50 protein-coding genes (1 of these 50 running past the window's edge) are annotated in these 57,671 nt (G+C 66.2%); 32 read left to right on the plus strand and 18 right to left on the minus strand.

The window, feature by feature from the left end; all coding sequences use genetic code 11:
- On the plus strand, positions 1-210 hold a 210-nt coding region (locus tag AWC08_RS36275), incomplete at its 5' end, for a hypothetical protein (RefSeq protein ID WP_178132170.1).
- Between the two features lie 311 nt (positions 211-521).
- On the opposite strand, the gene AWC08_RS03865 is transcribed toward AWC08_RS36275, so the two are convergent.
- Positions 522-1,940, minus strand: a complete 1,419-nt coding sequence (locus tag AWC08_RS03865) for a Fis family transcriptional regulator (protein ID WP_065133081.1) — start codon at positions 1,938-1,940, stop codon at positions 522-524.
- A 261-nt stretch (positions 1,941-2,201) separates the two neighbouring features.
- On the opposite strand from AWC08_RS03865, the gene AWC08_RS03870 reads away from it, so the two are divergent.
- The 5 genes from AWC08_RS03870 (at position 2,202) to AWC08_RS03890 (ending at position 12,031) form a co-directional block, all read left to right on the plus strand.
- On the plus strand, positions 2,202-3,980 hold the full coding sequence (locus AWC08_RS03870) for a hypothetical protein (RefSeq protein ID WP_232007880.1): 1,779 nt from the start codon (positions 2,202-2,204) through the stop codon (positions 3,978-3,980).
- A 14-nt stretch (positions 3,981-3,994) separates the two neighbouring features.
- Positions 3,995-5,620, plus strand: a complete 1,626-nt coding sequence (locus AWC08_RS03875; RefSeq protein ID WP_065133079.1) for a class I SAM-dependent DNA methyltransferase — start codon at positions 3,995-3,997, stop codon at positions 5,618-5,620.
- Entirely contained in the window at positions 5,562-6,758 is a 1,197-nt protein-coding gene (locus tag AWC08_RS03880; RefSeq protein ID WP_082986205.1) for a restriction endonuclease subunit S, read from the plus strand. Before AWC08_RS03875 ends, AWC08_RS03880 begins: the two co-directional genes overlap by 59 nt.
- A gap of 312 nt (positions 6,759-7,070) precedes the next feature.
- A complete protein-coding gene (locus tag AWC08_RS03885) occupies positions 7,071-8,831 on the plus strand; it encodes an ATP-binding protein (protein ID WP_065133077.1) in 1,761 nt (586 codons plus the stop codon).
- On the plus strand, positions 8,828-12,031 hold the full coding sequence (locus AWC08_RS03890; RefSeq protein ID WP_069433819.1) for a type I restriction endonuclease subunit R: 3,204 nt from the start codon (positions 8,828-8,830) through the stop codon (positions 12,029-12,031). The genes AWC08_RS03885 and AWC08_RS03890 overlap by 4 nt, the downstream gene beginning before the upstream one ends.
- Before the next feature lie 19 nt (positions 12,032-12,050).
- On the opposite strand, the gene AWC08_RS34880 is transcribed toward AWC08_RS03890, so the two are convergent.
- Entirely contained in the window at positions 12,051-12,674 is a 624-nt protein-coding gene (locus AWC08_RS34880; protein ID WP_142283397.1) for a hypothetical protein, read from the minus strand.
- Positions 12,675-12,920: 246 nt separating this feature from the next.
- Between AWC08_RS34880 and thyX the strand changes: the two genes are divergently transcribed.
- Genes thyX through AWC08_RS03905 form a run of 3 tightly spaced genes read left to right on the plus strand, consistent with a single transcriptional unit; the run spans position 12,921 to position 16,311 of the window.
- Positions 12,921-13,673, plus strand: a complete 753-nt coding sequence (thyX, locus tag AWC08_RS03895) for an FAD-dependent thymidylate synthase (protein ID WP_069433827.1) — start codon at positions 12,921-12,923, stop codon at positions 13,671-13,673.
- Positions 13,674-13,724: 51 nt separating this feature from the next.
- Positions 13,725-14,627, plus strand: coding sequence for a 4-hydroxy-tetrahydrodipicolinate synthase (dapA, locus tag AWC08_RS03900; RefSeq protein ID WP_065133072.1), 903 nt, complete (start codon positions 13,725-13,727; stop codon positions 14,625-14,627).
- Between the two features lie 7 nt (positions 14,628-14,634).
- Entirely contained in the window at positions 14,635-16,311 is a 1,677-nt protein-coding gene (locus AWC08_RS03905) for a ribonuclease J (protein WP_065133086.1), read from the plus strand.
- A gap of 90 nt (positions 16,312-16,401) precedes the next feature.
- Here the strand turns inward: AWC08_RS03905 and AWC08_RS03910 are convergent, their stop codons facing one another.
- The 4 genes from AWC08_RS03910 to AWC08_RS03925 all read right to left on the minus strand — a co-directional run bounded on the left by AWC08_RS03910 (position 16,402) and on the right by AWC08_RS03925 (position 20,461).
- Positions 16,402-17,274 (minus strand): SAM-dependent methyltransferase, encoded by an 873-nt coding sequence (locus AWC08_RS03910; protein WP_069433820.1) that lies wholly within the window; start codon positions 17,272-17,274, stop codon positions 16,402-16,404.
- 3 nt (positions 17,275-17,277) lie between these two features.
- The gene (locus AWC08_RS03915; RefSeq protein WP_069433821.1) at positions 17,278-18,096 is read right to left on the minus strand and encodes a mycofactocin-coupled SDR family oxidoreductase; all 819 of its coding nucleotides are present in this window, start codon (positions 18,094-18,096) and stop codon (positions 17,278-17,280) included.
- Positions 18,096-18,410: a putative quinol monooxygenase gene (locus tag AWC08_RS03920; protein WP_069433822.1), complete on the minus strand. Its 315-nt coding sequence runs from the start codon at positions 18,408-18,410 to the stop codon at positions 18,096-18,098. The genes AWC08_RS03915 and AWC08_RS03920 overlap by 1 nt, the downstream gene beginning before the upstream one ends.
- 80 nt (positions 18,411-18,490) lie before the next feature.
- Entirely contained in the window at positions 18,491-20,461 is a 1,971-nt protein-coding gene (locus AWC08_RS03925) for a SpoIIE family protein phosphatase (RefSeq protein ID WP_069433823.1), read from the minus strand.
- A gap of 118 nt (positions 20,462-20,579) precedes the next feature.
- On the opposite strand from AWC08_RS03925, the gene AWC08_RS03930 reads away from it, so the two are divergent.
- Complete coding sequence (locus tag AWC08_RS03930) at positions 20,580-23,123, plus strand: DNA translocase FtsK (RefSeq protein WP_065133067.1); 2,544 nt, start codon at positions 20,580-20,582, stop codon at positions 23,121-23,123.
- A gap of 69 nt (positions 23,124-23,192) precedes the next feature.
- Here AWC08_RS03930 and AWC08_RS03935 read toward each other — a convergent pair whose 3' ends face one another.
- Entirely contained in the window at positions 23,193-23,717 is a 525-nt protein-coding gene (locus AWC08_RS03935) for an amino-acid N-acetyltransferase (RefSeq protein ID WP_065133066.1), read from the minus strand.
- 58 nt (positions 23,718-23,775) lie between these two features.
- Here AWC08_RS03935 and pgsA point away from each other — a divergent pair, with 58 nt between their 5' ends.
- The 4 genes from pgsA (at position 23,776) to pspM (ending at position 26,545) form a co-directional block, all read left to right on the plus strand.
- Complete coding sequence (gene pgsA, locus AWC08_RS03940) at positions 23,776-24,372, plus strand: CDP-diacylglycerol--glycerol-3-phosphate 3-phosphatidyltransferase (RefSeq protein ID WP_082986204.1); 597 nt, start codon at positions 23,776-23,778, stop codon at positions 24,370-24,372.
- A 77-nt stretch (positions 24,373-24,449) separates the two neighbouring features.
- Positions 24,450-24,764, plus strand: coding sequence for a transcriptional regulator ClgR (gene clgR / locus AWC08_RS03945; protein ID WP_065133064.1), 315 nt, complete (start codon positions 24,450-24,452; stop codon positions 24,762-24,764).
- Positions 24,765-24,899: 135 nt separating this feature from the next.
- Positions 24,900-25,718, plus strand: a complete 819-nt coding sequence (gene pspA, locus AWC08_RS03950; protein ID WP_065133063.1) for a phage shock protein PspA — start codon at positions 24,900-24,902, stop codon at positions 25,716-25,718.
- 11 nt (positions 25,719-25,729) lie between these two features.
- The gene (gene pspM / locus AWC08_RS03955) at positions 25,730-26,545 is read left to right on the plus strand and encodes a phage shock envelope stress response protein PspM (protein ID WP_069433824.1); all 816 of its coding nucleotides are present in this window, start codon (positions 25,730-25,732) and stop codon (positions 26,543-26,545) included.
- A 41-nt stretch (positions 26,546-26,586) separates the two neighbouring features.
- Here the strand turns inward: pspM and AWC08_RS03960 are convergent, their stop codons facing one another.
- Positions 26,587-28,248: a PE family protein gene (locus AWC08_RS03960; RefSeq protein WP_065133061.1), complete on the minus strand. Its 1,662-nt coding sequence runs from the start codon at positions 28,246-28,248 to the stop codon at positions 26,587-26,589.
- A 167-nt stretch (positions 28,249-28,415) separates the two neighbouring features.
- Complete coding sequence (locus AWC08_RS03965) at positions 28,416-28,868, minus strand: limonene-1,2-epoxide hydrolase (protein WP_065133060.1); 453 nt, start codon at positions 28,866-28,868, stop codon at positions 28,416-28,418.
- 43 nt (positions 28,869-28,911) lie between these two features.
- Between AWC08_RS03965 and AWC08_RS03970 the strand changes: the two genes are divergently transcribed.
- Positions 28,912-30,078, plus strand: coding sequence for a glycosyltransferase (locus AWC08_RS03970; RefSeq protein ID WP_069433828.1), 1,167 nt, complete (start codon positions 28,912-28,914; stop codon positions 30,076-30,078).
- A 17-nt stretch (positions 30,079-30,095) separates the two neighbouring features.
- Entirely contained in the window at positions 30,096-30,290 is a 195-nt protein-coding gene (locus tag AWC08_RS03975; protein WP_065133059.1) for a DUF3046 domain-containing protein, read from the plus strand.
- Between the two features lie 82 nt (positions 30,291-30,372).
- Here the strand turns inward: AWC08_RS03975 and AWC08_RS03980 are convergent, their stop codons facing one another.
- A complete protein-coding gene (locus AWC08_RS03980; RefSeq protein ID WP_069433829.1) occupies positions 30,373-31,023 on the minus strand; it encodes a (2Fe-2S)-binding protein in 651 nt (216 codons plus the stop codon).
- 168 nt (positions 31,024-31,191) lie between these two features.
- On the opposite strand from AWC08_RS03980, the gene recA reads away from it, so the two are divergent.
- From recA to AWC08_RS04000, 4 genes are all read left to right on the plus strand, one after another.
- A complete protein-coding gene (gene recA, locus AWC08_RS03985; RefSeq protein WP_055578396.1) occupies positions 31,192-32,232 on the plus strand; it encodes a recombinase RecA in 1,041 nt (346 codons plus the stop codon).
- Positions 32,198-32,722: a recombination regulator RecX gene (recX, locus tag AWC08_RS03990; protein ID WP_069433825.1), complete on the plus strand. Its 525-nt coding sequence runs from the start codon at positions 32,198-32,200 to the stop codon at positions 32,720-32,722. Before recA ends, recX begins: the two co-directional genes overlap by 35 nt.
- A gap of 95 nt (positions 32,723-32,817) precedes the next feature.
- Positions 32,818-34,353 carry a tRNA (N6-isopentenyl adenosine(37)-C2)-methylthiotransferase MiaB gene (gene miaB / locus AWC08_RS03995; protein ID WP_083271165.1) on the plus strand — a complete coding sequence of 512 codons (1,536 nt, stop codon included), beginning with the start codon at positions 32,818-32,820 and terminating at the stop codon, positions 34,351-34,353.
- Positions 34,354-34,372: 19 nt separating this feature from the next.
- On the plus strand, positions 34,373-34,963 hold the full coding sequence (locus tag AWC08_RS04000; protein ID WP_065134248.1) for an Rv2732c family membrane protein: 591 nt from the start codon (positions 34,373-34,375) through the stop codon (positions 34,961-34,963).
- On the opposite strand, the gene AWC08_RS04005 is transcribed toward AWC08_RS04000, so the two are convergent.
- Positions 34,960-36,330, minus strand: coding sequence for a DUF349 domain-containing protein (locus AWC08_RS04005; RefSeq protein WP_085087387.1), 1,371 nt, complete (start codon positions 36,328-36,330; stop codon positions 34,960-34,962). The two genes, AWC08_RS04000 and AWC08_RS04005, sit on opposite strands and share 4 nt — an antisense overlap.
- A 167-nt stretch (positions 36,331-36,497) precedes the next feature.
- The gene (locus AWC08_RS04010; protein ID WP_069433104.1) at positions 36,498-38,243 is read right to left on the minus strand and encodes a serine/threonine-protein kinase; all 1,746 of its coding nucleotides are present in this window, start codon (positions 38,241-38,243) and stop codon (positions 36,498-36,500) included.
- Between the two features lie 314 nt (positions 38,244-38,557).
- On the opposite strand from AWC08_RS04010, the gene AWC08_RS04015 reads away from it, so the two are divergent.
- From AWC08_RS04015 to AWC08_RS04045, 7 genes are all read left to right on the plus strand, one after another.
- Positions 38,558-39,469, plus strand: a complete 912-nt coding sequence (locus AWC08_RS04015) for a DMT family transporter (RefSeq protein ID WP_069433103.1) — start codon at positions 38,558-38,560, stop codon at positions 39,467-39,469.
- Between the two features lie 274 nt (positions 39,470-39,743).
- Positions 39,744-40,682, plus strand: a complete 939-nt coding sequence (locus AWC08_RS04020; protein ID WP_167544931.1) for a DMT family transporter — start codon at positions 39,744-39,746, stop codon at positions 40,680-40,682.
- 48 nt (positions 40,683-40,730) lie between these two features.
- On the plus strand, positions 40,731-41,414 hold the full coding sequence (locus tag AWC08_RS04025; protein ID WP_069433102.1) for a class III extradiol ring-cleavage dioxygenase family protein: 684 nt from the start codon (positions 40,731-40,733) through the stop codon (positions 41,412-41,414).
- Entirely contained in the window at positions 41,411-42,331 is a 921-nt protein-coding gene (gene miaA, locus AWC08_RS04030; RefSeq protein WP_069433101.1) for a tRNA (adenosine(37)-N6)-dimethylallyltransferase MiaA, read from the plus strand. Before AWC08_RS04025 ends, miaA begins: the two co-directional genes overlap by 4 nt.
- A gap of 67 nt (positions 42,332-42,398) precedes the next feature.
- Complete coding sequence (gene dapF / locus AWC08_RS04035) at positions 42,399-43,271, plus strand: diaminopimelate epimerase (RefSeq protein WP_065132696.1); 873 nt, start codon at positions 42,399-42,401, stop codon at positions 43,269-43,271.
- 46 nt (positions 43,272-43,317) lie between these two features.
- The gene (gene hflX, locus AWC08_RS04040) at positions 43,318-44,754 is read left to right on the plus strand and encodes a GTPase HflX (protein ID WP_069433100.1); all 1,437 of its coding nucleotides are present in this window, start codon (positions 43,318-43,320) and stop codon (positions 44,752-44,754) included.
- An 88-nt stretch (positions 44,755-44,842) separates the two neighbouring features.
- Entirely contained in the window at positions 44,843-46,003 is a 1,161-nt protein-coding gene (locus tag AWC08_RS04045; RefSeq protein WP_065132691.1) for an acyl-CoA dehydrogenase family protein, read from the plus strand.
- A gap of 3 nt (positions 46,004-46,006) precedes the next feature.
- Here the strand turns inward: AWC08_RS04045 and AWC08_RS04050 are convergent, their stop codons facing one another.
- Positions 46,007-47,182, minus strand: a complete 1,176-nt coding sequence (locus tag AWC08_RS04050) for a TerC/Alx family metal homeostasis membrane protein (RefSeq protein ID WP_065132692.1) — start codon at positions 47,180-47,182, stop codon at positions 46,007-46,009.
- Positions 47,183-47,484: 302 nt separating this feature from the next.
- Between AWC08_RS04050 and AWC08_RS04055 the strand changes: the two genes are divergently transcribed.
- Positions 47,485-49,761 carry an LGFP repeat-containing protein gene (locus tag AWC08_RS04055; protein WP_172835081.1) on the plus strand — a complete coding sequence of 759 codons (2,277 nt, stop codon included), beginning with the start codon at positions 47,485-47,487 and terminating at the stop codon, positions 49,759-49,761.
- Between the two features lie 12 nt (positions 49,762-49,773).
- On the opposite strand, the gene lexA is transcribed toward AWC08_RS04055, so the two are convergent.
- Positions 49,774-50,463 (minus strand): transcriptional repressor LexA, encoded by a 690-nt coding sequence (lexA, locus tag AWC08_RS04060; RefSeq protein ID WP_065132693.1) that lies wholly within the window; start codon positions 50,461-50,463, stop codon positions 49,774-49,776.
- Between the two features lie 294 nt (positions 50,464-50,757).
- On the opposite strand from lexA, the gene AWC08_RS04065 reads away from it, so the two are divergent.
- From AWC08_RS04065 to AWC08_RS04075, 3 genes are all read left to right on the plus strand, one after another.
- On the plus strand, positions 50,758-51,264 hold the full coding sequence (locus AWC08_RS04065) for a LysM peptidoglycan-binding domain-containing protein (RefSeq protein ID WP_069433099.1): 507 nt from the start codon (positions 50,758-50,760) through the stop codon (positions 51,262-51,264).
- A 161-nt stretch (positions 51,265-51,425) separates the two neighbouring features.
- Positions 51,426-51,887 (plus strand): transcriptional regulator NrdR, encoded by a 462-nt coding sequence (nrdR, locus tag AWC08_RS04070; RefSeq protein ID WP_065048736.1) that lies wholly within the window; start codon positions 51,426-51,428, stop codon positions 51,885-51,887.
- A gap of 21 nt (positions 51,888-51,908) precedes the next feature.
- A complete protein-coding gene (locus AWC08_RS04075; protein ID WP_069433098.1) occupies positions 51,909-52,394 on the plus strand; it encodes a peroxynitrite isomerase in 486 nt (161 codons plus the stop codon).
- A 3-nt stretch (positions 52,395-52,397) separates the two neighbouring features.
- Here the strand turns inward: AWC08_RS04075 and AWC08_RS04080 are convergent, their stop codons facing one another.
- Genes AWC08_RS04080 through AWC08_RS04090 form a run of 3 tightly spaced genes read right to left on the minus strand, consistent with a single transcriptional unit; the run spans position 52,398 to position 55,158 of the window.
- Positions 52,398-53,084, minus strand: a complete 687-nt coding sequence (locus AWC08_RS04080; protein WP_065134399.1) for a PhzF family phenazine biosynthesis protein — start codon at positions 53,082-53,084, stop codon at positions 52,398-52,400.
- Positions 53,085-53,107: 23 nt separating this feature from the next.
- On the minus strand, positions 53,108-54,133 hold the full coding sequence (locus AWC08_RS04085) for an alpha/beta fold hydrolase (protein WP_065134400.1): 1,026 nt from the start codon (positions 54,131-54,133) through the stop codon (positions 53,108-53,110).
- Positions 54,134-54,177: 44 nt separating this feature from the next.
- Positions 54,178-55,158 (minus strand): proteasome assembly chaperone family protein, encoded by a 981-nt coding sequence (locus AWC08_RS04090; RefSeq protein WP_065134401.1) that lies wholly within the window; start codon positions 55,156-55,158, stop codon positions 54,178-54,180.
- A 180-nt stretch (positions 55,159-55,338) separates the two neighbouring features.
- Here AWC08_RS04090 and AWC08_RS04095 point away from each other — a divergent pair, with 180 nt between their 5' ends.
- Positions 55,339-56,145, plus strand: a complete 807-nt coding sequence (locus AWC08_RS04095) for a trypsin-like serine peptidase (RefSeq protein ID WP_069433097.1) — start codon at positions 55,339-55,341, stop codon at positions 56,143-56,145.
- 164 nt (positions 56,146-56,309) lie between these two features.
- Here the strand turns inward: AWC08_RS04095 and sthA are convergent, their stop codons facing one another.
- A protein-coding gene (gene sthA, locus AWC08_RS04100) for a Si-specific NAD(P)(+) transhydrogenase (protein ID WP_142283404.1) crosses the window boundary here: on the minus strand, positions 56,310-57,671 show its 3' portion. Its footprint extends 45 nt past the window's final position; only the last 1,362 of its 1,407 coding nucleotides appear in the window; its start codon lies beyond the right edge, outside the window — the gene reads right to left on this strand; the stop codon is at positions 56,310-56,312.

The following is a 57,671-nucleotide window of genomic DNA, read 5'->3' on the forward strand; positions in this document are numbered from 1 at the left end:
GGTGGCGGGAACGGGGGCAACGCCGGCGCCGGTCTGGGCAACAGCACCGGCAACGGCGGCAGCGGCAGCAGTGGCGGCAAGGGCGGAGACGGTGGCAGCGGTCAGACCGGGCCCGGCGGCGCCGGCGACTCCGGTCTGGCCGGCAGCGCAAACCAGGGTCAATTGGGCGGCTCCGGCGGCCTGGGTGGTGGCGGTGGCGGCGGCGGATAATTCGCCGGTGGGTCCGGGAGCCGCCGGCGGCGGCGGTCTCGAGGCGACACCAAGCGGGTGTGTTAGGCGCTGTTCGCGTCCGGGGTCCTGACCAATCGCAACCAGGTTGTGCTTGGCCAGGCACCGGGTGGACTTCGACACCGACAACCCAGATCGTTGGTCAGGCACTGCCACAACGCCTATCACTGGAAGCGGGGTTGGCGACGTTCATCCAAGATCGGTCCTAGCCCGAGGAGGTACACAGCCATGCCGTCGCAGCCGGGGCCTTCATGCCTGGCCAGCAGCCGGGTGTGCCGCATGCTATCGAGGCGCTAGGCCACCGCACCTGAATGCTGATCGCCCGCCGCGTCGGCCTGGGCGTCGGTGAGAGCAGACAGCGCGTCGGTCAACACCCGCTGAATTCCGGAAGTGATTCCCGTACAGGAGGTTTCGATTTTTGTGGCGCTTTTCTGAATTGAACAGGCGGCCTTCTTCACCTCGTCGAGCGTATTGAGCTGCGCAATGGCTTGCGTGATCTTCTCTTCGGCGGTGGCGATCTGGTGTGCCCCCCTTCGTGTGGTCGCTGCTAGCGAAGCCGTGCGAAGAAGCATGACGACGGTGCGCACCAGTTCCGGATCGTCTGATCCCGGATCGAAGGCAAGCACGATACGACGGGGACCGAGCACCCTGATGGACCGGCCGCCGTTCTGCTCGGCGGTCCGTACGAGGCCGAGCGCCGCCGCGGCAAGGCGATTGCGCTCGGCCTCGTCGAAATACGCGGTCCACCCCGCACGGGCCGAGTCCGTCATTTCGATCACTACGCGAGCCGCTCCGCCATCGATGGTCAGCAATGCGTCGCCCTTCTTCGAGCGGGGCACTGCGCCGACGATGGCACGGGTGTCCGTGAAATCGTCTCCGAGGCCGGTGGCGACCTCGGAAAGCACAGCGTTGACTTGATTCTCGAATGTGTCGCCCTTGATCGGCGTCACCTTGGCCAACGTGGCCTTGGCTTCCTGAACCTTCAGTGAGGTCAGCAATTCGTCAACCTTCAGGAGCACGTCGGCATGGTTCTTATCGATCTGCTCGGTGAGCTTCTGCTGGCGCGCATCGAGTTCCGCGGCGTGTTTGGCCATCGGCGAGGTGGGGTCGCTTGGGTCGAATTGCTTGGCGGCCTTGCTCAGCAGGTCGCTGGTGCCGGCCTTCACCTTGGCGTCGAGATCGGTACTGAACTTGTCGAGCACGGGCTGCAGTCGTTCCAGCAGTTCGGGGTTCTCGCCCGCAAAGATGCGTCGCACCTCGGTGGTGAGGTCAGTCTTGGCTGTGGAGACCGAGTCGGTGAACGCCTTACGGCTGGCGGCGTCGGCCTCGGTGATGGCCTTCTTGGCATCGTTGGCAGCCTTCGTCACGACTTCGGATGCCGACTTCACCGCTCGTTCGGTGATGTCTACCGCCTTGGCTGTCGAATCAGCCGCCTTGTCGCCGACCTCCCTCAGCATCTGCTCGAGGATGCGCGATTCCTGAGCTTGGCCGGTTGCGGATAGGGCGTGCGCGCCGATTTTGACGGCTTCGGTGACGAATTGGGACAGATCGGCTGCTGCGAGAGCGTCCGGGTCGTCCACTGCCGCACCGCGCCCGCCGGCCGTCCAGCGCTGCGCCTCGCGGGCAACATCCTTGTCCCGCACAGTGAGTCGTTCGATTTCGACGGCGGTCAGGGTGTTGTCGAAGTGGGCTTGGGGCTGCTCGTTTTGCATGGCTTCCTCCGAAGAGTTGTGCTGCGCGGGCTGCGGAAGCGGTGTCTCCGAAGAATCCCCCCTCGGGGGACCATTACCAAAACAATAATCTGATAAGTCCACTTATCAGCAACTATTCTGGGTTTGAGCGAGGGCCGGGGCTATCTTGGGTTGAGTCGAGAGGATGCCGTGATCACGCTGACGCTGCAGGACGTCGCTGACCTAGCTAAGGTACAGCGGCCCGTGGTCAGCGTGTGGCGAAAGCGCCCAATGGTTCGCGGTGTGTCGATACCGTTCCCGGCTCCGGTTGCGACCGTCGACGGCGTTGCGCGCTTCTCCCGTGACGATGTCGTGGATTGGCTGACCCGCACTGGTCGCGGCAACAACTCCGAACAAGACTACGACGCCCCCGCGGTTGCGGTACCCGATGACGCGGAGCTTGAAGATGTGGTCACGCTGCTGTGCTGGTACGTCCTGACGGGACAAGAGCTCACCGGTAGGGCGCACACCGAATTGGTTTTGTTGGCAGATGAGTTCGATCCCCAGGACAGCCTGCTGGCCAGAGAGATTCGCGAGCTGCGGGTGTCTAATGGGGTGCTCGCCTACGTCGACGACCTGGTCGAAGCGTCGCACGGCCCTGCCGACGCGCTGCAGCGTGTCGAGGCCGGACGACTCAAGCGTCGCGAGCAACTGCGCGGACTCACCGACGACGCGGTAAAACTGTTGCGCTGCATGGTTGAAGCCGCTGCTGTCTATCTCGACGACGAGCGGGTTGTGCTGCGGGTCGAGGGTTCGCCTGTCGCACTTGATGTGGCGGAGGCGTGCCAACTCGATGTCGTGTCGGTCGATCGAGCCCTCCGGCGCCGTGCGGTTATTCGGGGCATTCATGTCCGGGAAACCGCTGTCTCCAAGTGTGTTTCAGTTACGACCCTGGTCGGTCACGACATTGCGGACACCCTCGACGGCGTCGACGATGCCGTTCTGGAACTGCCGCCGGGGGACGTGGCGATTCTCATCGGCTCCGCCGCCGCGCTCTCCGATGAGCTTGCCGGGCCATTGCAGAACCGCCGCGCGGGGGCGCTCCGCGTGGGCAATCTTATTGCTGCGGTCCGACTCCCGCGGGGGCTATGGCGCGAGGCGCACCGACAGAGCTTGGCAGTGTGGTTCTGTGTCGGGGGTGCTCAGGCGCAACGACCCTGGGTTGCCGATCTCGGTGCCGTCGAACACATCGAGTTGACCGATGTCGCCGCCGACGTCGCCGGCGCGTTGGCGCAGACGGACGATCGGGCATTCCGCTACGCACGGCGGACCCAGCTGTCGAGCGTGCTCGCCGGCGCGGCCGTGGTGCCCAGAGGGGTCCGGGCAGTGCGTCTACGCGGGCATGATGAAGCAGAACATGTGGACCGAGTGCACCGGGCAACGTTGGTGACCACGACGCCGCTGCCTATGTTGGACGTGCTGGTCACGTCGGCGCCCGGGCGGATTCGACTGGCCCACCGCTCCTTGGACGAGCTGCAGTCCGGCAAGCGCCTGGTCCTCAAGAGGGGGCGGCGCATCGACGTCAGTCACGGATCACCGGAGGGAACGGTGCGGGTGCTGCCGGAGGAAGTGGTGGGGACGCTTGCACTCGATCCTCTTGGTGCGGAGGCGAAGTACCCGCGTGCTGAGCGCACCGAGCCAGGCGATGTGATCTTTGTGGAGAAGCCGCGGCCGCGGGCATGGGTGGACCGGGACGGTGGGGCGATGGTGGCGTGCCCGGCCCGCATCATCCGCTTGGCCGAATCGGCGGAGGTCGGGCCGATGGTGCTCGCCGCACTCATCAACGAGACCGCTTATCCCGGAAGCGAATGGCAGACCTGGACGGTTCCGGTACTGCCACGCGCCGAAGCTGAGCGTCTCGAGGCCGCGCTGGCCGAGATTCATGAATACGAACAGCAGGCGAGCCGCCGGGTAGCCGGTGCGCGCGAGTTGACGACGGCGTTGATCAACGGGGTCGCCGCCGGTGCCCTGACGCTCGATGTGGAACAGAATGCGCCCCGGTTCACCCGGGCCAGGAGATAGGAAGGACGCACGCGATGCCGCCCCGGAGAAAGCAGGAGCCGCAAGCACCGTCGACTATGAAGGAGCTCAAGGACACGCTCTGGAAGGCCGCGGACAAGCTGCGCGGGTCACTGTCGGCCAACCAATACAAGGACGTGATTCTCGGTCTGGTGTTCCTGAAATACGTCTCGGATTCGTTCGACGAGCGTCGTGAGGCGATTCGCGCCGAGCTGGCGGCCGAGGGCATGGACGACGCTCAGATCGAGGAACTGATCGACGATCCTGAGGAGTACCACGGTTACAACGTGTTCGTGGTGCCGCCGACCGCGCGATGGAAGTTCTTGGCGGAGAACGCCAAAGGCAAGCCCGCCATCGACGGCGATCACGGCAAGAACATCGGCCAGCTCATCGACGAGGCGATGGATGCCGTGATGAAGGCGAATCCGACGCTGGGCGGCACGCTGCCGCGGTTGTACAACCGCGACAACATCGACCAGCGGCGCCTCGGCGAGTTGATCGACCTCTTCAACAGCGCCCGGTTCAGTCGGCAAGGGGAGCACAAAGCGCGCGATCTGATGGGGGAGGTCTACGAGTACTTCCTTGGGAATTTCGCTCGCGCGGAAGGCAAGCGGGGCGGCGAGTTCTTCACCCCGCCTAGCGTGGTCAAGGTGATTGTCGAGGTGCTGGAGCCTACCCAGGGGCGGGTATACGACCCGTGCTGCGGCTCAGGCGGCATGTTCGTGCAGACGGAAAAGTTCATTGCCGATCACAACGGCGATCCAAAGAACATCGTCATCTACGGCCAGGAGAGCATTGAGGAAACCTGGCGAATGGCCAAAATGAACCTGGCGATCCACGGCATCGACCACACTGGGTTGAGCAGCCGCTGGGGAGACACATTCGCGCGCGATCAGCATGCCGACGTCCAGATGGACTACGTGATGGCCAATCCGCCTTTCAACATCAAAGATTGGGCGCGCAACGAAGAAGATCCTCGGTGGCGGTTCGGAGTGCCGCCGGCCAACAACGCGAACTACGCCTGGATCCAGCACATCCTGTTCAAGCTTAAGCCCGGAGGCAAGGCCGGGGTGGTAATGGCCAACGGCTCGATGTCGTCGAACTCCAACGGGGAAGGTGATATTCGCGCGCAGATCGTGGAAGCTGACCTGGTTTCCTGCATGATCGCGCTGCCGACCCAGCTGTTCCGTAGTACGGGAATTCCGGTGTGTCTGTGGTTCTTTGCCAAGGATAAGACCGCGGGGAAGCAGGGTTCGGTCGATCGATCTGGTCAGGTGCTATTCATCGATGCCCGCGAATTGGGCTATATGGTAGATCGGGCTGAACGGGCGCTCATTGATGACGACGTTGTGCGGATCGGTGACACCTACCATGCTTGGCGCGGGTCGTCGTCGGCTGCCGCCAAAGGTCTTGTTTACGAGGATATTCCGGGATTCTGTAAGTCGGCGACATTGGCGGAGATCAAAGCTGCGGACTACGCGCTGACGCCTGGACGGTATGTCGGAGCGGCAGCGGTTGAGGATGACGGTGAACCGATCGACGAGAAGATTGCGCGGTTGAAGGCGGAATTGCTTGCGGCGTTTGATGAGTCGGCACGGTTGGAGGCTGTGGTGCGGGAGCAGTTGGAGCGGATCGGTGGGTGAGTGGGCAAAGCGCCGACTGGGAGACATCATAGAACTTCGGAGGGGCTTCGATCTCCCCGCGAGACTTCGAGTCCACGGTCCGTATCCCGTTCTATCGTCGGGCGTAACGGCTGGGTGGCACAGCGAAGGCCCCGTCAAAGGGCCAGGCTTTGTGGTGGGACGCGCTACTAACCTTGGTCAGCCGACGTGGAGCGACTGCAACTTTTGGCCACTCAACACCACGCTGTATGCCGCAGACTTCAAGGGCAATCATCCAAAGTTCCTGTTTCACTTATTTGAGGTGGTCGATCTCACGGGCTTTGATTCAGGCAGTGTCCAACCAATGCTGAATCGCAACTACATAGCTGACGTTGAGGTGCGGGTGCCGGACTTCGAGACACAAAAGGCAATTGTGAAGGTGCTCGGAGCTCTCGATGACAAGATCGCCGCGAACGAGAGTGTAGCTAAAGCTGCTCTTGCCTTGGCTGATTCGCTATTCGAGCAGGCCCGCAGTTCCAGTGAGGAGCGGACGACAATAGGTGAGTTGGCTGAACAGAACATCATTGAATTCGGTGACGGCTACCGCACGAAGCGTTCCGAGCACGGCAAGCCTGGGCTGCGGATCCTGCGAGCCGGCGATGTCCGGGACTTTCAGTTACTGCCGACTGGGGGCGACTATGTGTCCGCTGATTACTCGCGACAAATCGGCGGCAAGGCTTCCATGCCTGGCGACGTGGTTATGACGACGAAGGGGACGGTAGGCCGAGTTGCGGTCGTTGGTGCGCACACTGAACAGGTCGTGTACAGCCCGCAGATTTGCTACTTTCGAGTCAGGGATATTGCCAGCTTGGGCGTCGGCTGCCTGGCGGCGTGGTTCCGAAGCCCGGACTTGACGAGTCAGACCGCGAGCCTGATGTACAAGAGCGACATGGCGCCGTACATCAATCTTCGCGACATCCGGTCGCTGTCCATGCCCGTCTTCGATCCGAGCGTGCAACATCGGCAATCTAAGCTTCAGAGTGGGTTGCTTGATCGATTTGACGCATGCTGCGTCGAGAACGAATCTCTCGCCCGCACCCGTGACGAACTCCTCCCACTCCTTATGTCTGGGAAGCTCTCGGTCAAGGCGGCCGAGACTGTCGCGTCAGAGGTGCTCTGATGGAGGTCAGTCAGCCTCAGTTCTCAGTAGCCGGCAACTTCGACAACGACTCAGACCGTGGCGGAGTGCTGTCTAAGCCGCGGAGCGGCAGTAGGCGAGGGCCATCAATGGCTGCCTGTAACGCGGGTCGAGAGTCGAGCTCGTCAGTTGTGCAAGCGGTCCTTGCACAATGACGAGTAGGGGTAGATGCCCGCGTCGAGGTGCGTTAACTCGGGGTTTCGACGCCTTCCTGCGGTTGCTGACACACAACATAGTCAGTGTCAGAGACACTGACTATGTTGTGTCTATGATGGGCTGCGAATCGAGGCTGCAATGCGCACCGAGGCGATGATTGCCGCGGCACGGGCGGTCGGGACCGATTACCACGCAGTCGAGATCAAGTCGGGCGCAGGTGGCTTTCCAGGGTCCGTAGTCGACTCGCTGAGCGCATTCGCCAACGGCGACGGCGGCACGGTGATCCTGGGCCTCGATGAGGCCGCGGATTTTCGTCCGTCGAAAGGTTTCGACGCTGGCAAGGCCAGGGACGCTCTGGCCGGTGCCTGCGCGGACAAGATGGAACCGCCACTGCGTCTGCAGATCGACATCGAGGAATTCGAAGGCGCGCTGATCGTCCGCGCTGACGTCCCTGAACTCGATCCGGTAGCCAAACCATGCTTTGTTAAGACTCGAGGTGCCTATCAAGGTTCCTTCATTCGTGGTGGAGACGGTGACCGTCGTTTAACCCATTACGAAGTGACACAACTCCTTGCCAATCGAACGCAGCCCACCAGTGACCAAGAGATAGTGGCCAACGCCATGATGGCAGACCTCGACGACGAACTCGTTGAAGGTTTGCTGGCGATGAGCAGGCGGCGGTCGCCGCGGGCGTTCGACAGGCTCGACACGACTGACGCCCTTATCCGCCTTGGAGCCGTGGCCCGCGGCGTCGATGGCGACATTCATCCCACGCTTGCCGGCCTCCTGAGCCTCGGCGCTTATCCGCAGCAGTACTTTCCGCAGCTATTCATCTCATTCGTTGTGCTACCTGGTGTTCGGATGGGGCAGCCGTCACCCGACGGAGCGAGATTCTTGGACAACCAGACGATCACCGGCCCAATTCCCATCATGGTGACTGATGCGGTCGCGGCGATGATCCGCAACATGCGAAAGGCCGCGGTAGTCAAGGGGATCGGTCGTGCCGACCGTTATGACTACCCAATCGAAGTCATCAGAGAGCTGGTCGTCAACGCGCTGATGCATCGGGACTACAGCCCGGATAGTCGGGGAGCCCAAGTGCAGATCGAATTGTATGCAGACCGCTTGGTGGTCAAGAGCCCCGGCGGGCTGTACGGCGGGGTGTCGGTGGACATGCTGGGTTCCGATGACCAAGTCAGCACCTCGCGGAATCGTACCCTCGCCGCAGTTCTCTCGGATCTTCCGCTGCCGAACAGCCGGGGCGAAACAATTTGTGAGAATAGGGGTTCGGGAATTCCGCAGGTGATGGCGTCCCTCCGTGAAGCCGGCATGAGTCCACCGACATTCGAGGCCGGACCTGCCCAGTTGAAGGTGACGGTCCCCCAGCATGCATTGCTCTCACCGGACATCATCGAGTGGATCGGTTCGCTGCAGGCCCGTGGGCTTACCGACATTCAGCACCTTGCCCTGGCGATGATGCGCACGACAGGGCGCGCGACCAATCCAATGCTTCAGGCATGGGGGATAGACCCCAATACGGCTGGTCTCGCACTGCGTGATCTCGTCGCTCGCGGGCTATGCGTGCGCAACGGGGGCCGACGATACGCGAGCTACGAGCTTGCCGCCGCCGGATTGCCTTTTACTCTTCCGTTCGATCTGGCTGGCTCGAACGCGGAATCAGCGGGAACTGGTGTGCAGGGTCAACGTGACGCGATTATGCAGGCGATCCGCGCCGGACACACCACTACTCGTGCGCTGAGTGATGCCCTGGGTATCAAACACCGGACTGTCACGCGCAGGGTTGCTGAACTAGTCAACGCCGGAGCAATCGAGCCAACCCGGGCTCTTCGCAGTCGCAACCAGAGCTACCGACTCAGCGCACCAGGAGCGACCCCATGACCGAATTCAGTGAGGCCGCGTGGGAACATAAAGTACTCGACGAACTGGCCGAGCATGAGTGGGTCGCTATGTCCGGCAGCGACATTGCTCCCGGTACTGACAACGGTCGCGATTCTTGGTCCGACATCGTGCTGCCTGACCGCGTGCTGGCGAAGATGCGCGAGCTGAATCCCCATGTCCCCGTCGAATACCTGGACCAGGCTCGGGCACAGATCATCACGCCGCGATCCCAAGACGCCATTACCGAGAACTTCCGGCTGCACCGCTACCTTGTCGAGGGCTACCGGGGAATCAGCTACATCGATTCCGACGGCATCGAGCAGAACCCCACCCTAAGGCTGATCAGCCACCGGCCTGAGGAGAACGAATTCCTTGCCGTTCAACAGGTTACGATCCGCACCACCGACAAGCACCGGCGTTTCGACGTGGTCCTGTACCTCAACGGGATGCCGGTCGCGATCTTCGAGCTCAAGCAGGCCGGCGCGCAGCACGCTGACGTCGCAGCCGCGCACGCGCAACTCCAAACCTATCGACGCGAATTCCCCATGGCTTTCCGGTTCACGATGCTCACCGTAATCAGCGATGGCATCAACGCCCGCTACGGCACACCATTCACCCCGTTGGAGCATTTCGCGCCGTGGAACGTCGACGACGACGGCAAGCTTGTCGAGGTCGGGCAGTCTGCTGACGAGCTGGACGTGCCGATCGAGCTGGAGACCCTGATCGACGGTTTGTTCAACACCGAACGCTTCCTGCAGCTGCTGCGCAACTTCACCGCCTTCGATGAAGACGGCGACCGGCTGACCAAGCGAATAGCCAAGCCGCATCAGTACTTTGCCGTCACCAAGGCGGCCGGCCAGACGGTGCAGGCGGCTGAGACCAACGGTAAGGCCGGTGTGGTCTGGCATACCCAGGGCTCGGGCAAGTCGATGGAAATGGAGCTCTACACACACTTGGTAGCCCAGTACCCTAAATTGAAGAACCCGACCATCGTCGTTGTCACCGACCGTACCGACCTCGACTCCCAACTGTACGAAACATTCAATCGCTCAGCGCTGCTCGCGGAATCCCCAGTGAAAGTGACCACGCGATCGCAGCTACGCGACGAACTGTCGAACCGCGCTACCGGCGGCATCTACTTCACCACCCTGCAGAAGTTTGGGCTTACCAAGGCTGAACGGGAATCCGGTGCTGACCACCCACTGCTAACCGAGCGGCGCAATATCGTCGTCATCGTCGACGAGGCCCACCGCAGCCACTACGACAATATCGACGGCTACGCACGGCACATCCGCGATGCGCTACCCAACGCGGTGTTCATCGCCTTCACCGGCACGCCGATCTCGGAAGTTGATCGCAATACGCGTGCGGTCTTCGGCCCGACCATCGACACCTACGACCTGACCCGGGCAGTGGCCGACAACGCGACGGTACCAGTGTATTTCGAGCCGCGACTAGCCAAAGTTGGTTGGGCGGCGGGCGTCGGCGAGGCCGACCTGGACCAGGCGGCCAATGAGGCAACTCTTGGCCTCGACGATGTAGAACGTGCGCAGGTCGAAAAGTCGGTTGCCGTCATCAACGCCATCTACGGCGCACCGGCACGCCTGGCGAAGCTGGCCGAAGACATACTCACCCATTGGGAAGCGCGCTCCGCAGCGATGCGGCCCTTCATCGATTGCGCTGGCAAGGCGTTCATTGTCGGCGCAACACGGGAAATCTGCGCACGGCTCTACGAGGAGATCGTCAGGCTCCGCCCGGACTGGGGTCACGAATCCGTCGACAAGGGCGTCGTCAAGGTTGTCTATTCGGGTTCAGCCCACGACTCGGCGTTGATCGCGAAACATGTGCGCCGAGAGGGTCAAAACAAGACCATTCAGAAGCGGCTGCGGGATCCTGACGACGAGCTGCAGATCGTCATTGTCAAAGACATGATGCTGACTGGTTTTGACGCGCCGCCGCTGCACACCCTTTATTTGGACCGGCCACTCAAAGGCGCGCTGCTGATGCAGACGCTCGCACGCGTAAATCGGACGTTCCGTGGCAAGCCGTCAGGATTGCTGGTCGCCTATGCGCCCCTGGTGGACAACCTCGCGGCGGCCCTGGCCGAATACACTGAGACCGACCGCGCGGAGAAGCCGCTTGGCAAGGACATCGAAGCCGCGGTTGTCGAGACCCGCAAACTCGTTGCGCGACTGGATGAATTGTGCGCGGGCTACGACTGGCGTTCTAAGGCGCCACTTGTGGGCTGGTTGAAGGCGGCCATCGGCCTGGCCGCATACCTGCGCGCACCGAGCACTCCGGGAAACCAGGACACACCGACGCTTGGCGATCAGTTCCGCACGTTATCAAGCCATTTGGCGCGGGCGTGGTCGTTGTGCGCGGGCAATGAGACGCTGGTGGAGCTGCGGCAGACGGTGAGGTTCTACGAGCAGGCCCGGGTGGTGATGGGCAAGTTCGATGCCCAGCAGCGCCAGGCCGAGGGCAAGCCGATCCCCGAGGAAATCAAGCGACTGCTTTCGGGACTGGTCGACGCGTCGACCGCAGGCGGCGACATCGTCGACATCTATAAGGCGGCGGGACTGGACAAGCCGTCACTGTCCGACCTGGCCCCGGAATTCGAAATCAAGGCCAATAAGTCGGAAAACCCACACCTGGCCATCGAGGCGTTGCGCGCGTTACTCAGCAAAGAGTTGGGTGGAGCGACCAAAAACAATCTGGTGCGTCAACGTGGATTTTCTGAGCGGGTTTCGGAGTTGATGCGTAAGTACACCAACCAGCAGCTCACCTCGGCCGAGGTGATCGCCGAACTGATCGCGATGGCCAAAGAGGTTGCTGCCGAGGGTGACCGAGGCAAGAAGTTCACGCCGCCGCTGTCGCATGACGAGCTCGCGTTCTACGACGCTGTCGCAGACAACGAATCGGCACTTGAGCTGCAGGGCGAGGAGGCGCTGGCGCAGATAGCCCGGGAACTGGTGGCAGTGATGCAGCGTGACACCAAAACCGACTGGACCGTACGTGACGATGTGCGGGCGAAATTGCGGTCGTCCATCAAGCGACTGCTGGTCAAGTACAAGTACCCGCCGGACAAGCAACCGGCAGCGATCAAGTTGGTGATTGAACAAATGGAGGCGTTGGCACCCCGATATGCGGAGCACGCAGGTCGATTAATGGATGCAGAAAGCTACAGGGGTCTGGATTGATGACACCGGTGGGGCGACCTCAACCGAAAATGTCTTCACTGCTCGAATACGTGTAATACTCGCGAACCTCCATCGCCGATGACCACTGGGGATATCCGGCAATGATCTCGGCGTCGGACAACTCTGTCATATCAGGAGGTGCGTCGCCGAGTCCGGGTGCGTAACCGATGTACATTCGAGCAGCTAATCCCGACAGAGATAGCCAGTCGAAACCCAAAACATACTCCTGCAATCTTTCCGCGGGGGGCGTGATCGTCTCAGATGTGACAGCCTCGGGGGAATCGGCGTCCGCTGCCCACAGTGGGTCAGGGTCACCCGTTGACCGTCTCGAGTTTTCCGATGTGCTCGGTGCCCAATAGCCGCGGGTCGAGTACCAATCTTTCTGTCGACTGGTGACATCGTTCGCCCACGCGACCTTCCCGACTCCTTTTATCACGACCAATGCGACGTTTGATCCGGTGAAACCGCACCATCGAATATCGAATATCGCCCCGGCACGTGAACGCTGCGGAGACAGACGCACATCAATCAACTCCGCCTCGTCCAGAGCGCCCTGTTCAATCAGGGGATTTCGTGTCGAGGACACATCGCTCTCGACGGCCGGAGTGGAGTCATAGAGCTCAGCGATGGAATATGCGCTCACACGAACGATTCTTCTCCCTGCACCGCTGCCAGCCGCATCCCCTGACCGAGCCACCGGGCTGGCGACGACTGCTCGCCTCCTCCTCGCGCCGTTGCACGGCGCGCATCGTCACCGGGTTGGCGATGATTGCCCGCCTCCTCCTCGCGCCGTTGCACGGCGCGCATCGTCACTGGGTTGGCGATGATTGCCCGCCTCCTCCTCGCGCCGTTGCACGGCGCGCATCGTCACCGGGCTACGCTGAGCGCCGTGGCCGAGACCGCGCCGCTCCGCGTGCAACTGATCGCCAAGACCGACTTCCTGTCGCCCCCCGATGTGCCCTGGAGCACCGACGCCGACGGGGGCTCCGCGCTGGTCGAGTTCGCCGGCCGGGCCTGCTACCAGAGCTGGTCCAAGCCGAACCCGCGCACCGCGACCAACGCCGGCTACATCAGGCACATCATCGACGTCGGGCATTTCTCGGTGCTCGAGCACGCCAGCGTGTCGTTCTACATCACCGGCATCTCGCGGTCGTGCACCCACGAGCTGATCCGGCACCGGCACTTCTCTTACTCGCAGCTTTCCCAGCGGTATGTGCCGGAGAACGACTCGCAGGTGGTGTTGCCGCCCGGCATCGAAGACGACCCCGAGCTGCGCGCCATCCTGACCGCAGCCGCCGACGCCAGCCGCGCCACCTACACCGAGCTGCTGGCCAGGCTGGAAGCCAAGTTCGCCGACCAACCCAACTCGCCGCTGCGCCGCAAACAGGCCCGCCAGGCCGCCCGCGCAGTGTTGCCCAATGCCACCGAAACCCGCATCGTCGTCACCGGTAACTACCGGGCGTGGCGGCACTTCATCGCGATGCGAGCCAGCGAGCACGCCGACGTCGAGATCAGGCGGCTGGCGATCGCCTGCCTGCGCCAGCTCGTCGACGTCGCGCCGGCGGTGTTTGCCGACTTCGAAGTGACCACGTTGGCCGACGGCAGCGAGGTCGCCACCAGCCCGCTCGCGACCGAGGCCTGAGCTGCGCGGCGGTGATATAGGGCTTGCCGCAGCCAGGTAACCTAGGGAACCGTGAGCACCGTCGGATTCGATGCCCCCGCGCGCCTGGGAACACTCCTGACCGCGATGGTGACGCCGTTCGACGCCGACGGCGCCCTGGACACCGCCGCTGCGGCTCGGGTGGCCGCCCACCTGGTGGACCAGGGTTGCGACGGTCTGGTCGTCTCGGGAACCACCGGGGAGTCGCCCACCACCACCGATGACGAGAAGCGTGAGTTGCTGCGCGTCGTCCTGGAGGCGGTGGGGGACCGGGCGCGGATCATCGCCGGCGCCGGCACCTACGACACCGCCCACAGCATCAAGTTGGCCAAGTCCGCCGCCGCCGAAGGCGCCCACGGGCTCCTGGTAGTCACCCCGTACTACTCGCGACCGCCGCAGAGCGGTCTTATCGCCCACTTCACCGCCGTCGCCGACGCGACCGAACTTCCGGTGTTGCTCTACGACATCCCGCCAAGGTCGGTGGTGCCGATCGAATTCGACACCCTGCGCGCGCTGGCGGCACATCCCAACATCGTCGGGGTCAAGGACGCGAAAGCCGACCTGCACGGCGCGGGACAGATTATCGCCGAAACCGGGCTTGCCTACTACTCCGGTGACGACGCGCTGAACCTGCCCTGGCTCGCCATGGGCGCCACCGGCTTCATCAGCGTGATTTCGCATCTGGCGGCGGGTCAGCTACGCGAGTTGCTTTCGGCCTTCAACTCTGGTGATGTGGCCACCGCTCGCAAGATCAACCTCTCGGTCGGGCCGCTGTGCAACGCGATGGCACGGCTAGGCGGGGTGACGTTGTCCAAGGCGGGTTTGCGGCTGCAGGGCATCGACGCCGGCGACCCGCGGCTGCCGCAGGTCCCGGCCACACCGGAGCAACTCGACGCGTTGGCGGCCGATATGCGTGCGGCCTCTGTTCTGCGGTGATTCGGCCGTGAACGAGGAGCTCGCCCCACCCGGTCCACTGGCCGCGGGCGGGCTACGGGTCACCGCACTCGGCGGGATCAGCGAAATCGGCCGCAACATGACGGTTTTCGAGCATCTGGGTCGACTGCTGATCGTCGACTGCGGCGTGATGTTCCCCACCCATGACGAACCCGGTGTCGACCTGATCCTGCCCGATCTTCGTCATATCGAGGACCGGCTGGACGACATCGAGGCGCTCGTGCTCACCCACGCCCATGAGGACCACATCGGCGCCATCCCGTTCCTGCTGCGGCTGCGGCCCGACATTCCGGTCGTCGGCTCCAAGTTCACCCTCGCCCTCGTCGCCGCCAAGTGCCGGGAGCACCGCATCAAGCCGGTGTTCGTAGAGGTCAAGGAAGGTCAGAGCAGTCGGCACGGAGTGTTCGAGTGCGAGTATTTCGCCGTCAACCACTCCATCCCCGACGCGCTGGCCATTGCCGTCTACACCGGCGCCGGCACCGTCCTGCACACCGGTGACATCAAGCTCGACCAGTTGCCGCTCGACGGCCGTCCGACCGACCTGCCGGGCATGTCGCGGCTGGGCGACGCGGGTGTGGACCTCTTCCTGTGTGACTCCACCAACGCCGAGCACCCTGGAGTCGGCCCATCGGAGAGCGAAATCGGCCCGACGCTCCATCGGCTGATCCGCGGTGCCGACGGACGGGTCATCGTGGCGTGCTTCGCCTCCAACGTCGACCGGGTACAGCAGATCATCGACGCCGCAGTGGCTTTGGGCCGGCGGGTATCGTTCGTCGGGCGGTCGATGGTGCGAAACATGGGTATCGCCCGCGAACTGGGGTTCCTGCGGGTAGCCGACTCTGACCTGATTGACATCGCTGCGGCCGAGGAGATGCCCGCCGACCGGGTCGTGCTGGTCACCACCGGAACTCAGGGCGAGCCGATGGCGGCGTTGTCGCGGATGTCGCGCGGTGAGCACCGCAGCATCACTCTGACCGCCGGCGATCTGATCATATTGTCGTCGTCGCTGATCCCGGGCAACGAGGAAGCCGTGTACGGCGTCATCGACGCGCTGGCCAAGATTGGGGCCCGTGTCGTCACCAACGCCCAAGCGCGCGTGCATGTTTCGGGTCACGCCTACGCCGGTGAGTTGCTGTTCCTGTACAACGGAGTCCGGCCGCGCCACGTCATGCCGGTGCACGGAACCTGGCGGCACCTGCGGGCCAACGCCAAGCTGGCCGCCAGCACCGGCGTGCCGGAGGAGTCGATCATGTTGGCGGAGAACGGCGTCAGCGTCGATCTGGTCGCGGGAAAGGCGCGTATCGCCGGTGCGGTGCCGGTCGGCAAGATGTTCGTCGACGGATTGATCACCGGTGACGTCGGCGAAATCACGCTAGGCGAGCGGCTCATCCTGTCCTCGGGATTCGTCGCGGTGACGGTGGTGGTGCACCGGGGTACCGGTAAGTCGGTGGCGACGCCGCACCTGCATTCCCGCGGCTTCTCCGAGGATCCCAAGGCGCTGGAGCCTGTGGTCCGCAAAGTCGAGGCCGAACTCGAACAGTTGGCCGCCAATAACGTCACCGATCCGATCCGGATCGCCCAGGGTGTGCGTCGTACCGTTGGCAAATGGGTGGGTGAGACCTTTCGCCGGCAGCCGATGATCGTGCCGACGGTTCTCGAGGTCTGAAACGCCTCCGCGGGAGTGAATTTCACGACGCGACACGCCGCGCGAGCGTCGGGTAGTTCACAACTCGGCAGGCAGCGCAGCGTCCGGCCGCTACATCTTCTCGGCGTACGCCGACCATTCGATCTGTGACGCCGGGAGTCGGCGGCCGGTCGGCATCACGTACCGCTCGACCAGTTCGTCGGGCCCCATCTGTTCCACCAGCCGCCAGCCGTACTCCTCGAGGAAGCCGGCCACCTCGTCAGGCAGCAGGCCGAAGTGCCACAACTGACGTCGTCCCCGCACCGAGCGGTACAGCGTCCGGGAGCCATACCGGTTCGAGCCGTCGATAAAGTCGCGCCGGACGTAGGTGAACACGATGCGACTGCCGGGCGCCGTCGGCCGCAGGCCCTCTAGCGTGGTGCGTACAGCCTGCTCGGTGAGGTACTGGGTGACGCCCTCCCAGATGAAGAATACCCGGTAGTCGGTGCGGTATCCGTGCTCGGCCAGCGCCGTCAACAGGTCGTCGCGCTCAAAATTCAACGCCACCAAACGAACCGAGAGCGGCAGCTCACCCAGCACCTTGCGCACAGTCCGCGCCTTGCGGGCGATGTTGACCGGCAGGTCCACCTCGAACACCGGTTTGCGGATCTGGCGGGTCAACCGGTAGGCCCGGGTGTCCAGCCCCGCGCCCAGAATCACCACCGCGTCGATGTCGCCGAGGGCTTCGGTGAGCTTGTCGCCGATAAAGCGTTTGCGGCAAGCCAGATTCGCCCACAAGCCGGGACCGGTCCGCTCGGATGCGGCGATGAACGCCCGCCGAAACACCGCCGGGGCGGTAGCGGAGACAAGCCAGCGCAGCGGTGCGGGCAGGAAAAGTTCCGCCAGGTCGTCGTCCACCAGTCGGCGCCCGGCCGGTTCGTTCTGCTCGATCGCAGACAACAGCATCGGACCGAACGCCGTGCGGGCAGCGGAATTTCGGGCCATGAGCTACCGCTTGTTCACCGAGCCCGCATCAACGGGCAAGGTGACGCCGGTGATGTAGCGGGCCTGGTCGGACACCAGCCATGCCACGGCGTTGGCGATGTCCTCGGCTTGCAGGATCTGTACGGGCAGGGCGTTGCTCATGCCGGGCGCCCGGCCGGACGTGCTGACCAGATCGGCCAGCCAGGCGCGGATGAACTCGTTATTGATCATCGGCGTATCGACACCGGAGGGGTGCACCGAATTCACCCGGATATCATGGGGCGCAAGCAAGTTGGCGTACAAACGCATGAGCCCCACCAGCCCGTGTTTGGCGGCGGTATAGCCGATCGATCCGGCGTCGGCGCTCCCGACACCGGCCAGCCCGGCGGCCGAACTGATCAGCACGATCGAACCGCCCTCGCCCTGCTCGATCATGGTCGGTGTCGAGACGTCGACGGTGTGGTAGGCGCCGGTCAGGTTGACGTCGATGACGTCGCGCCAGCCATCGGCCGACTGCATGGGGGCGATGCCGGCGTTGGCGATCACGATGTCGAGCCGGCCGAACTCGTCGAGGCCGGCCTGCAATGCCGCCGCGAGCGAATCGCGGTCCCGGACGTCACCCTGCCTGGCCACGATGCGCCCGCCGGCGTCTTGCACGAGTTTGACGGTCTGTGCCAAATCCTCGGCGGTGCCCAGGGGGTAGGGCACGCTGGCGATCCGGCCGCACAGATCGACGGCGATCACGTCGGCGCCGTCGGCGGCCAGCCGTACCGCATAGGCGCGCCCCTGACCCCGCGCCGCGCCGGTGATGAAGGCCGTCTTGCCGTCCAGGGGCCGCGTCATCAGGCGCGAATTCGCCCTTTATCGGAGTCGCCGGCGGGAACTGGGGCCAGCATCTTGATGTCGGGTGCCCCGGCCAGGTGCTCGCCGACGGCGCCGAACATCTTGCCGACCGCGGGCGCGGTGCTGTGCGTCTTCAGCGCCTCCTCGTCGGCCCATTGCTCCACGAAGACGAAGGTCTCGCCGGACTGGTGCAGCGAGTACAGCTGACAGCCGGGCTCGCCGTGCACCTCTTCGACCGCGGTGGTGAGGATGTCGCGGACGGTGTCGACCGATTCCGGTTTCACGGTCAGCGTGGCGACGACGACTACGGGCATGCTGGGGCCTCCTGACGACTGTGGCGGGTGGGTGTGAGCACTGAAGGTCACCCTACCCACACCGACGGCGGCCGACGGTTTCAGCCGCCGCCTTGCTGCAGGCTCGCGGTGCGACTCAAACCCACCAGGTCGAGCACCACGGCTGCCGAGCTGCCCGAAGCCGCCACCAATGTGAACGGCCGCTGATGGGCGGCCAGCTGGTCGCGGGTCCTGAACAACGCCAGCACACCTCTGCTCGTCAGCAAGGTGACGTCGTCCAGGAGCACGGTCAAGCCGACGGTGCCGCCCTGTGCCGCGTCGGTGAGGTCAGCAATGAACTGGTCCGCGGTCAGCGCATCCACCGCGCCGGTCACCATCAGTGTCGCCTGGCCGGGTTCGTCGTGGCGCTGCGCGCGGTAGGAGTGCAGGGTAAGGAATGACCGGCTGCCGGCGGGGCTGCGGGTGGCGACCAGAGCGGGGCGAGACACCTTGTGCCGCAACGTGACTACGGTGCCGTTCTCGCCCGGCCCGGGTAGGCCGTCGTGGTTGATCGCGACCTCGTCGAGGAGCCGTTCCATCATCGCCAGGCCACGGCTCCGGCCGATGTCACCGAGGCCGGGAGTACGCCACTTTCCGTCGTCGCCAATGCACACTTCGGCAACGCCGCCTGACCCCAGTCGAGCGGTGACGCGCAACGGTCCGGGTGCACAGTCGGGATAGGCGTGTACGGCGACATTGGCGACGGCTTCGTTGACGGCCAGTTCCATTGCCAGCGTGGCCTCGTCGCTGATGTCGATCGCGGCCAGCCATGTCCGGATTCCATCGAGTGCTTCGATGATGCCGTTGTCGTCCGCGACCGTCGACACGGTCAGCTCGGCTGGGGGTGCGGCGACGAGCTGTACAGCCAGTGTCGTCACATCGTCGTCATAGCCAGTGCGAGTGAGCAATTCGACGGTCAGCTGACACGCACGAGCCGCCGGCGAAGCCGCCGCGCCGGTGGGCAGCACGCGGTTGGCGACGGCGTCGGCTGCCACTTGCGCCACCTCCGCGTAGCCTTCTGCCATGGTTCTGCCCGGACGCACGATAAGTCCATCCGAGTACAACAGGACCACATCACCGGCCACCAGCGGTCTCCGGACGACGGTGTGATGATGGCCGACTCCCAGTGGCGCACTGCCGCTTTGGTGCAGAAACCGAGTGCGACCGTCGGTGCCGACCACGACCGGCGGCGGGTGCCCGCACAGGCAGTACTCCATATCCATTGTGCGAGGGTCGATTACGACGACGCCGATAGTGGCGGCCCGAAGTGGTCGCTTCTGTGCGGCGAACGCGTCGACGCGTGCGATGGCCGAACCCAGGTCCCCAGCCGTCGTCAGCGCGAGCTCCAGCGCGGCTCGCAGCTGCCCCATCGCCGCAGACGCGCCGACTCCGTGTCCCACCACGTCACCGACCACGAGTGCCATCCGGCCATCGTCGAGAGGTAGCGCGTCGAACCAGTCCCCGCCGGCCGCCTGGTCGCGTGACGCGGTCAGGTAGCGCGCGGCGATGTCGAGATGCGGCACCACGGGGAGCTCGATCGGCAACAGGGCCCGCTGCAATTCGTCGACGACATCGCGGGTCGCCTCGTAGCGCCGTTGCGCTTCCGCCGCCCGTCGCCCGACGACGTCACGCTGCATCACCCGTTCGGTTACGTCGTTTGCGTATGCCAGCACCCATTCCCGGTTGTCGGGGTGTGGGGTCACGACGAAGCTCAGCCACCGCTCCTCGACCTGGTTGGACGCCGGATGCTCCCAGTGCACGCGCCACTCGTGGCCGACCTCGGTCCGGCCGCTGGAGTAGACCCGTTCGATCACCGGATTCATCAGCTGGCCGTCCAGCTCCGGAAACACCTCCGAGACGGTGCGACCGATCACGTCGTCCCTGCCGGCGACGTCGCGGAACGCGGCATTCGCGGCCACCAGACGCAATTCGGGGCCCTGCCAGCAACACGCCATCACGTTCATCGCCTCGAACACCGACCGGACTACTGCCGCCTCACCGATCCGGCTGTCGAGATGCTCCCGTTCTGACACCCCACCACAATGCCTTCTGGGAGCGTCTGGCGTAACAGGATGAGCACACGCCGATTAACCCTCCGTTACCAGTGTGGCGGGTGGTGCGGATGTTGTTGATGCGACTACGCTTGCGGGCATGGCCAGTAAGACCACCGCCCGCTCCGGAACACGAACGAGCAGGCCAGGGGCCACTTCGCGGGCCGGGGCCGCGAGTGGGCGATCGAGTGCGTCGCCCCGCGCACCCAAGAAGCGTCCGAGCAAGCCCGTCAAGCGGGTGAGCCGGCCTGCCAAACGTCGCAACCAGTCCTTGCTGGTGATGACCGGGCGCGCCTGCGGACGGGCGGCACGAGCCAGTTGGATGGTGGCCGCCAGAGGTACCGGGAGTGCGGCGCGGTCGATCGGCCAGGCCCGCCACATCGAGCCGGGACATCGCCGCGACGGAATCGCGTTTGCACTGCTGGGCGTAGCCGTGATCATCGCTGCCAGTTCGTGGTTCAACGCCGCCCGGCCGGTGGGGGCGTGGGTCGACGCGGGCTTGCGGCTGTTCGTCGGATCCGCGGTCGTGCTGCTGCCGTTGGCCGCCGCCGCCGCGGCGATAGTGCTGATGCGCACGGAGTCCAACCACGACGCCAGGCCACGGCTGATCCTCGGCTCGAGTCTGATCGCGCTGTCGTTTCTCGGGTTACGCCATCTCTGGTCCGGCTCCCCGGAAGATCCCGAATTGCGCAAGCGGGCAGCAGGTTTCATCGGCTTCGCGATCGGTGGGCCCCTCTCGGACGGGTTGACGGCGTGGATTGCGGCGCCGCTGCTGTTCATCTGCGCCCTGTTCGGCATGTTGTTGCTGGCCGGCATCACCATCCGGGAGGTGCCGGACGCTCTACGAAACATGTTCGGCACCAGGCTGTTTGACCGGGAGTACGACAACGACGACGAGTACGAGGACTTCGCCGGTGACGACGCGGACACCGTCGAGGTCGCTCCGGCCGAGGATTTCTCGGACGGCTACTTCGACGAAGCCCCGCTGCGCCCCGAGGACGAACCGAAGCCCTGGCCGTCGGCGTCGGACGCCGCCGAACCCATCGCCGACGAGACGCCGACCATCCCGGAGCCCAAGACCCGCCGGCGCGGAGCCAAAGCGGAGAAGCGTGACACCCCGGTGCTCGACCGGGTGGTCGAAGGTCCTTACACGCTGCCGTCGCTGGACCTGCTGGTGGCGGGCGAGCCTCCCAAGAAGCGCAGTGCGGCGAACACGCACATGGCCGGTGCGATCGGCGAGGTGCTCACCCAGTTCAAGGTCGATGCCGCGGTCACCGGTTGCACCCGCGGCCCCACCGTCACCCGCTACGAAGTCGAGCTGGGACCGGGCGTCAAGGTGGAGAAGATCACCGCGCTGCAGAAGAACATCGCCTACGCGGTGGCCACCGAGAGCGTGCGGATGCTGGCCCCGATTCCGGGAAAGTCCGCCGTCGGCATCGAGGTGCCCAACACCGACCGCGAGATGGTGCGACTGGCCGACGTGCTCACTGCGCCGTCGACCCGCCGGGACCACCACCCGCTGGTGATCGGGCTGGGCAAGGACATCGAGGGCGACTTCATCTCGGCCAACCTGGCCAAGATGCCGCACCTGCTGGTGGCCGGCTCCACCGGATCCGGCAAGTCCAGCTTCGTCAACTCCATGCTGGTGTCGCTGCTGACCCGGGCCACCCCCGAAGAGGTCAGGATGATCCTGATCGACCCGAAAATGGTGGAACTGACGCCGTATGAGGGCATTCCGCACCTGATCACGCCGATCATCACCCAGCCCAAGAAGGCGGCGGCGGCGCTGACCTGGCTGGTCGAGGAGATGGAACAGCGCTACCAGGACATGCAGGCCTCGCGGGTGCGCCACATCGACGACTTCAACGCCAAGGTGCGCTCGGGTGAGATTACGACTCCGCTGGGCAGCCAGCGGGTGTACCGGCCGTACCCCTACGTGCTGGCGATCGTCGACGAGCTGGCTGACTTGATGATGACCGCGCCGCGCGACGTCGAGGACGCCATCGTGCGGATCACCCAGAAGGCGCGAGCAGCCGGCATTCACCTGGTGCTGGCCACCCAGCGGCCCTCGGTCGATGTGGTGACCGGTCTGATCAAGACCAACGTGCCCTCCCGGCTGGCGTTCGCGACGTCATCGCTGACCGACAGCCGGGTGATCCTGGATCAGGCCGGCGCGGAGAAGCTGATCGGCATGGGCGACGGCCTGTTCCTGCCGATGGGTGCGAGCAAGCCGATCCGGCTGCAGGGTGCCTACATCACCGACGAGGAGATCCAGGCCGTCGTCGCCGCCTGCAAGGACCAGGCCGAACCCGAGTACACCGAAGGCGTCACCACTGCCAAGCCCAGCGGTGAGCGCGCCGACGTCGACCCCGACATCGGCGACGACATGGAGGTGTTCTTGCAGGCTGTCGAGCTGGTGGTGTCCAGCCAGTTCGGTTCGACCTCGATGCTGCAGCGCAAGCTGCGGGTCGGCTTTGCCAAGGCCGGCCGGTTGATGGACCTGATGGAAACCCGCGGCATCGTCGGCCCGTCCGAGGGGTCCAAGGCGCGCGAGGTGCTGGTCAAGCCCGACGAGCTGGCCGGGACGCTGGCGCTGATTCGGGGTGGCAGCGGCGCCGACGGCAGCGACGCCGACGAGGACTAGGCGGGCGAGCAGACACAAAAGGCCCCCGGAGCGTTCGCTCCACGGGGCTTTTGTGTCTGCTCGCGCCCCTTACAGGACCAGCAGCATCCGGGAGTTGCCCAGGATGTTGGGCTTGACGTAGCTCAGATCCAGGAATTCCGCGACACCGATGTCATAGGAGCGGCACATCTCCTCGAACACCTCGGCGGTCACCGGAGTGCCCTCGATCTCGGTGAATCCATGCTTGCCGAAGAATTCGGTCTCGAACGTCAACACGAACAGGCGCTCGAGCTCCAGCTCCCGGGCCACCTCGAGCAACCGGTTGACGATGGCGTGGCCCACGCCGTGGCCGGTCAGATCCGGATGGACCGCGACCGTGCGGATTTCGCCCAGATCGGCCCACAGCACGTGCAATGCGCCACAACCGACCACTTTGCCGGGCGTTTCCGGGTCCTCGGCCACCCAGAATTCCTGAATGGCCTCGTACAGCGTGACGAGATTCTTCTCCAGCAGGATCTTCCCGGCATAGGTGTCCACGAGTTGCTTGATCGCGGGGACGTCAGACGTGCGCGCTCGCCGAACCACCGGCCGGTAATCCCGTCGACTTTCGGTCACGGGGAAACAGTATCGACATCGCTGAACAGATGAGCTGGCCAGCCGTTATTCTGAGGCCGTGTCGGGGCAACCGCAGGCGGGTCAGGCAGCGGGTCAGGCCCGCATCGCGAATCTGGCGAACGTCCTCACCCTGGTGCGGTTGCTGCTCGTCCCGATCTTCCTGTACGCGCTGTTCTACGGCGACGGACACCACTCGTGGGCGCGCGTGGTGGCGTGGGCGATTTTTGCGGTGGCCGTCATCACCGATCGGTTCGACGGCCTGCTCGCCCGCAATTACGGCATGGCGACCGAATTCGGCGCCTTCGTCGACCCGATCGCGGACAAGACGCTGATCGGGGCGGCGCTCATCGGGCTTTCCATGCTCGGTGACCTGCCGTGGTGGGTGACGGTGCTGATCCTGAGCCGCGAAGTGGCGATCACGGTGTTGCGGCTGGCGGTCATTCGCCGCGGTGTCATTCCGGCCAGCTGGGGCGGAAAGCTCAAGACCGTGGTGCAGGCGGTGGCGATCGGCTTATTCGTGCTGCCGCTGTCCGGGGTGTTGCACACCGCTGCCGTGGTGGTGATGGGGCTGGCGATTCTGCTCACCGTCATCACGGGCATCGATTACGTCGCGTCGACGGTCCGAGAAATTCGCCGAACCAAACGCGCCGCCTAGGGAACCATTGCAGCCATCTTCTGCGTTCACCTGAAGTCCCATGATTTCTTGGGGATGACTGGACGAAGGGGAGCGCGATGGCGGCACTAGTGCGCGAGGTGGTTGGCGACGTGCTGCGGGGGGCCCGGACATCGCAGGGTCGGACGCTACGCGAGGTGTCCGATTCGGCGCGGGTGAGCCTCGGGTACTTGTCGGAGATCGAGCGCGGACGCAAAGAGCCGTCCAGTGAGTTGCTCACCGCGATTTGCGACGCCTTACGGGTTCCCTTGTCGCAGGTTCTCATTGATGCGGGCGAAAGAATGGCCCGTGAAGAACGCGCCAGCCGCGCCGCATCCATCGATGCCAGCATCAAGGTCGTCATCCCTCCGGTGGTTTCTCTGGCTGTGGCGTGAGCGCCGCGGGTAGACCCGCGTGCGCCAGATATGCACCATGGGTGGGGCGATGGGAGCAGACCCACTAAATTGAGCGGCAGGGTAAGTGTTGCGGCCCATCCGGCATACAAGAAGAAGCGAAGGCGGAGCTAACTGATGGCCAATCCGTTCGTCAAAGCGTGGAAATACCTCATGGCGCTGTTCAACTCCAAGATCGACGAGCACGCCGACCCCAAAGTTCAGATCCAGCAAGCCATCGAAGAGGCGCAGCGCACCCACCAGGCGCTGACCCAGCAGGCCGCGCAGGTGATCGGCAACCAGCGTCAACTGGAGATGCGCCTCAACCGGCAGCTCGCCGACATCGAGAAGCTGCAGGTCAACGTGCGTCAAGCGCTCACCCTGGCCGACCAGGCCGTCGCAAACGGAGACGCCGCAAAGGCCACCGAGTACAACAACGCCGCCGAGGCGTTCGCGGCGCAGCTGGTGACCGCCGAGCAGAGCGTCGAAGACCTCAAGACGTTGCACGACCAGGCGCTGCAGGCGGCTGGTCAGGCCAAGAAGGCCGTCGAACGCAACGCGATGGTGCTGCAGCAGAAGATCGCCGAGCGCACCAAGCTGCTCAGCCAGCTCGAGCAGGCGAAGATGCAGGAGCAGGTCAGCGCCTCCCTGCGATCGATGAGCGATCTCGCCGCGCCCGGCAACACGCCCAGCCTCGACGAGGTGCGCGACAAGATCGAACGGCGCTACGCCAACGCGATCGGCTCCGCCGAGCTGGCGCAGAGTTCGGTGCAAGGCCGCATGCTCGAGGTTGAGCAGGCCGGGGTGCAGATGGCCGGGCACTCCCGGTTGGAGCAGATTCGCGCCTCGATGCGTGGCGAGGCTCTGCCCGCTGGCGGTGCGGCACCCGGTGTCACCCCGGCGACGCCGGCCGCCGAGCCCGGCCGAGCCGTGCCCGATAAGCCGTTCGGTCAGTAAGGGACGAGCCGATGGCGGCCAAGTCGAAGCAGCGGGGCCTGTGGCGCGGGTTGCTGCAGCGCGGATTTGACACCGCCGCGGACCTGACCGACCTGGTTGCCCGCAGGATCAGCGCAGCAAGCGATCCCCGAGCGCGCCAGCTGCGCCGGCGCCGCCGCGCCCTGCGGTGGGCCTGGATCTTCACCGCCGGCGTCGTGTTCTGGGGCCTGCTGACCGCGGTGCTGGCGGCGTGGGGATGGTTCGCGCTGCTGCTGCAGATCACCGGCGCCGTCGCGGTCGTGATGGTGATCCCGGCGACCCTGTTGTTCTTCCGTTACTACTGGCTGAGGGCGGAGCCGCTGCCGGCGCAACGGCCGACGGCTCCGCGTCGGCTGCCGCCGCCCGGTTCGGCCGCCCGGCCCGCGATGTATGCCCTGGGTGCCTCCGAACGGGGGTTCTTCTCGCTGCTGGGCGTGATCGAGCGGGGCGCGATGTTGCCGCCCGATGAGATCACTGACCTGACCGACGCGGCGAAGCGGACCTCGGCCGCTATGGCGTCGACCGCTGCCGAGGTGGTGTCGATGGAACGGGCCGCGCACAATGCCGAAGGGTCGCGGCAGTACCTGGTGCCGACGATCAACGCCTACACCGCGCAGCTCGGTGCGGGCGTGCGTCAGTACAACGAAATGGTCACCGCCGCAGCCCAATTGGTGTCGTCCGCCAACGGCGAAGGGGCAGCCAACCTGTCGCAGCAGCGCTACCGCGACGAGTTGGTCGGCGCGACCGATCGGCTGCTGAGCTGGGCGCAGGCGTTCGACGAGCTCGGCGGGTTGCCGAAAGCGATCTGAGGGCCGCTACCGAGCGGAGTGGGCCTCTGCATGCGCGCCGGCTAAGGCACCAATCCGTTCTGGCCGCCCGGGCCAAGCAGCAGCCCGCCGTTGCCACCGATGCCGGCGGTGCCATTCCCCCCGCTGCCCTGTCCGCCGTTGCCGCCGTTGCCGCCCCCGCCCACCAGCCAGGCGCTGCCGCCGTTACCGCCGTTGCCGGCCGTTCCTGGATGCGCTTGACCGCCGTCGCCGCCGTTGCCGCCGTCACCCCACAACCCACTCTTGCCGCCATTCCCGCCATTACCGCCGGACGTAGTGTTGCCGCCGGCCCCGCCGGTGCCACCGGCGCCGCCGGAACCGTAGAGTGCGCCGGCATTGCCACCGGCCCCGCCCTGCCCGCCGATGACGTTGCCGTAGCCACCGCTGCCGCCGGCGCCGCCGGAGCCAATCAGCCCGCCGGTGCCGCCGTTGCCGCCGGCACCGCCGCCGCCGAAGTTGCCAGCGAAGAAGCCGCCGAACCCGCCAGCTCCGCCGGCCCCACCCGTGCCGAACAGCAGGCCGGCATTGCCGCCCTGACCACCGTTGCCGCCGAGGGTGGTGTTTTGGGCGGAGTCGCCACCCAGTCCGCCTGCCCCGCCTGAGCCCCAGGCCATGCCGCCGTTTCCGCCCGCCCCGCCGTTACCGCCAGCCGAACCGCCGTTGCCACCGTCCCCGCCATTCCCGCCAAGGCCGAACAACCCGCCGGCGCCACCTGCACCGCCCTGGCCGCCTGCGGTACCTACGGCACCAGTGAGACCGCCGGTGCCGCCGGCGCCTCCGGCGCCTCCGCCGGGACCGAACAGGCCGCTGGCCCCGCCGGCTCCGCCGTTGCCACCCGGACCGTTAAAGCCGGCGAATTCGGAGCCGGCGCCGCCGGCCCCGCCGGCGCCACCGGCGCCAAACAGTCCGCCGGCCCCGCCAGCGCCGCCAGCGCCGCCGGCGCCACTCTTACCAAGAGACCCGGCGTGCCCGCCATTACCGCCGTGGCCGCCGGCGCTGAATAGTCCGCCGGCGCCGCCGGTACCGCCGGCGCCGCCAGTCTGGCCGGCGGCTATGTCGGCCCAGCCGCCGTTGCCGCCATTCCCGGCGCTTCCCCAGAGCATCCCGGCCGCCCCGCCGTTGCCGCCGGCCCCGCCAGCCTTCCCGGCGCCCGTTTGGAACGCGCCCTCGCCGCCGTTGCCGCCGTTGCCAAACAGCCCGGCCGCCCCGCCGTTACCGCCTTTCTGGCCGCCGCCACCGATGCCGGATCCGCCGTTGCCGCCGTTGCCCCACAAAATCCCGCCGGCCCCGCCGTCCTGCCCGGTCCCTGGCTTACCGTTGGCGCCGTTGCCGATCAAGGGGCGTCCCAACGCCGCCTGGAATGGCGCATTCAGGAGGTCGAGAAGTTGCTGCAGCGGAGATACGGCGGCGGCCTCGGCCGCCACATATTGGCCGGCGCCGGCAGTCAGGGTCTGCACGAACTGCTGGTGGAATGCCTCCGCCTGCACGCTGAGGCTCTGATAGGACTGGGCGTGCCCGCTGAAGACCGCGGCAACCGCAGCCGAGATCTCATCGGCGCCCGCTGCCAGCATCGACACGGTCGGGGCCGTCGCTGCCGCGTTTGCTGCGCTGACCGCCGATCCGAGGCTGGCCAAGTCCGTTGCCGCCGCCGTCATTAACTCCGGAGTCGCGAAAACAAATGACATCCCAGACCTCCACACGCCGTCACCATTAGGTCGTGCCCGTCCAGGGTCGCCAGCTCACCCTCGAGACTCGGCACAAGGATGGTAAGCGCATTAGGTCGTTTGGGATTCGGAAATCGGCACACTGGTTCGCATTTTGGTAAACGGGTGCCCCGAATGGCCGCGAAAAATTACAGCGTGGCGCGCAGCGAGGGAACGACCATCCCGGCCAGACCGCGCAGCGTCGCCTTCAGCATGTCGAAGCTGTCGAAGTAATCCCGCCACAGCGTGATCCGCCCGTCGTGCAGTTCGAACGTGCCACAGACCCAGAACTGCAGCCGCAGTGGACCGAGGATCAGGGCATCGGTGCGTTCGGTGAGGACCGCGGATCCGTCGGCGGCGATGCGGTGGATCTTCACTTCGAAGCCGATGCGGCCCTGCATCTTGCGTAACAGTGCCGTCGTCTTCCGGCCACCGCGGATCCGAGAGAAGCCGACGTTTTCGTAGACCAGGTTGTCGTGCAGCAACGCGTCGACGGTGTCGAAGTCCTCGTCCTGCAGGGCGTAGAGGAAGTCCTCGACCGCACGGATGTTGTCGGTTGTTTCGGCTCCGGATTCGGGCCCCTTCTGAGTCAGCTCAGTCATAGTTGCCAGCGTAGGCGAGCCGGGGTGTGGCAGGGTGAAGCGGATGCGCGTCGCCGTGGTCGCCGGACCCGATCCCGGACACTCGTTTCCCGCAATAGCGCTGTGCCAACGCTTCCTGGCGGCCGGAGATACGCCCACGCTGATGACCGGGGTGGAGTGGCTGGAGACCGCCCGCGCCGCGGGGATCGACGCCATTGAGCTGGACGGTTTGGTGGCCACCGATGACGATGTCGATGCGGGGGCCCGAATTCACGCGCGCGCCGCACGGATGGCGGTGCTCATCGCCCCGACGTTGCGTGACCTGGCTCCGGATCTGGTCGTGTCCGACGTCATCACCTCCGGCGGCGGCCTGGCTGCCGAGCTGCTCGGAATCCCGTGGGTCGAGCTGAGTCCGCATCCGCTGTATCTGCCGTCGAAAGGGTTGCCGCCGATCGGTAGCGGCCTGGCGCCCGGAACCGGCCTACGAGGCAAGCTGCGCGACACCGTGATGCGGGCGCTGACGGCACGGTCGGTGCGGGTCGGTCTGAAGCAGCGTTCGGCCGTCCGGGTGGAGATCGGACTGCCCGCGCGCGACCCCGGGCCGGCACGGCGGCTGATCGCCACGCTGCCCGCATTGGAGGTACCGCGCCCGGACTGGCCGGCCGAAGCGGTGGTCGTGGGTCCGTTGCACTTTGAGCCGACCGACCGGGTGCTGCAGATCCCGCCGGGATCCGGGCCGGTGGTGGTGGTCGCCCCCTCGACGGCGACCACCGGCACCACCGGAATGGCCGAACTCGCGCTGCAATCCCTCAGGCCGGGGGAGACGCTGCCCACCGGTGCACGGGTGGTGGTGTCCCGGCTGGGCGGTGAGGAGCTGGTGGTACCGCCCTGGGCCACAGTCGGCCTGGGCCGTCAGGACGAGCTGTTGACGCATGCCGACGTGGCGGTCTGCGGCGGCGGCCACGGGATGGTGGCCAAGACGTTGCTGGCCGGGGTGCCGTTGGTGGTGGTCCCAGGCGGCGGGGATCAGTGGGAGATTGCCAATCGGGTGGTACGGCAGGGCAGCGGCCGGCTGATCCGGCCGTTGACCGGTGAATCGCTGGTAGCCGAGGTCCGCGAGGTGCTGTCCTCGCCCCGCTACCGGGCGGCCGCGCAGCGAGCCGCCGCCAGCGTCACGGGGGTGGCCGATCCGGTGGGGGTGTGCCGCGCGGCGCTGGGAGTCCGGCACTGACCGGTAGGTTGGCTGGCGTGCGGCTGACCGAGTTCAACGAGCGGGTGGTGCTGCGCTTCGGCGCGGCGTATGGCGCCTCGGTGCTGGTCGACCATGTGCTGACCGGGCTCGGCGGCCGGACCGCTGCCCAGGCGATCGAAGAAGGTATCGAGCCGCGCGAGGTCTGGCGGGCATTGTGCGCCGACTTCGACGTGCCCCGCGATCAGTGGTGATTTCGCGGCGTTGAGCCTGCGTCCAGGGCGTGAATCGCACCGTGAATCGCGCCCTCACCGCAGAGTCAGCGCCACTAACAACTCAGCGCAGCGCGCAGTCGCCGCACATGCCGCCGCCCGGGACGCGGTAGTAGAGGCAGCAGCTGTTGCGCCGGAAGTCCAGGTCCGCGCTGGTGATCGCACCGGTGCCGGCCAGCTTGCCGGTGCTCAGCAGCTCTGAAGTGACCTTTGCGATCGACGCGCGGAGATCCGGGCGCGCCGCCAGCAGTTGCCGCGACGTTCCCACCAGCGCCGAGGCGATATTGCCGTGGAGCAGTCCGGGCGCGAGCTTGATTCGGAGCCCCGCGGCGAACGGTTCCAAGTGATCGGCCACGACGACGCGATACAGCAGGTCGGGGCAGGGCGAGGCGGTCTCTCCGGCGGGCTCGGGCAGCCGTAGCTGGGCCCCGTCGTCGGCGCGTTGCAGGTTGGCCAGGTCCGGGATGACAGCGCGCGCCAGCACACACGCGAGCACCGGTGACCACAGCCGGGCGGCGTGGCCGAGGTGGACCAGGGATGCGCCGATCCGCAGGTCGGCGGCGCCGTAGCGCCTGCTGGTGGCCTCGATGAGGTCCGCGTAACCGGCCGCGTAAGACTGTGCGACGGGATGCCACCCGGCCGGGTCTCCGCCCACGGTCAGGGCGAAAAACCCGCCATAGGTGGAAATTTCGGCCAGTTCCGCAGCGATGTTCATGTGTTCTTCGAGGTGATCCTGCCACACGCGGCGTGTCGAACTTGAGTCGAACAGGTGTTCGGCTACTGTGGTGATCACTCGGAGATCTCAACTTGTCGGTGGCCTTCTCTAGTGTCACGGCCAACCGACCGATAACGGTCACCGAACACCGACTACAGGAGAGGCACCATGGCTCAAGCCCCCGATCGCGAGAAGGCTCTCGAACTGGCTATGGCCCAGATCGAGAAGAGTTACGGCAAAGGCTCGGTGATGCGCCTCGGGGACGAGGTCCGCCAGCCCATTTCAGTGATCCCGACCGGGTCCATCGCTCTGGACGTGGCATTGGGCATCGGCGGTCTGCCCCGGGGCCGGGTCATCGAGATCTACGGCCCGGAGTCCTCGGGTAAGACCACCGTCGCCCTGCACGCGGTAGCCAACGCCCAGGCTGCCGGCGGGGTCGCGGCGTTCATCGACGCCGAGCACGCGTTGGATCCGGACTACGCCAAGAAGCTGGGCGTCGATACCGATTCGCTGTTGGTCAGCCAGCCGGACACCGGAGAGCAGGCGCTCGAGATCGCCGACATGCTGATTCGTTCGGGTGCGCTGGACATCGTGGTCATCGACTCCGTGGCGGCGCTGGTGCCGCGCGCGGAACTCGAAGGCGAGATGGGTGACAGCCACGTCGGCCTGCAGGCCCGGCTGATGAGCCAGGCGCTCCGGAAAATGACTGGCGCACTGAACAATTCGGGCACCACGGCGATCTTCATCAACCAGCTCCGGGACAAGATCGGCGTGATGTTCGGCTCACCGGAGACGACCACGGGTGGCAAGGCGCTGAAGTTCTACGCATCGGTGCGCTTGGACGTCCGGCGGATCGAGACGCTCAAGGACGGCACCAATGCGGTGGGTAACCGCACCCGGGTCAAAGTGGTCAAGAACAAGGTGTCGCCACCGTTCAAACAGGCCGAGTTCGACATTCTCTACGGCAAGGGCATCAGCAGGGAAGGCTCGCTGATCGACATGGGTGTCGATCAGGGATTTATCCGCAAGTCCGGCGCCTGGTTCACCTACGAGGGTGAGCAACTCGGCCAGGGCAAGGAGAATGCCCGCAACTTCCTGCTCGAAAACGGCGACATCGGCAACGAGATCGAGAAGAAGATCAAGGAAAAGCTCGGCATTGGTGCAGTGGTGACCGATGACAGCGTCCTGCCCGCCCCCGTCGACTTCTGAGTCCTCTCGTCGCGAAGAGCAGGCGCGGGCGCTGTGCCTGCGCCTGCTCACCGCGCGATCACGGACCAGGGCCGAGTTAACCGGCCAGCTGGCCAAGCGGGGGTACCCCGACGAGGTCAGCAACCGGGTACTGGACCGGCTGGCCGATGTCGGTTTGATCGACGACGCCGACTTCGCCGAGCAGTGGGTACAGTCCCGGCGGGCAAACAAGGGAAAGAGCAAGCGCGCGCTGGCGGCCGAATTGCACACCAAGGGTGTGGACAACGAGGTCATCGACACGGTGCTGGCCGGTATCGACGCCGGCGCCGAACGGGACCGGGCAGAACAACTGGTCAGAGCCAAATTGCGACGCGAGGTGCTTAGCGAGGACGACACGAAAGTGACTCGCAGGCTCATCGGAATGCTGGCCCGCCGCGGGTACAGCCAATCGGTGGCATGCGAGGTGGTGCTGGGTGAGTTGGCGGCCGAACGGGAGCGCCGGCGGGTCTGACGGCCCGCCCGGCGCTGACCGGTCCAGAGCCAGTCGCGCGGCCGCCGTGATGGCCGACAACCAGGGCCTGCGTCGCTCGCCAGTACGATGGCCCCGTGACTTCGACGGTGGCAGCCGGTGCTGCGGGCGCGGCGGGCGATGCCGCGGCTGCGTCCGGGTTGGGCCGCACCTACCAGGTGCGCACCTACGGCTGCCAGATGAACGTCCACGATTCCGAACGGCTCGCCGGACTGCTGGAAGCGGCCGGCTACCGACGTGCGCCCGACGGTACCGATGCCGACATCGTCGTCTTCAACACCTGCGCGGTCCGCGAGAACGCCGACAACAAGCTCTACGGCAACCTCAGCCACCTCGCGCCGCGCAAGCGGGGCAATCCCGACATGCAGATCGCGGTCGGCGGCTGTCTGGCGCAAAAGGACCGGGACGCGGTGCTGCGCAAGGCGCCCTGGGTCGACGTCGTCTTCGGCACCCACAACATAGGATCGCTGCCCACGCTGCTCGAGCGGGCCCGGCACAACAACGAAGCCCAGGTGGAGATCGCCGAAGCGCTGCAGGCATTCCCGTCGTCGCTGCCCAGCGCCCGCGAATCCGCCTACGCCGCTTGGGTTTCCATCTCCGTGGGCTGCAACAACAGCTGCACTTTCTGTATCGTGCCGTCCCTGCGGGGCAAAGAGGTCGACCGCAGCCCGGCCGACATCCTGTCCGAAGTGCGGTCGTTGGTGGACACCGGCGTGCTCGAAGTCACCCTGCTCGGCCAGAACGTCAACGCCTACGGCGTCTCCTTCGCCGACCCGGCCCTACCCCGCAATCGGGGCGCCTTCGCCGAACTGCTGCGCGCCTGCGGCGACATCGAAGGCCTCGAACGAGTCCGCTTCACTTCGCCGCACCCGGCCGAGTTCACCGACGACGTCATCGAGGCGATGGCCCAGACCCCCAACGTCTGCCCGGCGCTGCACATGCCACTGCAATCGGGCTCGGACCGGATTCTGCGCGCGATGCGGCGCTCCTACCGTGCGGAGCGCTATCTCGGCATCATCGACCGGGTTCGGGCGGCCATGCCGCACGCTGCGATCACCACCGATCTGATCGTCGGCTTCCCGGGCGAGACCGAAGAGGACTTCGACGCCACGCTCGACGTGGTGGCCCAGGCCCGCTTCGCGGCCGCATTCACCTTCCAGTACTCCCAGCGCCCCGGCACACCGGCCGCGGAACTTCCTGACCAGATCACCAAAGGCGTTGTGCAGCAACGTTATGAGCGCCTGGTGGAACTGCAGGAGCGGATTTCCCTGCAGCACAACCGCGCGCTGGTAGGACAGACCGTCGAACTGCTGGTCGCCACCGGCGAAGGACGCAAGGACAGCCGCACCGCGCGGATGACCGGCCGCGCCCGCGACGGCCGGCTGGTCCACTTCACCGCCGGGGACCTGCAGGTGCGTCCCGGCGACGTGATCACCGCCGAGGTCACCGACGCCGCACCCCACCATCTCATCGCCGACGCCGGCATCCTGACGCATCGCCGCACTCGCGCCGGCGACGCGCAGATGTCGGGCTTCCGTGGCGTCGGATTGGGTATCCCCACCGTGGGCGTGCCCGTCGCCGCGCCGGTCCAACCGGCCGGTTGCGGCCAATAACTGAACGGAGACAGTTCACGTGGCCGAATTCGACGCCTACCGGTCTGAAATCGAGGCGGCCGAACGCCGCGTCGCGCGCGAGATCGAGCCCGGCGCCAGGGCTCTGGTCGTCGCCATCCTGGTCTTCGTCCTGCTGGGGTCGTTCATCCTGCCGCACGCGGGCAGCGTGCGCGGCTGGGACGTGCTCTTCAGCAGCCACGGCGCCGCATCCGCGGCCGTCGGCCTGCCGCAGCAGGTTTTCACCTGGCTGGCACTGGTGTTCAGCGTCGGCTTCTCGATCCTGGCGTTGCTGACCCGGCGCTGGGCGGTGGCCTGGGTGGCGCTGGCCGGTTCCATGCTGGCCAGCGGCACCGGCCTGCTGGCGGTCTGGTCTCGGCAGACCGCGCCAGCAGGGCACCCGGGACCGGGAATCGGGCTGTTCGTCGCCTGGATCACCGTGATCCTGCTGACGTTCCACTGGGCCCGGGTGGTGTGGCAGCGCACCCTCGTCCAACTGGCCGCCGAAGAGCAGCGCCGCCGCGTCGTCGCGCAAGATCAGTCCAAGACACTGCTGGACAGCCTGAATACCGACCGGCCCGACGAGGCTGACGAGGCCGGCCCGAAAACTTAAGACCGCCGGGTCAACGCCCGGGCAGCGGCATCGGCCCACTGCCGCCACTGTTCAGCGTTCGCCCTGGCCTCGTCGGCTTCCTTGGCTTTGCCGGCCGCGGCCGCCTTCGCGGCCTGCTGTTCGAACTGCTCGGCACGGGCCCGGAACTGCTCTGCGCGGGCCTGGGCCTGCGGATCGGCCCAGTCTGACTCGCCGGCGTCGCGCACCTTCTTCTCGACGGCGCGCAGTCGCCGCTCCAGCTCGGCCGAGCGTTCCCGGGGGACCTTGCCGATCGCGTCCCACTTGTCGGCGATGCTGCGCAGCGCGGCCCGTGCGGCGTCGTGGTTGGTGGTGTCGATTTTCTCGGCCTCGGCCAGCAGCGCTTCCTTGGCGGACGCATTGGCCCGGAACTCGGCGTCCTTCTCCGCGGTAACTGCGTTGCGGGCGCTGAAGAACGTGTCCTGGGCGGCCTTGAACCGGCGCCACAGGGCGTCGTCGACGTCCTTGCTGGCGCGTCCCGCGGCCTTCCATTCGGTGAGCAGCTTGCGGAACTCCGCGCTGGTAGCGGTCCAATCCGTGGAGTCGGACAGCGCCTCGGCCCGCTCGCACAACCGTTCTTTGGACGCGCGCACACCGGAACGCTCCCGGTCGAGTTCGGCGAAGTGCGATCCGCGCCGGCGGTTGAAAATTTCGCGGGCCGCGGAGTAGCGCTTCCACAGTGCGTCGTCGACCTTGCGGTCCAGACCGGTGATCGTCTTCCATTCGTCGAGGATGGCCCGCATCCGGTCGCCGGCGGACTTCCACTGAGTCGAGTTGGCGGCCAGGTCCTCGGCCTCGGCGGCCAACGCCTCTTTGCGGGCGGTCTGGGCCGCGCGGTGCTCCATGCGGCGGGAGCGGTGCGCAGTGACGTAGACGTCGATGCGGGCCCGAATGTCAGACAACCGGCCCGCCAGCGCGTCCATGTCGCCCAACACGCATGCGCTCGGGAGGGATTCGAGCAGCGATCCCGCGGTGGCGTTGATCTTGCGCGGGTCTCCGGTGCCCGACACCAACCGCTCCTCCATCAGAGCGATCTCGGTGCTCAGATCGTCATACCGCCGGCCGAAGTACGCGAATGCCGCTTCGGCGTCGCCGGCCTGCCACGAACCCACGACGCGCTCACCGGCGGAACTGAGCAGCCACACCGTGCCGTCGTCGTCGACGCGTCCGAATCGGTGCGGATCGCTGTGCGGCAACGTCGATGTCGGATGGGCCGACGCGTGGGCCGTGGCCCGGGGCGCCGCGCCCGGCCGCGGACCGGGTCGTGGCCCGGGTCGTGGCCCTGGAACCGGTCTGGAAACCGGTTCGGCCGTCACTGCGTCGTTGCTGCTGGGCTGCTCACCCGTCATTGCGCTCGTCACCTACCCTCTGCCAGTAGCGCGGTCGACTTCCCGCGCAGCTGCCGCGCGAAGCGGCACCCGTCCGGTCGGCAATTCTGGTGCGGACACCGCGGTTTGCGACCGGATTCCAACAAGTATTCAAGCAGCTTGGCCGGTGGTGTGCCCCCACCTTCTACTTACCGGTGCTTTTTCCACCAGGCGTCGAGCTCTTCCAGGCTGGGACCCTGTGGGTCGCCCTGGACGAGAGCGATCATCAATTGCGCCTCGTTGGTCCACGCCAGTGACGGACTGCTGTCCTGAACGGCGCAGAACGCCCTGCCACCGATCTGGGGGCTGTCGGCGTGGTGCCAGTCCGTCGGTGACTTGGCTTCACCGGGGCAGTTCACCATGATGTCGGTGCGAAGCAGTCCGTCGAAGAACTGACGTAGCGTTTCGGTCTCTCCGAACACGGTGAACACCGCGCGGTTGGGGCCGCCCGGGTCGATGTTCTTGTCGCAGATCACTCTGGCCAGGGCATCTTTCGGTGGCAGGAAAGGCCTGCAGGCACCCGGGGCGTACCCCAGCGGCAGCAGGCTGAGCAGTCGCGCCATGGCGTCCGCGGACCCCGTCGGCGGTGTGCTGGACGACGGCGTGGGCGCGACGGTGGTGGTCTTGGGTGCCGCGGCGGGATTCGGACGCAGACTCAGCCGGATTCCCTGTGCTGCCAACACCAGCAGAACCACCAGGGCGAGTGCTCCGATCAGCACCCACGGGTTGCGCAGACGCGCCCGCAGCGGTGATGGCGGCCGACTCGGCCGTGGCTCGGGTGCGGGCTGCGGCGCCGCCACCGGCTCGGCCGGGGGAGCGGGTGGCTCGGCCGGCGGCGCCGGTGTCTCCACCTGGGCAGTCAACGCGGTGAGGCCCTTGGGCAGGATCACTCGTTCGGGAACGTCAACGGCGCGGTGTGCCGTCAAGGATTCCGGATCCGGCCCGGCCTCGGGGGCAAGTGGCAGCGACACGGACGCCGTTGCCGCCTCAACCGCGGTGTGTTGTTGCGGCCCGGAGGCTTCGCTGCGCTTGAGGATGCGAAACTCCTGCGCCTGGTGCGGTGCACTCAGCGCTTGGTGCGCCGCCTCTGCCAGCTCGCCCGCGCTGGCATAGCGTTCCTCTGGCCGTTTCGCCATTCCGCGCGCGATGACGGCGTCGAATGCCGGTGGAATCCCGGGACGCAGCTGGCTGGGACGTGGAATGGGCGCCATCAGATGCGCGGTGATCAGCATTCCAGCGCTGTCCGCCCGGTACGGCGGCGTTCCGGTCAGACATTCGTGCAGCACGCAGGTCAGTGAATAGATATCGGCGCGATGGCTTACCTCGGCGTCGGAAAACCGCTCGGGGGCCATGTAGCGCCAGGTCCCGACCGCGGTGCCGATCTGAGTCAGCTTCTCGTCGGTGGCCGCGCTGGCAATCCCGAAATCCACCAGGTAGACGAAGTCGTCCTGGGTCACCAGGATGTTCTCCGGTTTGACGTCGCGATGCAGCACCCCGGCGGCGTGGGCCGCGTCCAGCGCCGAGGCCACCTGATGCACGAGCGCCACCGCCCAGGGCGGCGTCACCGGACCGAACCGCTCCAGCAACAGCGCCAGGTGAGTGCCTTCGATCAGCCGCATGTCCAGGTACAACTGACCGTCGATCTCGCCGTAGTCGTGGATCGGCACGACGTGAGGTTCCTGCAACCGGCCGGCGTTTCGGGCTTCGCGTTGCATGCGCATCCGGAAAACCGGATCGTGGCTGAGTCGCTCGCTGAGCAATTTGAGCGCGACGACGCGCTGTCTGACGGTGTCGACCGCCTCGTACACCTCACCCATACCGCCGACGCCGAGTTGCCGCTTGAGGAAGTAGGGCCCGAATCGGGTCCCCACTCGCGAACCTCGCGCGGAGCTCATCGTCGACTCCTCAACCCAATGGGCAAATGCACCGGTAACCCCACCCGGTCGACTTAACTACCGCATCGCGGGGTCAAGCAACCATGACGGTAATTCCTCGCCGAACCGGACGCACCAATAATGCAGCATTGGCCCCGACCTGGAGCCGTTCCGTTAGCTGTGTTGCAGCCTTCGCGTCCGTTGGCGCCTGAATACCGTGATGCGACGGGCATTTGAGAGCGAAATTGCGGTTGTGTCGCTTATCGGGGACCTACCGGTCATTATTGAACCGCGAACGGGAGATTTCATACCCGGTTGCCGGCGGGAGGTCATCAATGGGCAATGTCGATTACGGGGTCGAATATGCGACGTTGCTGGCACTGGCCGCCGCGGTGCTGGCCGGTGTCAGCTATGTGATCCTGCAGCGCTCCGCGCAACAGGTGACCGACGAACAGGTCGGACACTTCACGTTGTTCCACCTGTCGCTGCGACACGTCCAGTGGTGGTTGGGCAGCCTGGCGGCACTGGGCAGCTTCGTGTTCCAGGCGCTCGCACTCACCATGGGTTCGGTGGTGCTGGTGCAATCGCTGCAAGCCACCGCGCTGCTGTTCGCCCTGCCGATCGACGCCAAGCTGACCCACCACCGCTGCACTGCCAAGGAGTGGATGTGGGCGGTCCTGCTGGCCGCCGCGGTGGCGGTCATCGTGCTGGCCGGTGACCCCACGGCGGGCTACGCCCGGGCTCCGCTGCACACCTGGGTCGTCGTCGCCGCGGTGATGGTCCCCGGCCTGCTGCTGTGCGTGCTGGGTGCGCGGCTGGCGTCGGGCACGGTCTCGGCGGTCTTGCTGGCGCTGGGCTCGGCGGCGGCGCTGGCGGTCTTCACGGTGTTGACCAAGGGCGTGGTGGCCGAACTGGGCAATGGCTTGGCGCAGCTGGGGCGCGCTCCCGAGCTGTATGCGTGGATCGCAGTGCTGCCGATCGGGCTGATGCTGCAGCAATCGGCGTTGCGGCGGGGCGCGCTCACCGCGACGCTGCCGACGATCACCGTGTTCAGGCCGGTGATCGCGTCGGTGCTGGGAGTGACCGTGCTGGGCGAGGTGGTGCATGCCGGAGAGGGTCAGGTGCTGAGTTTGGCCGCCGCGGTGACCGTGGTGATCGTCGCCACCGTGGCGCTGGCCCGGGACGAGGCCGCCATGATGGAGCCCGCGCACCCGGCGGAAACCCCAGGCCAGTTAGCCGTTTCCTGACCCGGCCGGGCTCGGGTCGGCGGGTAACAAAACGGTTCCCGTTGAGTTGCACCTGATAGCCATCGGGCGCCGCCGGGTACCGTTACCTAGGACGCCCCAGTCGGACTTTCACAGCTGCCGCATAGCTGGTTCTGGGAGGATCTCAGCTCTGTCAGAAAGTCTGAGTGGGGCATAGTGACTGTTCAGAGCATGGGCAGAGCCATAGAGTATTCGATGAACTGCCGGCGAACATCGCGGGAACGCCGGTGGCGAAGTTGGGGAATTGAGGATCGCCATGTCAATGGTCGGAATCGCCGCGATAATCGCGCTCTTTGCAGCGCTGGCATCAGCCACCGGGGATGTGATTCGCCAGCGTTCAGCGCATGAGATCACCGACCAAGAAGTCGGCCACCTCAAGCTGTTCGGTATGTCGCTGCGCGACGCCAAGTGGTGGACAGGCGGCGCGTGCGCCGTGCTCAACTACAGCCTGCAGGCGATCGCCCTGGTGTGGGCCTCGGTCATGCTGGTGACGGCGCTGCAGGTGACCGCGCTGCTCTTCGCCCTGCCGATCTACGCCCGGTTGGCACATCACCGGATCACCCGGTCGCAGTGGCTGTGGGCGACCGTGCTCGCCGCGTCTCTTGCCGTGGTGATCATCGTCGGTGACCCGGCTGCCGGTCATGACCGGGCGCCGCTGAGTACCTGGATCGTCGTCGCGGCGGTGATGGGACCCATCCTGGTGTCCTGCGTGATCGCCGCGAAGGTGTGGTCCGGCCGGCCCCAGGCAGCGGTGCTGCTGGCGCTGGTGGCCGGTTCGTCGCTGGCGCTGTTCGCCGTGCTGACCAAGGGAGTGGTCGACGTTCTGCACCACCACGGTCTGTGGGCCGCCGTGAGCTCACCGGAGTTCTTCCCCTGGTTGGTTGTGATGTTGTGCGGCATGATCTTTCAGCAATCGGCCTTCCGCGCCGGTTCGCTGACCGCTTCATTGCCCACGATGACCGTCGCCAAGCCCACGGTGGCAACCATCCTGGGCGTCCTCGTGCTCGGTGAGACACTGGAGGCCGCCGACGGCCCCGAGGGTTTGGTGCTGGCCATCGCGGCAGGGGTGGTGATCATCGCGACGGTGGCGCTGGCCCGCGGCGAGGCCGCCAACATGGAAGCCGACGCCGAAGAGGCTCACTTGGCGCACGGGCCGGACAAGGGCGCTGCGGTCACCACCGCCGCCGACGGCTGAGCCGCGGCCCCGGACACCGCCGGCGGCCGGAGACGTTAGTTTGATGCCGTGCTGAGCGCCATCGCCATCGTTCCGTGCGCGCCGGTGCTCGTGCCCGAACTCGCCGGAGCGGCCGGCGCCGAAGTCGCCGGCCTCACAGCGGCGGTCCTGGCCGCGGCAGCGGTATTGCCGCCCCGGTGGATCGCCGTGGGAACCGGTCGGCCGGCCGCCGTGGTGGCTCCGGACAGCGCCGGCACCTTCGCCGGATTCGGCGTCGACGTGCCGGTCCGCCTGACGCCGGAGCCGGGCGTTGTCCGGGACATGCCGTTGTGTGCGCTGATGGCCGCCTGGGTTCGCGGTCAGGCTCGGCCCGACGGGTCGGTGGAAGTTCGTGTCTACGCCGGCGACGAGGATCCCGCCACGTCGGTGGCCCGCGGACGGCGATTGCGGGCCGAAATCGAGGCGCAGCCCGATCCGATCGGTGTGCTGGTCGTCGCCGACGGTGCCAACACCCTGACCGCCAGGGCGCCCGGCGGTTACGACCCCGAGGGCGCCGGGGCGCAGCAAGTCCTCGACGACGCCCTGGCCGGCGGCGATCTCGCCGCTCTGAGCCGGCTGTCGCCGCGGATCCTCGGGCGGGTGGCTTTCGGCGTGCTGGCCGGGCTGGCCGAGCCGGGACCGCGCGCGGCCAAGGAGCTCTACCGCGGCGCGCCCTACGGGGTCGGCTATTTTGCCGGCGTCTGGCAGCCGTGAGACCGCTGGCGATCATCGGCCCGACCGGCGTCGGCAAGTCGGAGCTGGCGCTGGATGTGGTCGAACGGCTCGGCGGTGCAGCGGAAATCGTCAACGCCGACGCGATGCAGCTCTATCGCGGTATGGACATCGGAACCGCCAAGCTGCCCGTGGAAAGGCGTCGCGGCATCCCGCACCATCAACTCGACGTCCTCGACGTCACCCAAACCGCGACCGTGGCCCGCTATCAACAGGCTGCGGTCGCCGACATCGAAGCGATCCAGGGCAGGGGAGCGGTGCCGGTCGTGGTCGGCGGATCCATGCTCTACATCCAGTCGCTGCTGGACAACTGGACATTCCCCGCGACCGATCCGGCGGTACGGGCGCGCTGGGAGCAGCGGCTCGACGAGATCGGGGTCGCCGGGCTGCATGCCGAGCTGGCCTGTCGCGATCCGGCCGCGGCGGCCGTCATTTTGCCCACCGACGGCCGGCGCACGGTGCGGGCGCTGGAGGTCATCGAACTCACCGGGCAGCCTTTCGCGGCGTCGGCGCCCCGCATCGGTGCGCCGCGCTGGGGCACGGTCATCATCGGATTAGATTGTGACACAACGGTTCTGGACGAGAGGCTGGCGCGGCGCACCGAGCTGATGTTCGACCAAGGGCTGGTCGAAGAGGTGCAAACGCTAGCGGCGCGCGGTTTGCGCGTCGGGGTGACGGCGTCACGGGCACTGGGTTACGCGCAGGTGTTGGCGGCCCTCGATGCCGGCGGAACCCCGCAGCTGCTGCACGAGGCACAGGAGCAGACCTTCGTCGGCACCCGCCGCTACGTGCGTCGCCAACGTTCCTGGTTTCGCCGCGACCACCGGGTGCACTGGACCGATCCGACCGCGGACGACGCCGTCGACGACGTGGTGCGGGCCTGGCGGCACGTAACCTGATCTGGTGATGCGCGCCGACGACGAAGATGCCGGCCCGGATCGAGTCGGCATTGAGGAGCGGCGCCCCATGAAGTTCGCCAAGGGTCACGGCACCCAGAACGACTTCGTGCTGCTGCCCGACTTGGATTGTCGGGCTGCCCTGTCCTCTACCCGGGTCGCCGCCTTGTGCGATCGGCGCCGCGGCCTGGGCGCCGATGGCGTCCTGCGGGTCACCACCGCCGGGGCGGCGCGGGGCGCCGGAGTGCTGGACCGGCTGCCCGACGGGGTGGGCGAATCCGACTGGTACATGGACTACCGCAACGCCGACGGATCGATCGCGCAGATGTGCGGCAATGGGGTGCGGGTGTTCGCGCACTATCTGCGGGCCAGTGGGCTGGAATCGCGCGACGAGTTCGTCGTCGGATCCCTCGCCGGGCCGCGACCCGTCAGGCTGCACCGCGTCGACGGGACGGAGGCCGACGTCGCCGTGGACATGGGCAAGGCCAACAAGGTCGGCACCGGCCACGCGGTGGTCGGTGGCAGGAGGTTCACCGGCCTGGCCGTCGACGTCGGCAATCCGCACCTGGCGTGCGTGGATCCGCAACTCACCGTCGAGAGCCTGGCCGCCCTGGACGTCGCGGCGCCGGTGCAATTCGATGCGGCTCAGTTCCCCCAGGGCGTCAACGTCGAGGTGCTCACGGCCCCGCTTGACGGCCTGGTTTGCATGCGGGTGCACGAACGCGGCGTGGGAGAAACCCGCTCATGCGGCACCGGGACAGTGGCGGCGGCCGTCGCGGCACTGGCGACCACCGGCGCTGACAGCGGCGTCCTGACCGTGCGGGTACCCGGTGGCGATGTCACTGTCACCATCACCGAAGCGACCAGCTTTCTGCGCGGGCCTTCGGTGCTGGTGGCGCATGGCGAGGTGAGCGGGGAATGGTGGCGCGCGCAAGAGCGTTAAATCAGATGCATGACGCCAATTCGGCGTGCAACATTGCACATTGCCTATGAAAAATTCTGACTCATATCCCGAATTTCCCGGACCCGCCGGACCGGAGCCCAGCACCGGCGAGCTTGCCCTCGAAGACCGGTCGGCTCTGCGCCGGGTCGCCGGGCTGTCGACCGAACTCACCGACATCTCCGAGGTCGAGTACCGCCAGCTGCGGCTGGAACGCGTGGTGCTGGTCGGTGTCTGGACCGAGGGCAGCGCGGCCGACAACCAGGCCAGCCTCGCCGAGTTGGCGGCGCTGGCCGAAACCGCCGGCTCTCAGGTGCTCGAAGGGCTCATTCAGCGCCGCGACCGCCCGGATCCGTCGACCTACATCGGCTCGGGCAAGGCCCAGGAGCTCCGCGAGGTGGTGCTGGCTACCGGCGCCGACACCGTGATCTGCGACGGCGAGTTGTCACCGGCGCAGCTGACCGCGCTGGAAAAGGCCGTCAAGGTCAAAGTCATCGACCGCACTGCGCTGATCCTGGACATTTTCGCCCAGCACGCCACCAGCCGCGAAGGCAAGGCCCAGGTCTCGCTGGCGCAGATGGAGTACATGCTGCCGCGGCTGCGCGGCTGGGGTGAGTCGATGTCGCGGCAGGCCGGTGGGCGGGCCGGAGGTAGCGGCGGCGGGGTGGGTCTTCGTGGCCCCGGTGAAACCAAGATCGAAACCGACCGGCGCCGCATCCGCGAACGCATGTCCAAGCTCAAGCGCGAGATCAGGGCCATGAAGCAGGTCCGCGACACCCAGCGCAGCCGTCGCCTGCACGCCGACATGGCGGCGATCGCGATCGTCGGTTACACCAACGCGGGCAAGTCCAGTGTGCTCAACGCGCTGACTGGGGCGGGGGTGCTGGTCCAGGACGCCCTGTTCGCCACCTTGGAGCCCACCACCCGGCGCACCGAGTTCGACGACGGGCGGCCGTTCGTGCTCACCGACACCGTCGGCTTCGTCCGGCACCTACCTACCCAGTTGGTCGAGGCGTTCCGGTCCACCCTGGAAGAGGTGGTCGATGCAGACCTGCTGGTGCACGTGGTCGACGGCTCCGACGTCAACCCGCTGGCGCAGATCAGCGCCGTGCGCCAGGTGATCTCCGACGTGGTGGCCGATCACGGGTCCGAAGCGCCGCCCGAATTGGTGGTGGTGAACAAGATCGACGCCGCCGGCGACCTGATGCTGGCCAGGCTGCGCCACGAACTCCCCGGCGCGGTCTTCGTCTCCGCGCGCACCGGTGACGGCATCGACGCGCTGCGACGGCGGATGGCCGAGCTGGCAGTGCCGACCGATACCGCCGTGGATGTCGTCATCCCGTATGACCGCGGCGACCTGGTGGCCCGGGTCCACTCCGACGGACGGGTTCACCAAGCAGAACACCAGGCCGAGGGCACCCGCATCCAAGCCCGGGTCCCGGTGGCGCTGGCCGCTGCGCTGCGGCAATACGGGTCGGAGGCCTAGCCGGGCGGATGCGCGCGCCGACCAACCGCCCGGTTGGTATATGTTGGGCGCAAGAGTCTTCCACCTATGACAGCCGGAGGTCGCACCCATGGGCAGCGCCGTCAAATACCAGCGGACACTTTTCGAACCCGAGCACGAGCTCTTCCGGGAGTCCTATCGCGCCTTCCTGGACCGCCACGTCGCGCCGTACCACGACGAATGGGAGAAGGCCCACATCGTCGACCGCGGGGTGTGGCTGGAAGCCGGCAAACAAGGCTTCCTGGGCATGGCGGTGCCGGAGGAGTACGGCGGCGGGGGCAATCCGGACTTCCGGTACAACACGATCGTCACCGAGGAGACCACCCGCGGGCGCTACAGCGGCATCGGGTTCGGGCTGCACAACGACATCGTCGCGCCCTACCTGCTGCACCTGGCCACCGAGGAGCAGAAGCAGCGCTGGCTGCCCAAGTTCTGCACCGGTGAGCTGATCACGGCGATCGCGATGACCGAGCCGGGGACCGGTAGTGACCTGCAGGGCATCAAGACCCGCGCCGTCAAAGAGGGCGATCACTACGTGCTCAATGGGTCAAAGACGTTCATTACCAACGGAATCAACTCCGACCTGGTGATCGTGGTCGCCCAGACCGATCCGGAGAAGGGCGCGCAGGGCTTTAGCCTGCTGGTCGTCGAGCGCGGCATGGAGGGCTTCGAGCGGGGTCGGCACCTGGACAAGATCGGCCTGGACGCGCAGGACACCGCCGAACTGTCGTTCACCGACGTAAAGGTGCCGGTCGAAAACCTGTTGGGCCAAGAGGGAATGGGTTTCATCTACCTCATGCAGAACCTGCCCCAGGAGCGGATCAATATCGCCGTCATGGCGGCTACCGCGATGGAAGCCGTGCTGGAAGAGACACTGCAATACACCAAGGAGCGCAAGGCTTTCGGCAAACCGATCGGCAGCTTCCAGAACAGCCGGTTCCTGCTGGCCGAACTGGCCACCGAGGCTACCGTGGTGCGCATCATGGTCGATCAGTTCCTTGCCCTGCACCTCGAGGGGAAGCTGACGGCCGAGCAGGCCGCGATGGCGAAGTGGTATGCCACCGAAAAGCAGGTTCACCTGATCGACCGCTGCCTGCAGTTGCATGGCGGATATGGCTACATGCGCGAATACAACGTTGCCCGTGCCTATCTCGACGCCCGGGTGCAGACCATCTACGGCGGCACGACCGAGATCATGAAAGAGATCATCGGCCGCGGACTGGGTGTGTAGCGGCTAGTCCGCCTGGCGGTGTGCCTCGTGTGCGCGTTGTAGCAGCGTCGCGAGTTCTTCGTCCTGCGTATTCTTCTTGCTGGATTTCGTTGACAGCGCGCTAATCTCGCGTTCCGCCTGCAGTAGCTCGGCATACGCCTTGGCCTGTTGTACCGGGTCCTGCGCGGAGGTCAGATACTCGAGCGCGTGGCGGCGGGCCCGGGTGACGGCGTTCTGTCTGCGTCCCCGCGGCGAAAACAACGACACGAGCGTCGTTATGAGCAGTACGGCGACGATCACCAATAGCGACACCGTGATGCTCAGCTCCACGACCGGGACCGGCCTGCCGTGGTTGATGAACGGAAGGTTGTTGCCGTGCAACGCTTCCAGAATCAGCTTCACGCCGATGAAGCCCAAGATCACGGCCAGGCCGTAGGTCAGGTAGACCAGCCGGTCCAGCAAATTGTCGATCAGGAAGTACAGCTGGCGAAGACCCAACAGGGAGAACGCGGTTGCCGCGAAAACCAGGTAGATGTTCTGGGTCAGACCGAACATAGCCGGCACCGAATCGAAGGCGAACAACAGGTCGGTGCCGCCGACGGCGATCATGACCAGCAGCAGGGGGGTCATGACCCGTCTGCCGTCCTCGACGACGAACAACGCGTCGCCGTTGTATTCCGTTGACGTATGCAGGAAGCGGTTAGCCAGCCGGATCACCATGTTGTCGGCGTTATGGTCTTCTGTCTCAGCTGGTTTGGCGAGTTTGCCGGCCATGACCAGCAGCCCCACCCCGAACAGGTAGAAGACCGAGTTGAAATTGTTGATCAGTGCACCGCCCAGGATGATGAAGACGGTACGTGCGATCAACGCGAAGGCAATGCCGAACAGCAGCACCTTCTGCTGGGCCACCCGTGGCACTCCGAAACTGCTGATGATGACCAGGAATACGAAAAGGTTGTCCACCGACAGGGCTTCGTTGCTCAAGTAACCCGCGAAGTATTCGACTGCCATGTGCGGGCTGAACACCACGGCGACGCCGACACCGAAAAGTACCGCAATACCGATGTAGGTTGTCGACCAGATTGCGGCCTCGCGTAGCGTCGGCACGTGCGTCTTACGTACCTGGAAGGCATAGTCGAACAGCATCAGGCAGGCGATCAGGATGATGGTGATGGCCCAGCCAAGTCCGGAAACACCCATGCGTGCTGGTTTTCCTCTCGCGGGGTCGGCCGGCATGCCAGGCGGGATGTTGTCTCCGGCACGGTAACCCAACCGACGCCTACGGCGCAGCGCGGTTTCTCGCGACACGAGCGCGGCGCGGCATCAATTCGACATCGGCTCGGTATCCGTTTCCGCACTATGTACGATTTGACTTCGCATATCTCGTTCGCTAGAGCAAAGTTATGCGAGCCCGGCAGCGATGCGCATCGTGGCCGGGAAACGGCCCACGGCGGTGGATCCGCCTGCTTGCCAGGTGGGCAGGGCATCGGCTGGGAGGCTTGGTGAACGGGCAGAGGGGTCAATTGAGCAAGTTGGTTGGACGTGCGCTGGCTGGCCTGACGGCCGCGGCGTTGACCACCGGGTTGGCCCTGGCGTTGCTGGCGCCTCCCGCGTCGGCGTCGCCCATCGGTGACGCCGAGGCGGCCATGATGGCCGCGTGGGACAAGGCGGGCGGCACCTCGTCCACGCTCGGCGCCAGGAAAGGCGACGTCTATCCCGTCGGTGACGGGTTCGCCCTGGACTTCGACGGCGGGAGGATGTACTTCACCCCCACCACCGGAGCCAGGTACATGTTCGGCCCGATTCTGGACAAATACGAGTCACTGGGCGGCCCGGCCAACAGTGACCTCGGGTTTCCGACCATCAATGAGGTCCCTGGACTGGCCGGACCCGACAGCCGGGTCAGTACTTTCGCGGCCAGCGACAACCCGGTGATTTTCTGGACGCCTGATCACGGCGCGTTCGTGGTCCGTGGGGCGCTCAACGCGGCATGGGACAAGCTCGGCAGCTCGGGCGGGGTGCTGGGAGCTCCGACCGGGGACGAAACCTACGACGGAGAGGTCGCGACTCAGAAATTCACCGGCGGGGAGGTGTCCTGGAACCGCAAGACCAAGGAGTTCACCACCAACCCACCGGCGCTGGCCGACCAGCTCAAGGGCTTGCAGATAGCGATCGATCCCACGGCCGCCATCAATATGGCCTGGCGTGCCGCCGGGGGTGCGAATGGTCCATTGGGTGCCAAGAAGGGCGGCCCGAATCCGATCGGTGGCGACGGCATCGTTCAGGAGTTCAACGGCGGCAAGATCTTTTTCAGCCCGGCGACCGGCGCCAACGCCGTCGAGGGCCCGATTCTGCAGAAATACGAGTCACTGGGCGGACCGGTCAGCAGCGACCTGGGCTTCCCGATCGCCAACGAGGCCGACGGGGGCATCACTCCGGCCAGCCGGATCGCGACCTTCTCGGCTGCCGACAAACCGGTGATCTTCTGGACTCCCGACCACGGCGCGTTCGTCGTGCGCGGGGCGATGAAGGCTGCCTGGGACAAACTCAAGGGGGCCACGGGCAAGCTCGGCGCGCCCGTTGGCGACCAGACGGTGGACGGCGACGTGGTATCGCAGAAATTCACCGGCGGCAAGGTCTCGTGGAATCGCGCGAAGAACGCCTTCACCACTGATCCCGCCAACCTCGCGCCGCTGTTGTCCGGCCTGCAGGTGTCGGGGCAGAACCAGCCCAGCACGTCCGCCTCGCCGCCCCCGGGCAAGAAGTTCACCTTCCACTGGTGGTGGTTGGCGGCCGCGGTGCCGGTGCTGCTGCTCGTCTTGATGTCCGTATTGGTGGTGTTCGGGCTGCGGCGCCGTCGCGCCGGCCGCGAGCTGGCGGCCTACAACCGCCGCCCCCACGACGTGGCCGAGGACTTCGGGCCCGGCCCCGAGGATCGCTGGTCGCACGATGACGCCGACTACGGCTCCGAGCGGTTCCCGCCCGTCGAGCACCACCCCGAAGATCATGAGGTGCCGGAGTACGGCTCCACAGGGCGGGTGAGTTGGTCCAGAGCCGGCGGGGCTGCGGTCGATCACGATGAGCACGACGAGGCCGCATATGCCGACGACTACGCGCCGCGCGCCGACGAAGACGCCGAGTTCGACGAGTACGAGGAGGTCGACGACTTCCACGACTTCAACGACGACGAAGACCCCGACGCGGTGGACACCACGCCCACGCCCATCGTGACGCGCGGCGCGTTCGGCCAGCTCGTCGAGGGTGAGCCCGAGGTTGCGGAAACGATCCCGCCGGAATCCTTCGCCGCGGAGGCCTCGGTGCCGCACACTCAGCGGCCTGTGGAGCCGGACGTCGAGGTTCCCGAAGCTCACGCCGAACACGAGTTCCCGGACATCTTCTACCCACGCGGAGGCCCCGCGGAAGAAGAGGAGGTGCCCCACGCGCCGGCCCCGGATGCGGGCGAGACGCCCGAGCCCAGGAAGGGGCGGCACGCCGCCGCGGACGACCCGGGCTACGCTCCGGCCGCGGCGGAGGCGGCGTATGCGGCGGCGCCGCAGGCCGCAGCTTCTATGGCGGGCGGCGCGGCAGTGCGCCCCACCATCCACCTGCCGCTAGACGATGACCCGTACCGGGCTCCGGACGGCTACCCGATCAAGGCCAGTGCCCGGTTCGGCCTGTACTACACGCCCGACAGCGCGCTGTATCACGACACGCTGGCCGAGATCTGGTTCGCCAACGAGGCCGTCGCGCAGGCCAACGGTTTCGTCAGGGCCGACTGAGGGTCGGCGGCGCTAGACCTTGCGGATGACGGTGACGACCTTCCCGAGCACGGTGGCGTCGTTTCCGGGTATCGGATCGAATGCCGGGTTGTGCGGCATCAGCCACACTTGACCGCCTGCCCGCTTGAAAGTCTTGACCGTGGCCTCACCGTCGATCATGGCCGCGACGATATCGCCGTTGTCCGCGACGTTCTGCTGACGTATCACTACCCAGTCGCCGTCGCAGATGGCGGCTTCCACCATCGAGTCGCCGACGACCTTGAGAAGGAACAGCGTCCCCTCGCCGACCAGCTCACGCGGTAGCGGGAAAACGTCCTCGACGGCCTCCTCGGCGAGGATCGGACCACCGGCGGCGATGCGGCCCAGCACCGGCACGAAGGTGGGTTCTGGCAACGCGTCCGAGCCGGCCACATCGGTGGCGGGCGGTGTCACCACATCGTCGGCCGCCCGCACGTCGACGGCCCGCGGTCGGTTGGCGTCTCGGCGCAGATAGCCCTTGCGTTCCAAGGTCCGCAGCTGGTGTGCCACCGAGGATGTCGACGTCAGGCCGACGGCGTCACCGATCTCTCGGATGCTCGGCGGATAGCCGCGGGTGGTCACCGACGCGCGGATGACTTCCAGGATGGTGCGCTGCCTTTCGGTCAGCGTGGGGTCGACGGCGTGCAATCGGTTGTCCGCTGGAGGATCGTTGCTGTCGCTCATGCCACTGAATGTAACCGCACCCGACCGAAGAATCAAACATGTGTTCGACACGCGTGTCGTGCCCGCCCTCGTGCGCCACCTATCGGCCCGGAACTGCGAAATCACAAGTGTGTAACTTCCGGGTCGATCGGGTATCCGAAATTCATCCAGCTGGTTGCACCGACAAAACCTTGTCGGTGGTGAGGTCTACCGTTTTGCTCGTACGACACGCGTCGCTCAGATGTTCGATATCGAACAAGTGAGCGACTAGGGTCGAACACACGAGCGATATTTCGTCGACCGGAGGCAACCGACATGACAATCAGCTACGCGGGCCCGCAGCGCACCTGGAACGCGCAGAGGCTGGTGAACAGGCCTGCCAACAGGCCTATCGACGAGTCGCCCGCTCACCGCGCGGGGCAGCTCCGGTCGAGCAGGCCTGGTCCGACGCGCCCGGCCGGCGCGCCGTTGCGCTACCACGGCACCGGCGTCGCAATGTCGACGGCGTCGCACCGCCGGCGTCCGGTCTCCGCGCTGACCACGGTGGGACTGGCCCTGCTGGCCGGCGTCATCACGCTGTGGCTCGGGCTGATGGCCAATTTCGGCAGCGTGCTGAACGACGAACCCGCTGACGCATCGGCGAAGGTGCCCGCGGCACTCGCCGTGGTGCGAGTGGAACCGGGCGAGTCGTTGCAGCAGCTGGCTACCCGGGTCGCGCCCGGTGCGCCGGTTCACGACGTCGTCGAACGCATCCGCAACCTCAACGCGTTGGACTCCAACTCGGTGTCCGCCGGCCAAACCCTTATCGCTCCGATCGGGTGAACCGCGCCGTGCGGGCCGAATACCGCTCTGCGTCAACGCTCTCGGCCGTGGTGATCGGCTGGTGAACCGATCGTGCCAGCGCTCGCCACACCGGGAGTTGCACAGGTACTCTCGTGGGGGTTCTGCGGAACCTGGACGTCAGGTACGGCAAAGGAGCGGCTATGCACTGCCCGTTCTGCCGTCATCCCGATTCCCGGGTGATCGACTCGCGGGAAACCGACGAAGGCCAGGCCATCCGCCGCCGCCGGTCGTGTCCCGAGTGCGGACGCAGATTCACCACCGTGGAAACGGCCGTGCTGGCCGTGGTCAAGCGCAGTGGCGTCACCGAACCCTTCAGCCGGGAAAAGGTGATCAGTGGCGTGCGCCGGGCCTGCCAGGGCCGCCAGGTCGACGACGATGCGCTGAACCTGCTGGCCCAGCAGGTGGAAGACTCGGTGCGCGCCGCAGGGCCGGAGGTGCCGAGCAACGAGGTCGGGCTGGCCATCCTGGGTCCGTTGCGGGACCTCGACGAGGTGGCGTACCTGCGCTTCGCTTCGGTGTACCGGTCGTTTTCGTCAGCCGACGACTTCGAGCGGGAGATCGAAGCCCTGCGCGCCCATCGCAACGTGTCGACGCCGGGCTGAGCGGGGCCCTAGGCTCGCTACATGCCGACAGACCTACACCCCGATCTGGAAGAGTTGGCGCCGCTGCTGGGCACCTGGACCGGAAAGGGAGCGGGGGAGTACCCCACCATCCAGCCGTTCGAGTACTTCGAGGAAATTGCTCTCACCCACGTGGGTAAGCCGTTTCTGGTCTACGCGAAAAAGACCAAGGCGGCCTCCGACGGCAGACCGCTGCACGCCGAATTGGGTTACCTGCGCGTGCCCCAGCAGGGGAAGGTCGAATTCGTCCTTGCCCATCCGAGCGGAATCGCAGAGATCGAACTCGGCACGTACGCGGTGGCCGATGGCGTCGTCGAGCTGGAGTTGGCGACCAGCGAAATCGGGCTGACCCCGACCGCCAAAGAAGTGACGTCACTGAGCCGTTCCTTCCGGATCGACGGTGATGAGCTCTCCTACTCGCTGCGCATGGGTGCCGTCGGGCAGCCCGAGCAGCATCACGTGGCCGCGGTGTTGCACCGCGCACACTGAACGTCAGTCCAGCTGTCGCACACCGTCTTCGGATACCCGGCCGGCGACCCGTACCCAACCGTCCGCGCTCCATGTGGTTTGGATCAGCGATCCGTGTCCCTGAGTGATCAGGAGGTCCCGGCTCAGGTATTCGGTGATGCGCACCGCCGCCGAGCCGGTAGCCTGGTCTTCGGCCACACCCAGATTCGGCGCGAACATCCGGCTGCGGATCGACCCGGTGGCCTTATCCGACCACGCCCACAAATAGTGCGCGACGTCGTCGGGAAAATCGGTGGGATCGGCCCGCAACACCGCCTCCGGTGAGTCCAGGTCGTGAATTGCGAACTCCGGCGCCCACTCCGCGGGCGCGCTGATCGCGGTGAGGTCCTCGGAATAACTCACCCGGACGAGACCCGCGGGCACCTGCAGCGTGTTGATCGGAGTTCCGCGCCGTCGCAACCACCACGACGCTCCGACGCTCGGGTGCCCGGCGAATGGCAACTGGGTGCGTGGGGTGTAGATGGCCGCGTGCGCGGTCGTTGCGCCCGCACCGGGCAGATCGACGAAAATGGTTTCGCTGTAACCCAATTCGTGGGCGATTTGCTGCCGGTCGCTGGGGTCGACCACGCTGGCGTCCACCACACCCAGCGCATTGCCGAAGTTTCCGTCCGCGTCGGTGAACACCCGCAACACGGTGACGTCGATGTTCATGGCCCGACCATACGACGGACAGGTCAGGTGGCGCTGCGCTCGTCGGCTCCCATGGCGTTCAGAACGGCGACCCGGGTGTCGGTGGGCCCGGATACGGTGCGCTCGCCGCCGCCGCTGCGCAGCAGTTCCCGAAGGGCGGCCTGGTCGTACTCGGGTGGCTTGGTGGTGTCGATGAACCGCTGGACGATGTCGAGGAACCTGGCGGGGTCGTCGTGGAAGGGGAAATGGGCGGAGTCTTCGAAGATTTCGAGTCTGGATCCAGGCATCGCGGCATGCGCCATGTGCGCGTGCCGGACAGGAATCACCGAGTCTTTCTGGCCCCAGATGATCTGCACCGGAATGGCTTCGGTCAAATAACATCGGTCGAGCATCGTGACGATCTGGCCACGCCAGTCCACCACCGCACGCAGTGTGCGGGTGAACGCCGAGGACGCTGTGGGCTCCGGCAGGTCGTTCAGGATGCGCAGCATATTGGGCAGATCCCGGCCAATGGCGGTGGACCCGAGTGCGAGTCCGGCCAACTGGCCCAGCAATTGCACCGCCGGCAGCACCATCGGCAGTCGGAGCAGAGCCAGTGCCTCGGCGCCCATCGGCAACGACGCGAACCGCAACGCGACGTTGACGTCCTTGGTGACGCCGCCCGCGCCGACCAGGATCAGCCGGTCGACCAGATGCGGGAATTGGTAAGCGAATTGCATCGCGACACCGCCGCCGAGCGAATGACCGATGATGGTCACCCGCTCGATGTCCAGCACGCTGAGCAGGTCGCGCATTCCGTTCGCGTAGGCGGCGGTGGAGTAGTCGGCGCGCGGCTTGTCGGACTTACCGTGGCCCAGCAGGTCCGGGGCGATGACGGTGAATCGCTGTGCCAGCTTGGCGTGCACGCCGGTCCAGGTGGTCGAGTTGTCGCCGATGCCATGGATCAGCAGGATCGCCGGACCGGATCCCGCGATCCGGAACGCCCGCTTGTAGCCGTGAATGGTGCGGTACTGCAGCGACGGGGATGTCACTTCCCGCACCGGGCGGAGATTGCGCGTCCGCTCGGTCATGTCGGCAACCTCGTTGTCGGGCCGGGTAGGCGTGTCGGAAGCGGTTACTTCGGGTTGTCGTCGTCGTCGAACTTCTTCTCAGCCTGCTGAGCCAGAAACCGCTCGAACTCGGCGCCAAGCTCATCGCCGCTCGGCAGATCCTCGTCGTTCGTCAGTAAGGATCTGTTCTCCTGAGCGTCAATGAACGCATCGTACTGGCGCTCGAGTGCGGCCACCACTTGAGCGACTTCCGCACTGCCCTGAACCTGTTCGTCGATCTTGGCCCGAATCTCGGTGGCCGCTTCGGTGAGCGCTGTGAGCGGCAACTCCAGCGATCCGGTCTTGGCGACCTGCTCGAGCAGCGCCTGGGCGGCGGCCGGATAGTCGGTCTGGGTCAGGTAATGCGGGACGTGCACCGTGAACCCGACCACCTCGTGGCCGTGCTGTGCCATGCGGTACTCGAGCAGGTTGGAAGCGCTACCGGGAACCTGGATTTCGGAGATCCACGGTTGAAACTCCGCGATCAGGGCTGCGTTGTTGGAGTGTGCGGTCATCGTGACGGGCCGGGTGTGCGGAACGGCCATCGGTACCGTGCCCAGTCCGATGGTCTGTCGCACTCCCAGTGATTCGGCGAGCAGTCGCACCGCGGTGATGAAGCGCTCCCACTTGAGGTCTGGCTCCATGCCGGCCAACAGCAGAAACGGCGTGCCGACGGTGTCGCGCAGCGCGTAGAGGCTCAGCTCCGGGTCGTCGTACTGGGTGAAGTGATCGGTCTTGAACGTCATCAGCGGCCGGCGTGAGCGGTAGTCCAGCAGTTCGTCGATGGCGAACGACGCGACCAGTTCGGTGTCCAGCGCCGCCCTGAGGTGACGCGATGCCAGGCGAATCGCGTGACCGGCATCGGAGAAGCCTTCCAAGGCGTGTACCAACACCGGACCGCGGCCGTCGGACGTGGACAACACAGGCGCCGGAAACTCCAGCTCGTACATGCCTGGTTGTCCTGGCTGGTATTCCTGTGCCTCTTCGGGGTCGTAGTGATCGGACATTGGTGCTGCCTCCTCTCCGATTCTCGTAACGCCTCTCTAGGGTGCCCTGTCGAGTGTCGCTCAATCGATCGGGCTCTCCATTATCGACGACTCGAGCCCTTTTGCCGCACTTCGTATCAACCCACCGGGCAGACTTTCTATTCGCTTGTCGCAGCATCCGGTCGGGCATGATGGGTCTCGATGCGCGCCGTGACGGGAATTCTGTGCCTGCCCGTGAGCGTGGCGGTGTTAGTTACGTCATGCGCCGGGGCGGTCCATCATGCGTCCGTGGCCAGCTCGTCCGCGCCCGGGCCCGGCAGCTCGGTGCAGCGGCTCAGCGAGCCGGAGAACGCGGGGCTGGATTCCCGGGTCGGCGCGATATTCCGCGGTACTTCCCGCGAGGGCGGAAATCTGCACGTCTGCACCGGGTCGGTGGTCCACTCGAGGGCCGGTGACCTCGTGCTGACGGCTGCGCACTGTCTGCTCGGGGAGATCGACGCCACCTTTGTCCCCGGATTCGCAGGGGAGGCGACGACCAACGACACCTTCACCGTCGATGAGGTCTACTTCGACTCCCGCTGGATCACCAGCCGCGATCCGCGCGCGGATTATGCGATAGCCAAGGTCAGCGGCACCGGATCGGTTGAAGGTCGGGCCGGCGCTGCCTTGTCGCTGGGGACCGCGCCGACGGCAGGCAGCCGGGTCAGTGTCACCGGTTACCCCGCCGGGGTCGGCGGCCGGCCCGTCGCCTGTCAGGGCACCACCAGCCTCACCGATGAAGGGTTCCCGTCATTGCCGTGCAAGGGCCTCGTCGACGGAACCAGTGGTGCACCATGGGTGAGCGGGGCGACGGTCGTAGGGGTGGTCGGTGGGTTCGAAGGCGGCGGTTGCACCGAAAACATCTCGTACTCAGCGCCTTTCGATGAGCGCACCGCGCAGCTGTTGGCCCGCGCGCAAGCCGGCGGTCCCGGCGACAGCCCGCCGGCCGACTACGACGACACCTGTTGAGATCAGTGCGAATTGGCGGCGACCCGCTGCGCCCGGCTTCGCCGCGCTTGCGATCGCCGCTGTGCGAATTGGCGGCGACCCGCTGCGCCCAGCCGCGCTTGCGATCGCCGCTGTCGACATTGGCGGCGACCCGCGGCGCCCGGCTTCGCCGCGCTTGCGATCGCCTAGCGCCGGAACTGGTGCAGCGCCCGCATCTTGTTGGTCACGTCCAGCGCCGCGACCTTGTAGGCCTCGGAGAACGTCGGGTAGTTGAATACCGCATCGACCAGATAGTCGACGGTGCCTCCGCACCCCATGACGGCCTGCCCGATGTGCACCATCTCGGTGGCGCTGGTGCCGAAGATGTGGGCGCCCAGGAGGGTGCGGTCAGTGGTGGAGACCAGCAGCTTGAGCATGCCGTAGGAGTCACCGGCGATCTGGCCGCGGGCCAGTTCGCGATAGCGGCACACGCCGACCTCGTACGGGACCGAGTCCTTGGTCAGCTCCACCTCGGTCTTGCCCACATAGGACACCTCGGGGATCGAATAGATCCCGATGGGCTGCAGTTCGGTGATGCCCTCGGTCGGCTCCCCGAAGGCGTAGTAGGCGGCCAGCCGGCCCTGGTCCATCGAGGTCGCGGCCAGCGCCGGGAACCCGATGACGTCGCCGACGGCGTAAATGTGTTCCACCTTGGTCCGGAATTGGTCGTCGACGAAAATCCTTCCGCGATGGTCTGCTTCGAGACCGGCGTTCTCGAGCCCCAGGTGCTCGGTCTGGCCTTCGCGGCCCGCTGAATACATCACCGTCTCCGCGGGGATCTGCTTGCCGCTGCCCAGGGTCGTGACGGTTCCCGACGAGCCGACGTCGACGGCCGTGACTTCCTCGCCGAACCGGAAGGTCACCGCGAGGTCGCGCAGGTGGAATTTCAGCGCCTCGACAATCTCCGGGTCACAGAAGTCGAGCATGGTGTCCCGCTTCTCCACGACGGTGACCTTGGTGCCCAACGCCGCGAACATCGACGCGTACTCGATGCCGATCACGCCCGCTCCGACGACGACCATCGACGCCGGCAACGAGCGCAGGTCGAGAATCCCGTCGGAGTCCAGCACCCGGTTCTCGTCGAACTCGACCCCGGACGGCCGCGCCGGCTTGGTACCGGTGGCGATGACGATGTAGTCGCCGCTGACGGTCACCCGCTCACCCTGGGCGTCTTCCTCCACCAGCACGGTGTGCGGGTCGATGAAACGGCCGTGCCCGAGCACCAGGTCGATCCGGTTTCTCATCAGCTGGGAGCGCACCACGTCGACCTGCTTGCTGATCACGTGCTGGGTCCGGGCCAGCAGGTCGGCGGGAGTAATTTTGTCTTTGACCCGGTAGCTGGCGCCGTAGAGTTCGCGCTGGCTCATCCCGGTCAGGTAGACGACCGCTTCGCGCAGGGTTTTCGACGGGATCGTGCCCGTGTTGACGCAGACGCCGCCGACCATCCGGCCACGCTCGACGATGGCGACCGACTTGCCCAGCTTGGCCGCCGCGATCGCGGCCTTCTG

This window comes from Mycobacterium gordonae (genome assembly GCF_002101675.1).
GTDB lineage: Bacteria > Actinomycetota > Actinomycetes > Mycobacteriales > Mycobacteriaceae > Mycobacterium > Mycobacterium gordonae.

What these genes read in the sequence shown, in the direction of transcription:
- AWC08_RS03865 (WP_065133081.1), bottom strand. Translation starts at nt 1,940, where the DNA reads ATGCAAAACGAGCAGCCCCAAGCCCACTTCGACAACACCCTGACCGCC.
- AWC08_RS03875 (WP_065133079.1), top strand. Translation starts at nt 3,995, where the DNA reads ATGCCGCCCCGGAGAAAGCAGGAGCCGCAAGCACCGTCGACTATGAAG.
- AWC08_RS03880 (WP_082986205.1), top strand. Translation starts at nt 5,562, where the DNA reads ATGAGTCGGCACGGTTGGAGGCTGTGGTGCGGGAGCAGTTGGAGCGGA.
- AWC08_RS03885 (WP_065133077.1), top strand. Translation starts at nt 7,071, where the DNA reads ATGCGCACCGAGGCGATGATTGCCGCGGCACGGGCGGTCGGGACCGAT.
- AWC08_RS03890 (WP_069433819.1), top strand. Translation starts at nt 8,828, where the DNA reads ATGACCGAATTCAGTGAGGCCGCGTGGGAACATAAAGTACTCGACGAA.
- AWC08_RS03910 (WP_069433820.1), bottom strand. Translation starts at nt 17,274, where the DNA reads ATGGCCCGAAATTCCGCTGCCCGCACGGCGTTCGGTCCGATGCTGTTG.
- AWC08_RS03915 (WP_069433821.1), bottom strand. Translation starts at nt 18,096, where the DNA reads ATGACGCGGCCCCTGGACGGCAAGACGGCCTTCATCACCGGCGCGGCG.
- AWC08_RS03920 (WP_069433822.1), bottom strand. Translation starts at nt 18,410, where the DNA reads ATGCCCGTAGTCGTCGTCGCCACGCTGACCGTGAAACCGGAATCGGTC.
- AWC08_RS03930 (WP_065133067.1), top strand. Translation starts at nt 20,580, where the DNA reads ATGGCCAGTAAGACCACCGCCCGCTCCGGAACACGAACGAGCAGGCCA.
- clgR (WP_065133064.1), top strand. Translation starts at nt 24,450, where the DNA reads ATGGCGGCACTAGTGCGCGAGGTGGTTGGCGACGTGCTGCGGGGGGCC.
- pspA (WP_065133063.1), top strand. Translation starts at nt 24,900, where the DNA reads ATGGCCAATCCGTTCGTCAAAGCGTGGAAATACCTCATGGCGCTGTTC.
- pspM (WP_069433824.1), top strand. Translation starts at nt 25,730, where the DNA reads ATGGCGGCCAAGTCGAAGCAGCGGGGCCTGTGGCGCGGGTTGCTGCAG.
- AWC08_RS03960 (WP_065133061.1), bottom strand. Translation starts at nt 28,248, where the DNA reads ATGTCATTTGTTTTCGCGACTCCGGAGTTAATGACGGCGGCGGCAACG.
- AWC08_RS03965 (WP_065133060.1), bottom strand. Translation starts at nt 28,868, where the DNA reads ATGACTGAGCTGACTCAGAAGGGGCCCGAATCCGGAGCCGAAACAACC.
- AWC08_RS03970 (WP_069433828.1), top strand. Translation starts at nt 28,912, where the DNA reads ATGCGCGTCGCCGTGGTCGCCGGACCCGATCCCGGACACTCGTTTCCC.
- AWC08_RS03980 (WP_069433829.1), bottom strand. Translation starts at nt 31,023, where the DNA reads ATGAACATCGCTGCGGAACTGGCCGAAATTTCCACCTATGGCGGGTTT.
- recA (WP_055578396.1), top strand. Translation starts at nt 31,192, where the DNA reads ATGGCTCAAGCCCCCGATCGCGAGAAGGCTCTCGAACTGGCTATGGCC.
- recX (WP_069433825.1), top strand. Translation starts at nt 32,198, where the DNA reads ATGACAGCGTCCTGCCCGCCCCCGTCGACTTCTGAGTCCTCTCGTCGC.
- AWC08_RS04005 (WP_085087387.1), bottom strand. Translation starts at nt 36,330, where the DNA reads ATGACGGGTGAGCAGCCCAGCAGCAACGACGCAGTGACGGCCGAACCG.
- AWC08_RS04010 (WP_069433104.1), bottom strand. Translation starts at nt 38,243, where the DNA reads ATGAGCTCCGCGCGAGGTTCGCGAGTGGGGACCCGATTCGGGCCCTAC.
- AWC08_RS04015 (WP_069433103.1), top strand. Translation starts at nt 38,558, where the DNA reads ATGGGCAATGTCGATTACGGGGTCGAATATGCGACGTTGCTGGCACTG.
- AWC08_RS04020 (WP_167544931.1), top strand. Translation starts at nt 39,744, where the DNA reads ATGTCAATGGTCGGAATCGCCGCGATAATCGCGCTCTTTGCAGCGCTG.
- dapF (WP_065132696.1), top strand. Translation starts at nt 42,399, where the DNA reads ATGAAGTTCGCCAAGGGTCACGGCACCCAGAACGACTTCGTGCTGCTG.
- hflX (WP_069433100.1), top strand. Translation starts at nt 43,318, where the DNA reads ATGAAAAATTCTGACTCATATCCCGAATTTCCCGGACCCGCCGGACCG.
- AWC08_RS04045 (WP_065132691.1), top strand. Translation starts at nt 44,843, where the DNA reads ATGGGCAGCGCCGTCAAATACCAGCGGACACTTTTCGAACCCGAGCAC.
- AWC08_RS04050 (WP_065132692.1), bottom strand. Translation starts at nt 47,182, where the DNA reads ATGGGTGTTTCCGGACTTGGCTGGGCCATCACCATCATCCTGATCGCC.
- lexA (WP_065132693.1), bottom strand. Translation starts at nt 50,463, where the DNA reads ATGAGCGACAGCAACGATCCTCCAGCGGACAACCGATTGCACGCCGTC.
- AWC08_RS04065 (WP_069433099.1), top strand. Translation starts at nt 50,758, where the DNA reads ATGACAATCAGCTACGCGGGCCCGCAGCGCACCTGGAACGCGCAGAGG.
- nrdR (WP_065048736.1), top strand. Translation starts at nt 51,426, where the DNA reads ATGCACTGCCCGTTCTGCCGTCATCCCGATTCCCGGGTGATCGACTCG.
- AWC08_RS04075 (WP_069433098.1), top strand. Translation starts at nt 51,909, where the DNA reads ATGCCGACAGACCTACACCCCGATCTGGAAGAGTTGGCGCCGCTGCTG.
- AWC08_RS04080 (WP_065134399.1), bottom strand. Translation starts at nt 53,084, where the DNA reads ATGAACATCGACGTCACCGTGTTGCGGGTGTTCACCGACGCGGACGGA.
- AWC08_RS04085 (WP_065134400.1), bottom strand. Translation starts at nt 54,133, where the DNA reads ATGACCGAGCGGACGCGCAATCTCCGCCCGGTGCGGGAAGTGACATCC.
- AWC08_RS04090 (WP_065134401.1), bottom strand. Translation starts at nt 55,158, where the DNA reads ATGTCCGATCACTACGACCCCGAAGAGGCACAGGAATACCAGCCAGGA.
- AWC08_RS04095 (WP_069433097.1), top strand. Translation starts at nt 55,339, where the DNA reads ATGCGCGCCGTGACGGGAATTCTGTGCCTGCCCGTGAGCGTGGCGGTG.